The following is a 56,149-nucleotide window of genomic DNA, read 5'->3' as shown; positions in this document are numbered from 1 at the left end:
GGATCCTGCGCGATCTCGGCAAATGGGGCTGGATCGCCGCGTTCGTCTACTGCACCTGCGCAGCGCTGCGCCTGGCGCGCTTCAACGCCAATATCGGCGTGGTGGACAAGCGCTTCTTCCAGGGGCTGCCCAGCCCGGCCGCGGCGGCGCTGGTGGCCGGCTTCGTCTGGCTGGTCATCGACAACAAGCTGCCGGTCAGGGAGCTGTGGATGCCGTGGGTCGCCTTTGCGATCACGCTCTATGCGGGCCTGTCGATGGTCTCCAACGCGCCGTTCTACAGCGGCAAGGCGCTGGACGTGCGCTACCGCGTGCCCTTCGGCATGATGGTGCTCGTACTGGTGCTGTTCGTGGTGGTTTCCACCGATCCGCCGGTGGCGCTGTTCGGGCTGTTCGTGGCCTACGCGGTGTCGGGCTACCTGCTGTGGGCCTGGCGCGCGCTGCATGGCGAGCCGGGCGGGGTACGCAAGGCACGCGCCGGCGGACCCGACGGGCTCGGCGGCGGTAACTAGCAAGCATGGCAGCAGGGCGTCTTCGGGCGCCCTGTGTCGTTTCAGCGGTATCCCAATCCGCATCACGCGGGTCGCGTTACGTTCCACTCACCGTCAGGAGAATGTCATGGGCATGTTTGACTTCATCAAGGAAGCGGGCGAAAAGCTGTTCGGCAAGGGCGAGGCCAAGGCTGCGCAGGAAGCGGCCAAGGCGGACGCCTCGGCAGAGAAGGTGGAGGCCGCCAACCGCGCCGCCGGCGACGCCATCGAGGCCTACATCAAGCAAATGGGGCTCGACGCCACCGGGCTGATGGTCCAGGTGGACGGCTCGCAGGGCAAGGCGACGGTGTTCGGCGTGGCGCCGGACCAGGCCACCCGGGAGAAGATCATCCTCTGTGCCGGCAATGTGGAAGGCGTGGAGTCGGTGGAGGACAAGATGTCCGTCAACGTGGAGTCCACCGAATCGCAATGGCATACCGTGGTCAAGGGCGACACGCTCTGGGCCATCGCCCAGGCGGCCTACGGCAACGGCGCCGAGTACAACAAGATCTTCGAAGCGAACAAGCCGATGCTTTCGCACCCGGACAAGATCTATCCGGGTCAGAAGCTGCGGATTCCGCCGAAGGGCTGAAACCGGCCCGGGTCAGCCCGCCTTGCACGCGCGCGCCAAACCGGATATAGTCCCCGACATGATTTCGCGCCAGTCCCTACTCGCCCGCACCACCCTAGGTGGCCTACTAGGCCATCGGGTCGGGACGCGCGCGCGCTGAGGGACGCTATCGCCCTAGCGCGGAATCACCAGGAATTTTCCTAGTTTTCAAACGCCCCGGCCTGCAACCATGCACGCCGGGGCGTTTTGCATTCGATGTTCGAGACTGCGGCGCCCGGCAGCACGAAGGACGGGACGGCACGGCACACAACAAGGTACAGCCCAGGAGCTCCACAAAATGTCTGACAAACTCATCATTTTCGATACCACCTTGCGTGATGGCGAGCAGTCGCCCGGCGCCTCGATGACCCGCGAAGAGAAGATTCGCATCGCGCGCCAGCTGGAACGCCTGAGGGTCGATGTGATCGAGGCCGGCTTTGCGGCCAGCTCCAATGGTGACTTCGAAGCCATCCGCTCGATCGCCCAGGTGGTCAAGGATTCGACGATCTGCTCGCTGGCCCGCGCCAACGACAAGGACATCGCCCGCGCGGCGGAAGCGCTCAAGCCCGCCAACTCGTTCCGGATCCACACGTTCATCGCCACCTCGGTGCTGCACATGGAGAAGAAGCTGCGCATGACGCCGGACCAGGTGTACGAACAGGCGCGCCTGGCCGTGCGCTTCGCGCGCCAGTTCACCGACGACATCGAATTTTCGCCCGAAGACGGCAGCCGTTCGGACATGGACTTCCTCTGCCGCGTGCTCGAGGGCGTGATTGCCGAAGGCGCGACCACGATCAACCTGCCCGATACGGTTGGCTACGCGGTGCCGGAAGGCTACGCGGACCTGATTCGCTCGGTGCGCGAGCGCATCCCCAACTCGGACAAGGCGGTGTGGTCCGTGCACTGCCATAACGACCTGGGCATGGCCGTGGCCAACTCGCTGGCCGCCGTGAAGCTGGGCGGCGCGCGGCAGATCGAGTGCACGATCAACGGCCTCGGCGAGCGGGCCGGCAACACGAGCCTGGAAGAGGTGGTGATGGCCGTGAAGACGCGCCGCGACTACTTCAACATGGACGTGAACATCGACACCACGCAGATCGTGCCGGCCTCCAAGCTGGTCTCGCAGATCACCGGTTTCGTGGTGCAGCCGAACAAGGCCGTGGTGGGCGCCAACGCCTTCGCGCACGCCTCCGGCATCCATCAGGACGGCGTGCTCAAGGCACGTGACACCTACGAGATCATGCGCGCGGAGGATGTGGGCTGGACCGCCAACAAGATCGTGCTCGGCAAGCTCTCGGGCCGCAATGCGTTCAAGCAGCGCCTGCAGGAGCTGGGCATCGAACTGGAGAGCGAGAGCGAGGTCAACGCCGCCTTCGGCCGCTTCAAGGAACTGGCCGACCAGAAGGCCGAGATCTTCGACGAAGACATCATGGCCATCGTTTCGGATGAGGCGCACGACGTGAACGAGCACTACCGCTTCGTGTCGCTGTCGCAGCGCTCCGAGACCGGAGAGCGCCCGCATGCGCGCGTGGTATTCAATATGGATGGCAGCGAGCAGACCGGCGAAGCCGAGGGCAATGGCCCCGTCGACGCCACCATGCATGCCATCGAAGGCAAGGTCAACAGCGGCGCGGAACTGGTGCTGTACTCGGTGAACGCCATCACCACCGGCACGCAGGCGCAGGGCGAAGTGACCGTGCGGCTGTCGAAGGCCGGCCGCATCGTCAACGGCGTGGGCACCGATCCGGACATCGTCGCGGCGTCGGCCAAGGCCTACCTGGCCGCGCTGAACAAGCTGCACGACAAGGCCGTACAGAAGATCAACCCGCAGATCTGATCCCCGATCCGCGTGCCGGCGCCCGGGGGCCCACAAGGCCCCCGCGACCATCAGCCGCCCGTCAGTCGCCTATCCCGCGACGACGGGCGGTTTTTCGTTGGATGACGATGTCTCGCAATCGATACGGGCTACTGGCGATCGGAGCGGTCGTACAGTGGATCGGGCGTGATCTGGGTCTGGCGCAGCACGCCGGCGTCATCGAAGTAGAAATTGAACAGCGAGTACCACTGGTCTTCGTGACGGAAGCGGTAGCTCCACACCTCGCGTTTCATCAACGGAAAGTACTGGTTTGGCTCACGCGGGGCACCGAAGTGCTCCAGCACGTCTTTCTTGGTCCAGACATTGACCTGCGCCTTGTACAGTTCCGGCGTCCGGAGCATCTGGCGGAAATTCGTCAGATTGCCATTCTTGTCGAAGTCGGCGGCGTACGATTCCTGGCCTAGCGGCTGTTTGGAATAGAACCAGCGCACGGTGCCGTCGTCGAGCTTATAGATGTCGGTGGGCTTGCCGAAGGTGGCCATCACGGCGCTCTCGGGCTGGCCGACAAGTTTCAGGCCGGTATCCACCGGGGCCAGGGCGGTACAAGCGCTGAGCAGGGCCGCGCCCAGGCCCAGGACCACGGTCTGGGCCAGCCGGCGGCCAGCGTATCGGAGGGGGGAGATCATGGGAATTTCTCGCCTGGCAATCGTACGAATGCTGGAAGTGTAGTCCGCTCAGGCGCTGGTGTGCATCGAACGCTGCTTTTTTGGTGGGATTGCGGCCACCGGCCCCCCTGCCGTACCATCCACGCCTTCGTTGTGCGATGTAGAAGAGGAGTGAGGATGTCCGGTGCGGAAAAGGGGTGGCGGCGCGGCCCGTGGCGTGCATGGCTGGCGGCGACGCTGCTGTGTCTGGCGGGGAGCGGCCATGCCCAGGGCGAGGCTGGCGCGCCGATCCGGCTGGGCATGATCGAAGGGCTCTCCGGCCCGTTCGCCAACGCCGGGGACGCCGTGGTGCGCAACCTGCGCATCGCCATCGACCGCGTCAACGCGCGCGGCGGCGTGAAGACCGCCGAGGGCGCCCGTCCGCTGGAACTGGTCACGTTCGACAGCAAAGGCAATGTCGATGAAAGCCTGATCCAGTTCCGCGCGCTGGTGGACAAGCGCATCCCCTTCGTTTTGCAGGGCAACAGTTCGGCCGTGGCCGGGGCGCTGGTGGCGGCGATCAATCGCCACAATATGCGCCAGCCGGAGGCGCGCGTGCTGTTCCTCAACTACTCGGCCGTCGATCCGGCGCTGACCAACGAGAATTGCAGTTTCTGGCATTTCCGCTTCGACGCGAGTTCGGACATGCGCATGCAGGCGCTGACGGAGGCGATTCGCGGCGAACACACCGTCCGCAAGGTCTACCTGATCGACCAGGACTACAGCTTCGGGCACCAGGTGGCGAAGTCGGCACGTGAGATGCTGGCGGCAAAGCGGCCGGACATCCAGATTGTGGGCGACGAATTCCACCCGATCGGCAAGATCAAGGACTTCGCGCCGTACATCGCCAAGATCAAGGCCAGTGGGGCTGACGCGGTGATCACCGGCAACTGGGGCAACGACCTGACGCTGATGGTCAAGGCCGCGCGCGAGGGCGGGCTGGGCGCCCGCTTCTATACGTTCTACGGCAACGGACTTGGCGCGCCGGCGGCGATGGGCGATGCCGGCGTGGGCCGCGTGCTGGCGGTGGCCGAATGGCACCCGAACGTGGGCGGCGCGGCGTCCGACGCCTTCTACCAGGCATTCCGCACCCGCTACCCCGAGCCGCGCGACGACTACGTGCACCTGCGCATGCAGATGATGGTGGAAATGCTGGCGCGGGCCATCACCCAGGCCGGCTCCACGGATGCCGTCAAGGTGGCGCTGGCGCTCGAGAACATGCGCTTCACCAACGATTTCCACGACGCCACCGTGCGCGCGGACGACCACCAGGTGCTGCAGCCGCTCTATGTCTCGGTCATGGCGAAGCGGGGCGGGGATGTGCGCTTCGACAACGAAGGGTCCGGCTACGGCTTCCGTACGGTGAAGAAGCTCAAGACCGCCCAGACAACCCTGCCCACCACGTGCCGCATGGAGCGCCCGGCGAGCTGATCGGGCAGGCCGCGCGGACGGATTTCGCCCCGCCGGCAAATTCGGCTATAATCCGCGGCTGTCGTGCAAGGACCCCTGCGCACGGCGCATGCCTCAGTCCATACCAGGCTTCAAGGCACGACGCAGGTGGCGCATCCCGCGCTGCAGCGTTCGCAAGTGAAAGGAAATCATCATGGCAATCGCCAACAAGTCCGAAGTTATCAAGCAGTTCGCGCGCGGCACCAACGACACGGGTAGCCCCGAAGTTCAGGTCGCCCTGCTGACCACCCGCATCAACGAACTGACCCCCCACTTCAAGGCCAACATGAAGGATCACCACAGCCGCCGCGGTCTGCTGCGCATGGTGAGCCGTCGTCGCCGCCTGCTGGACTACCTCAAGGCCAGCGACGCTGACCGTTACCGCGCCCTGATCGAAAAGCTGGGCCTGCGTAAGTAAGGTCTGTGGATGGCAGCACGAATCCTGCACAAGTTGTTCCTGCACGATTTCACGTGAGGCCGCGATGCCTGCGTCAGCTCTGCTGAGGCAGGCATTTTGCTTTTCTGGTCCGGCGGCCTCCCCGCCGGGCTGGCATTGATTGTGATGTTTGCTTCACTAAGTCGTCCTGGCCAAGCAGCCCGGGCGCCCGTTGCGCCAAGACGTGTAACGGAGTAAGTTACCTCGCTCTTTATATTGCTCTGTGACCGGAGCCGGCCAAGGAACCGGGGTTTTGTGTCATTCCATCGCCGCATCGCCAGCCTGGTGGTGTTGCAATGGAATGGCATAGCACTTCCCTGAGACTGCGACCGGCATGAATCCGGCAGTTCGCCTGCCGCTGTGAGCGCAGGCGTCGCGGGACGCGCGTGTGTGCGCCCCGCATGCATGTATCAAGGAACTGCTCATGACCATGTTCAACAAGATCGTCAAGGAATTCCAATGGGGCCAGCACACGGTCCGCATGGAAACCGGCGAAGTCGCCCGCCAGGCTGGCGGTGCCGTAATCGTCGACGTGGAAGACACCGTGGTGCTGGCTACCGTGGTGGCCGCCAAGAGCCCGAAGGCGGGCCAGGACTTCTTCCCGCTGACCGTCGACTACATCGAAAAGACCTACGCTGCCGGCAAGATCCCCGGTGGCTTCTTCAAGCGTGAAGGCCGTCCGTCGGAAAACGAGACGCTGACCTCGCGCCTGATCGACCGTCCGCTGCGCCCGCTGTTCCCGGAAGGCTTCTACAACGACGTGCAGGTGGTGATCCACGTGCTGTCGATCAACCCGGAAGTGCCGGCCGACATCCCTGCGCTGATCGGCGCGTCCGCCGCGCTGGCCGTGTCGGGCATTCCGTTCAACGGCCCGGTGGGCGCCGCCCGCGTGGGTTACAAGGATGGCCAGTACCTGCTGAACCCGACCCGCTCGCAGATCGCCACGTCCGACCTGGACCTGGTGGTGGCCGGTACCGAGCGCGCCGTGCTGATGGTGGAATCGGAAGCCCAACAGCTGTCTGAAGAGGTGATGCTGGGCGCCGTGGTGTACGGCCATGAGCAGATGCAGATCGCCATCAACGCGATCCACGACCTGGTGCGCGACGGCGGCAAGCCCGAGTGGGACTGGGCCCCGGCAGCCAAGAACGAGCCGCTGATCGCCAAGGTTAGCGAGATCGGCCTGCCGCTGCTGCAGGAAGCCTACCAGCTGCGCCAGAAGTCGGCCCGCAGCCAGAAGCTGAAGGAAGTCTACGCCGCGGTGACCGCTGGTCTGGCCGAAGCCGGCGTGGAAGCCGAGAAGGTGGAAGTGGGCAACATCCTGTTCGACCTCGAAGCGAAGATCGTCCGTGGCCAGATCCTGGCCGGCGAGCCGCGCATCGACGGCCGCGACACGCGCACCGTGCGCCCGATCGAGATCCGCTCGTCGGTGCTGCCGCGCGCGCACGGCTCGGCCCTGTTCACGCGTGGGGAAACCCAGGCGCTGGTGGTGGCCACGCTGGGTACCAAGAGCGACGAGCAGATCATCGACGCGCTGGCCGGCGAATACCGCGACCGCTTCATGCTCCACTACAACATGCCCCCGTTCGCCACCGGCGAGACGGGCCGCGTGGGCAGCCCGAAGCGTCGTGAAATCGGTCACGGCCGCCTGGCCAAGCGCGCGCTGATCCCGGTGCTGCCGAAGGACGACGAGTTCGCGTACACGATCCGCCTGGTGTCGGAAATCACCGAATCGAATGGTTCGTCGTCGATGGCTTCGGTCTGCGGCGGCTGCCTGGCACTGATGGACGCCGGCGTTCCGGTCAAGGCGCACGTGGCCGGCGTGGCCATGGGCCTGATCCTGGAAGGCAACAAGTTCGCCGTGCTGACCGACATCCTGGGCGATGAAGATCACCTGGGCGACATGGACTTCAAGGTGGCCGGCACCGACGCGGGCATCACCGCGCTGCAGATGGACATCAAGGTCCAGGGCATCACGAAGGAAATCATGCAGGTGGCGCTGGCTCAGGCCCGCGAAGGCCGCATCCACATCCTGCAGAACATGCAGGGCGCGATGGGCCATGCGCGTACCGAGCTGTCGGCACACGCACCGCGCATGATCACGATGAAGATCCATCCGGACAAGATCCGCGAAGTCATCGGCAAGGGCGGCTCGACCATCCAGGCCCTGACCAAGGAAACCGGCACGACCATCGACATCGGCGAAGACGGCACGATCACGATCGCGTCGACCTCGACGGAAGGCATGGCGGAAGCCAAGCGCCGCATCGAGGGCATCACCGCCGAAGCCGAAGTGGGCAAGATCTACGCCGGTACCGTGCTGAAGCTGCTGGACTTCGGTGCCATCGTGAACATCCTGCCGGGCAAGGACGGCCTGCTGCACATCAGTGAGATCGTCAACGAGCGCGTGAAGGACATCAAGGACTGGCTGAAGGAAGGCCAGCAGGTGCGCGTGAAGCTGATCCAGGCCGACGAGAAGGGTCGTCTGCGCCTGTCGCTGAAGGCAGCGCTGGCGGAAGAGGGCGGCAGCATCAGCCCGATCGTCCAGAGCGACGCCCCGGCGGCTCCGGCCTCGCCCGACCAGCAGTAAGCCGGTCCGGCAGTACCCGTAGTCCTCGTAGTACCAAAAAAGCGGCTGGCGATGTCCAGCCGCTTTTTTGTTTACACTGCCGGTCATTCCATGCGGATGGGGTTTGCCCAGCCTGCATGCCACGCACGACACACTGATGAGGAACGATCATGAAAGCCATCGAGATCCGTGAATACGGCGCGCCCGAAGTCCTGCAACTGGCCGAGCGCCCCGATCCGGAGCCGAAGGCGGGCGAGATCCTGATCCGCGTGGCGGCGGCCGGCATCAATCGTCCCGATGTGTTCCAGCGCACCGGCAACTATCCGGTGCCGCCGGGTGCCTCGGACCTGCCCGGCCTTGAAGTGGCGGGGGTGGTGGTGGGCGGCGACCTGTCGCACGCCGACAACCGCTTCGGCCTGAAGGTGGGCGACCGCGTCTGTGCGCTGGTGCAGGGCGGCGGCTACGCCGAGCTGTGCACGGCCCCGGTGGCGCAATGCCTGCCGGTGCCGGCGGGTTTGTCCGATATCGAGGCCGCTGCGCTGCCCGAGACCTTCTTCACGGTCTGGAGCAATGTGTTCGACCGTGGCCTGCTGGGCAAAGGCCCGCGCGGCAAGGATGAGACGCTGCTGATCCAGGGCGGCTCGAGCGGCATCGGCACGACCGCCATCCAGATCGCCAAGGCGCTTGGCTTCAAGGTCTTCGTGACGGCCGGCAGCGACGAGAAGTGCAAGGCCTGCGAGCAGTTGGGCGCCGATCGCGCGATCAACTACAAGACCCAGGACTTCGTGGCCGAGGTCAAGGCGCTGACCGAGGGCAAGGGTGTGGACGTGATCCTCGACATGGTGGCCGGCTCGTACCTGGCGCGCGAGCTGTCTTGCATCGCCGATGACGGCCGCATCGTCATCATCGCCCTGCTGGGCGGCGGCAAGGCCGAGATTCCGCTGGGCGACATCCTGCGTCGCCGGATCACCGTGACGGGCTCGACGCTGCGGCCCCGCCCGGCGTCATTCAAGGGCAAGATCGCCGAGGCGCTGCACCAGCAGGTGTGGCCGCTGCTGGCGGCCGGCAAGATCAAGCCGGTGATCCACCAGGTCTTCCCGGCCGCACAGGCTGCCGACGCCCATCGGCTGATGGAGTCGAGCGAGCACATCGGCAAGATCGTGCTGACCTGGTAATAACGGACGGCTGAGGGCGCCCGCTGGGCGTCCTGTTGCGCCGGATCGGCTCGGTGTATGCAATTGTCCGCCCGTGGTGGCGGACCCCTTCCGGCCACGCTACAATAGCGGGTTTATTTCAGAGGGGGCGCTTGTGAGACAAAAGCTGGTCATCGGCAACTGGAAGATGCACGGCAGCCTGGCCGCCAATGCGGCGCTGCTCGACGGTATCAAGGCGGCTTCGGCCCGCGCGACGCTGGCTGTTTGCGCACCGTTCCCCTATCTTGCCCAGTGCCAGACGCTGTTGTCGGGCTCGCAAGTGGCCTGGGGTGCCCAGGATGTGTCGGCAGAGGCGCGTGGCGCCTTCACGGGCGAGGTGGCTGCCTCGATGCTGGCCGAGTTTGGCGTGAGTTATGCGCTGGTCGGTCATTCCGAGCGCCGCACCTATCACGGCGAAACCGACGCCACCGTGGCGGCCAAGGCGCTGCGGGCGCTGGAATTTGGCATCGTGCCCGTGGTCTGCGTTGGCGAGACGCTCGCCGAGCGCGAAGCCGGGCAGACTGAAGCCGTTGTGGGCCGTCAGTTGCAAGCGGTGCTGGATGCGTTGTCTATCGAGCAGCTGGGTCGGATTGTCCTGGCCTATGAGCCTGTCTGGGCGATCGGCACCGGCAAGACCGCCTCCAGTGCCCAGGCGCAGGCCGTGCATGCCGTCCTGCGTGCGCAGGTGGCCGGCAAGGACGCTGGCGTGGCATCGCGCATGGCCATCCTGTACGGCGGCAGCGTGAAGCCGGACAATGCGGCCGAACTGTTTTCCATGTCCGACATCGACGGGGGCCTGATTGGTGGCGCCTCGCTGAAGGCGGATGATTTCCTCGCGATCGGCAACGCCTGATGCCGGTTCCGATCGTCTGATCAGGCAAGTTCGAAACGAATTCAACCAAATGGCAATCTTCAAGACTTTGTTGGTAATCGTGCAGGTCCTGTCCGCGCTGGGCGTGATCGCACTGGTCCTGCTGCAGCACGGCAAGGGCGCCGATGTGGGCGCGGCGTTCGGCTCCGGTGCATCGGGCAGCCTGTTCGGCGCCTCGGGCTCCGCGAACTTCCTGTCGCGTACCACGGCCGTGCTCGCATCGTTGTTCTTTGTCTGCACGCTGGGCCTGACGCTGCTGGGCAACTACAAGCCCGCCGCTTCGCTGGGCGTGATGGGTGCCGCGCAGCAGCCCACGCCGGCCTCCGCGCCGGCTGGTGCATCGGCGCCCGCGGCCGCTGCGGCCTCGGCCCCGGCAGGTCCTGCTGTACCGAAATAATCCGCCTGCGTTCTGGCTGATTCCTGAGTTTTTTTAAAGTTGTGCATTGAACAAATCAGGGATCTTGGGTTAGAATGCAAGGCTTGAAACGATTCCCCAGCGACGGGGCTCAGAGCGGAAGACAGGCTCTTCCACACGGGCTTCGGAGGGTGTAAAAACCCGGCGCAAGGCAATATTGTTTCTCCCCCAGCCGACGTGGTGAAATTGGTAGACACGCTATCTTGAGGGGGTAGTGGCGAAAGCTGTGCGAGTTCGAGTCTCGCCGTCGGCACCAAACAACTTGATCGGCGTCCGTCCGGAGCCGGCCCTCGGGCCATGCTTTGGATCGCGGCGCCGGCAGTCCGCAAGGCGGCGCCGTAGCTAAGACGGGATGGCGCTTGGGGTGGGCAACAGGACGCCGCTTCAGCTGGTGCTGTTGACAACATTCCAGATAAGGCTGGCCGTATCTTGACTCTCGAAGCCTACTTCCCCGTCCTCATCTTCATCCTCTTTGGCGTCGTGCTGGGTGTGGCACTGATGTCCATTGGTCGGATACTCGGTCCCAACAATCCTGATACCGCGAAGCTGTCGCCCTACGAGTGCGGCTTCGAAGCGTTCGAGGACGCGCGCATGAAGTTCGACGTGCGCTACTACCTCATCGCCATCCTCTTTATCCTGTTCGATCTCGAAACTGCCTTCCTGTTTCCGTGGGGTGTCGCCCTCAAGGATATCGGCTGGCCGGGATTCATCGCCATGGGCGTGTTTCTGCTGGAATTCATCGTGGGCTTCGTCTACATCTGGAAAAAGGGCGCGCTCGATTGGGAGTGATGTGAAATGGCAATCGAAGGCGTTCTCAATGAAGGCTTCGTCACGACTACCGCTGACAAGCTGATCAACTGGACCCGCACGGGCTCGCTCTGGCCGATGACGTTCGGCCTGGCCTGCTGTGCCGTGGAAATGATGCATGCTGGCGCCGCGCGCTACGACATGGACCGCTTCGGCGTGATTTTCCGCCCGTCGCCGCGTCAGTCGGACGTGATGATCGTGGCCGGCACGCTGTGCAACAAGATGGCCCCCGCGCTCCGCAAGGTCTATGACCAGATGGCCGAGCCGCGCTGGGTGATCTCGATGGGCTCGTGCGCCAATGGCGGCGGCTACTACCACTACTCGTACTCGGTAGTGCGTGGCTGCGACCGCATCGTGCCGGTCGACATCTATGTTCCGGGCTGCCCGCCGACGGCGGAAGCGCTGATCTACGGCGTGATCCAGCTGCAGAACAAGATCAAGCGTACCAACACCATCGCGCGCAAGGGCTGACATGGCGAATAACCTGGACACCCTCAAGGCTGCGCTCGAAAAGGTTCTCGGCAAGCGCGTGCAGAGCCTGGTCGAAGCGGTTGGCGAGCTGACGCTGATCGTCAAGGCCGACGACTACCTCGAAGTGGCCCGCCTGCTGCGCGACGAGCCGTCGCTGCGCTTCGAGCAACTGCTGGACCTCTGCGGCGTCGACTACTCCGACTACGCGGATGGCGCGTGGGACGGCCTGCGCTTTGCGGCCGTATCGCACCTGATCTCGATCACCCACAACTGGCGCCTGCGCCTGCGCGTGTTCGCGCCGGATGACGACCTGCCCGTGGTGCCGTCGCTGATCGACGTGTGGAACTCGGCCAACTGGTTCGAGCGCGAAGCCTTCGATTTCTACGGCATCGTGTTCGAAGGCCATCCGGACCTGCGCCGCATCCTGACCGACTATGGTTTCGTCGGCCACCCGTTCCGCAAGGATTTCCCGGTTTCCGGCTTCGTGGAGATGCGCTACGACCCGGAACAGAAACGGGTGATCTACCAGCCGGTGACGATCGAGCCGCGCGAAGTCACGCCTCGCGTGATTCGCGAGGAAAACTACGGCGGCGTGCAGCACTGAGATCGACGTCATGGCAGATATCAAGAATTACACCCTGAACTTCGGCCCGCAACACCCGGCGGCGCACGGCGTGCTGCGCCTGGTGCTCGAGTTGGACGGCGAAGTCATCCAGCGTGCCGACCCCCACATCGGCCTGCTGCACCGTGCCACCGAGAAGCTGGCCGAACAAAAGACCTGGATCCAGAGTGTGCCGTACATGGACCGTCTCGACTACGTGTCGATGATGGTCAACGAGCACGCCTACGTGATGGCCATCGAGCGCCTGCTGGGCCTCGAGGTGCCGGTGCGTGCGCAGTACATCCGCGTGATGTTCGACGAAATCACCCGCCTGCTGAACCACCTGATGTGGATCGGCTCGCACGCGCTCGACGTGGGTGCGATGGCGGTGTTCCTCTACGCTTTCCGCGAGCGCGAGGACATGTTCGACATGTACGAGGCGGTGTCGGGCGCGCGCATGCACGCGGCCTACTACCGTCCGGGCGGCGTCTACCGCGACCTGCCTGACACGATGCCGCAATACCGGGCGTCGAAGATCCACAACGAGCGCGCCATCAAGGCGATGAACGAAGCCCGTTCGGGCTCGCTGCTGGACTTCATCGAGGACTTCACGAACCGTTTTCCGACGTACGTGGATGAATATGAGACGCTGCTGACCGATAACCGTATCTGGAAGCAACGTCTGGTGGATATCGGTGTGGTCAGCCCGGAGCGTGCGCTGCAGATGGGCTTTACCGGCCCGATGCTGCGCGGCTCGGGCATCGAGTGGGACCTGCGCAAGAAGCAGCCCTACGAGGTGTACGACCAGCTCGACTTCGACATCCCCGTCGGCAACGGCGGCGACTGCTACGCACGCTACCTGGTGCGCGTGGAAGAGATGCGCCAGTCGAACCGGATCATCAAGCAGTGCGTGGACTGGCTGCGCCGCAACCCGGGCCCGGTGATCACCGAGAACCACAAGGTGGCGCCGCCCTCGCGCGTGGACATGAAGTCCAACATGGAAGAGCTGATCCACCACTTCAAGCTGTTCACCGAAGGCATTCACGTGCCGGCTGGCGAGGCTTACGCGGCGGTGGAGCACCCGAAGGGCGAGTTCGGTATCTACGCGATTTCGGACGGCGCGAACAAGCCGTACCGCCTGAAGATCCGTGCACCTGGCTTTGCCCACCTGGCCGCGCTGGACGAAATGGCCAAGGGACACATGATCGCCGATGCCGTGACGATCATCGGGACGCAAGACATCGTGTTCGGCGAGATCGACCGCTAAGTCGATCGAGAATCCGGAGACGGGGAGTCTCCACCCAGGCGTATAGGCCGTCACCCGGACGACGATTCGGGTTCATGCGGCCGGCCCCGCGAGTGTCGGGGGCGGCAGGCGATGCCTGCGACGGACCGGCGGGGCGCAGAGCGACCCGGCCGGCGGAACATGGCAGCGACGGCTGCAAACCAGCGGAGGCCGCGAGCCGGCTTTCGCCGTATTACTGCAATGACCATGCTATCAGCAGAAGCTCTCAAGGAAATCGATCGCGCGATCGCGAAGTATCCGGCCGACCAGAAACAGTCGGCCGTGATGGCGGCACTCGCCGTGGCACAGGGCGAGGTGGGCTGGGTTTCCCCCGAAGTCATGCAGTTCGTCGCCAGCTACCTCGACATGCCGCCCGTGTGGGTGGAAGAGGTGGCCACGTTCTACAACATGTATGACACCAAGCCGGTGGGCAAGTACAAGCTCACCGTCTGCACCAACCTGCCGTGCGCACTGTCCGGCGGCGACCGCGCGGGCGACTACCTAAAGCGCAAGCTCGGCATCGACTACAACGAGACCACCGCCGACGGCTGCTTCACCCTGAAAGAAGGTGAGTGCATGGGTGCCTGCGGCGATGCACCGGTGATGATCGTGAACAACACCCGTATGTGCAGCTTCATGAGCAACGACAAGCTCGACGCGCTGGTCGACGAGTTGAAGACCGAAGCCGCCAAGGGAGCCAAGTAACATGACCTCTCTGCACGACCGTCACATCAAGCCGCTGATCCTGGCCGGCCTGGACGGCAAGAACTGGCACCTCGAAGACTACGTCAAGCGTGGCGGCTACAAGCAGCTGCGCCGGATCCTGACCGAGAAGATTCCGCCCGAGCAGGTGATTGCCGACGTCAAGGCGTCCGGCCTGCGCGGCCGTGGCGGCGCTGGCTTCCCCACGGGCCTGAAGTGGAGCTTCATGCCGCGTACGTTCCCGGGCCAGAAGTACCTGGTCTGCAATACGGACGAGGGCGAGCCGGGCACGTTCAAGGACCGCGACATCATCCGCTACAACCCGCATTCGCTGATCGAAGGCATGGCCATCGGCGCGTATGCGATGGGCATCACCGTGGGTTACAACTACATCCACGGCGAGATCTGGAACGAGTACAAGATCTTCGAGGAAGCCCTCGAGGAAGCGCGTGCGGCCGGGTTCCTCGGCGACAAGATCATGGGCTCGGACTTCAACTTCCAACTCCATGCGCACCATGGCTACGGCGCGTACATCTGCGGCGAGGAAACGGCGCTGCTGGAGTCGCTCGAAGGCAAGAAGGGCCAGCCGCGCTTCAAGCCGCCTTTCCCGGCGAGCTTCGGCCTGTACGGCAAGCCGACCACGATCAACAACACCGAGACGTTTGCCGCGGTGCCCTTCCTGCTGGAAGTGGGCCCGGAAAATTATCTCAAGCTGGGCAAGCCGAACAACGGCGGCACCAAGATCTTCTCGATCTCGGGCGACATCGAGCGTCCGGGCAACTACGAGATCCCGCTGGGCACGCCGTTCTCGACGCTGCTCGAGCTGGCCGGCGGCATGCGCGGTGGCAAGCGCATCAAGGCGGTGATTCCGGGTGGCTCGTCTGCCCCGGTGGTGCCGGGCGACCTGATGATGGCGTCGGACATGGACTACGACTCGATCGCCAAGGCCGGCTCGATGCTGGGCTCGGGCGCCGTGATCGTCATGGACGAGACCCGCTGCATGGTGCGCTCGCTGCTGCGTCTGTCGTATTTCTATTTTGAAGAATCGTGCGGCCAGTGCACGCCGTGCCGCGAAGGCACCGGCTGGCTCTATCGCATGGTCAATCGCATTGAACACGGAGAAGGGCGCCAGGAAGACCTGGACCTGCTCAACAACGTCGCGGAAAACATCATGGGGCGCACGATCTGCGCGCTCGGCGATGCTGCGGCGATGCCGGTACGCGGCATGCTCAAGCACTACTGGAAAGAGTTCGAGTATCACGTCGAACACAAGCAGTGCATGGTCCCGGCCCATTCTTAAGCGTGGCAGAACATGGTTGAACTCGAGATCGACGGCAAGAAGGTAGAGGTTGCGGAAGGCAGCCTCGTGATGGAAGCCGCCCGCAAGCTGGGCACCTACATCCCGCATTTCTGCTACCACCGCAAACTCTCCATCGCGGCGAACTGCCGCATGTGCCTGGTGGAGGTGGAGAAGGCGCCCAAGGCGCTGCCCGCCTGCGCCACGCCGGTGACGCCTGGCATGAAGGTCTTCACGAACTCGGAAAAGGCCGTCAAGGCCCAGAAGTCCGTGATGGAATTCCTGCTGATCAACCACCCGCTCGACTGCCCGATCTGCGATCAGGGCGGCGAATGCCAGCTCCAGGATCTGGCGGTGGGCTACGGTGCGTCGGAGTCGCGCTACAAGGAAGAGAAGCGCGTGGTGTTCCACAAGAACGTGGGCCCGCTGATCTCCATGGAGGAGATGACCCGCTGCATCCACTGCACCCGTTGCGTGCGCTTCGGCCAGGAAGTGGCCGGCGTGATGGAACTGGGCATGCTGAACCGTGGCGAGCACTCGGAAATCACCACCTTCGTCGGCCAGACCGTGGATTCGGAACTGTCCGGCAACATGATCGACCTGTGCCCGGTTGGCGCGCTGACGAGCAAGCCGTTCCGCTACTCGGCCCGTACGTGGGAACTGGCGCGCCGCAAGTCGGTGTCGCCGCACGACGGCCTGGGCGCGAACCTGGTTATCCAGACCAAGAACCAGCGCGTCATGCGCGTGCTGCCGCTGGAAAACGAAGAGATCAACGAGTGCTGGCTGTCGGACAAGGACCGCTTCGCCTATGAAGGCCTGAACAGCCCGGACCGCCTGGTGCGTCCGCTGCTGAAGCAGGGCGGCGAATGGATGGAAACCGACTGGCAGACCGCGCTGGAATACGTCGCCAACGGCCTCGCCAGTATCAAGCGCGACCATGGCGCCGACCAGATCGCCGCGCTGGCCAGCCCGCACAGCACGCTTGAAGAGCTGTACCTGCTCGGCAAGCTGGTGCGTGGCCTCGGCAGCGACAACATCGACTTCCGCCTGCGCCAGACCGATTTCTCGGCAGCTCTGAAGGGCGCGCCGTGGCTCGGCATGCCGGTGGCCGATGTGACCACGCTGCAACGCGTGCTCGTGATTGGTTCGTCGCTGCGCAAGGATCACCCGCTGCTGGCTTCGCGTCTGCGTCAGGCCGGCAAGAAGGGCGCCCGCGTGACGGTGCTGGGTGCTGGCGGTGAAGACCTGCTGATGCCGGCGACGCGCATCGACGTGGCCCCGTCCGCCTGGACCGCCGCGCTGGCCGGTGTGGCCCGCGCCGTGGCGTCTGCCAAGGGTGTGGCGGCTCCCGCCGGTACCGAGGGTTTCGATGGCGGCGACGCCGCGGCCAAGGTGGCCGAAGCGCTGCTGTCCGGCGAACGCCGTGCGGTGTTCCTCGGCAACGAGGCTGTGCGCCATCCGCAATTCTCGGCGCTGCACGCGCTGGCACAGTGGATCGCCACGGAAACGGGCGCGACGCTGGGCTTCCTGACCGAAGCGGCCAATACGGTCGGCGGCTACATCGCCGGCGCGCTGCCGCAACAAGGCGGCGCCAATGCGCAGGCGATGCTCGACGCGCCGCGCAAGGCCTACATCGTGCTGAACGCCGAACCCGAGTTCGATACCGCCGACGCCCGCAAGGCGCTGGCCGCGCTGAACCAGGCCGGTACGGTCGTGGTGCTGTCGCCGTTCCGCTCGGAAGCGGCCATGCAGTACGCCGACGTGATCCTGCCGGTGACGCCGTTCACGGAAACCGCCGGTACCTTCGTCAATGCAGAAGGCGTGCCGCAGAGCTTTAACGGCGTGGTGCGCGCGCTGGGCGAATCGCGTCCCGCCTGGAAGGTGCTGCGCGTGCTGGGCAACCTGCTGGATGTGCCGGGCTTCGACTTCGACACGGCCGAAGCCGTACGCGAGGAAGTGCTGGCCAAGCCGGTGGCACCGCAACTGAACAACACCACCGATGCCCCGATCCGCGTGACGGCTGCTGCCGCCAACGGTATCGAGCGCATTGCCGATGTGCCGATCTACCACGCCGACCCGATCGTGCGCCGTGCCGACTCGCTGCAGCTGACCGCGGCCGCGCGCCGTGCGATGCAGGTGGCGCTGTCGTCCGACCTGTTCGACAAGCTGGGCGTGCAGGTGGGCGACCCGGTGCGCGTGACGCAGGGCGAGGGTAGCGTGGTGCTGCCGGCCGCGCTGGAAATCACGCTGCCGGCCAACACCGTGCGCGTGCCGGCCGCTACCGTGGCCGCCGCGACGCTGGGTGCGCTGTACGGCAACGTCACCGTCGAGAAAGCCATCGAGCTGCCGGGCCAGCAGGCCAAGGCAACGCCGGCGGCCACCGCATAAGAAGAGCGAGAACGCAACATGATCGATTGGATTACCTCGCAAGGCCAGGCCGTATTCGGTGGCGCGTGGACGCCGCTGTGGATTCTCATCCGCGCGGTGGTCATTGTGGTGCCGCTGCTGCTGTGCGTGGCCTACCTGATTCTCTGGGAGCGCAAGCTGATTGGCTGGATGCACGTGCGGATCGGCCCGAACCGCGTGGGCCCGCTCGGCCTGCTGCAGCCGATTGCCGATGTGCTGAAGCTGCTGCTCAAGGAAGTCATGATGCCGTCGCAGGTCAGCCGGGGCATGTACCTGGTGGCCCCGCTGATGGTGCTGATGCCGGCCGTGGCAATCTGGGCGGTGATCCCGTTCCAGGCCGAGGTGGTGATGGCCGACGTGAACGCCGGCCTGCTCTATGTGATGGCGATCAGCTCGGTGGGCGTCTATGGCGTGATCCTGGCCGGCTGGGCCTCGAACTCGAAGTATGCGTTCATCGGCGGGATGCGCGCCGCTGCGCAGATGGTGTCGTATGAAATCGCCATGGGCTTCGCGCTCGTGACGGTGCTGATGGTGTCGGGCAGCCTGAACCTGTCGGCCATTGTGAACGGCCAGAACACCGGCTACTTCGCCAACATGGGCATCAACGTGCTCTCGTGGAACTGGCTGCCGCTGCTGCCGATGTTCGGCGTCTACTTCATCTCGGGCGTGGCGGAAACGAACCGTCACCCGTTCGACGTGGTGGAAGGCGAGTCGGAAATCGTGGCGGGTCACATGATCGAATACTCGGGCATGGGCTTCGCGCTGTTCTTCCTGGCCGAATACATCAACATGATCGTCATCTCGACGATGACCGCGCTGATGTTCCTCGGTGGCTGGGCGCCCCCGTTCTCGAGCGCGCTGACCAACATGATCCCGGGCTTCTTCTGGCTGCTGATCAAGGTTTTCCTGCTGCTGTCGGTATTTATCTGGATCCGTGCATCGTTCCCGCGCTACCGCTATGACCAGATCATGCGCCTGGGTTGGAAGATCTTCATTCCGCTGACCGTGGGCTGGCTGATCATCGTGGCGATCTGGATCAAGTCGCCGTGGAACATCTGGCACTGATGTGCCCGGCGACGGCGCGCCGCTGCAAGTGGCAGGGCGCGCCGCGCGGAAATAATTAGGAAGCAATCGTCATGCTGCTCGCCATCAAGGACTTCTTCAACAGCCTGCTCCTGAAGGAACTCTTCAAGGGCATGGCGCTGACCGGCCGCTATCTCTTCGCGCGCAAGATCACCGTCCAGTTCCCGGAAGAGAAAACGCCGATGTCGCCGCGTTTCCGCGGCCTGCACGCGCTGCGCCGCTACCCGAACGGGGAAGAGCGCTGCATCGCCTGCAAGCTGTGCGAAGCCGTGTGCCCGGCCGTGGCCATCTCGATCGAGTCGGACCAGCGTACGGACGGCACGCGCCGCACCACGCGCTACGACATCGACCTGACCAAGTGCATTTTCTGCGGTTTCTGCGAGGAAGCCTGCCCGGTCGACGCGATCGTCGAGACGCACATTCTCGAGTATCACGGCGAGAAGCGCGGCGACCTGTACTTCACCAAGGACATGCTGCTGGCCGTGGGCGACCGCTACGAACCGCAGATCGCGGCGAACAAGGCTGCGGACGCCAAGTACCGCTAAGCAGGCCAGCATCGCTGAACAGGGCGGGTGCCGGAAGCGGCGCCTGGACCTGAAGTGAATTTGAATTTGAATCGGCCCTGAACAGGGGCCACCAGAAGGATGCCGCGCATGGCGCGGACCACCCAGGGGGTGGTTCGTGCCGCGCGGCCCAAAGAGGATCCGATAGGGACCATGGAACTCACGACCGCCATCTTCTACGTCTTTGCGCTGGTGCTGGTGCTCTCCGCACTGAAAGTCATCACGGCAAAGAACCCGGTGCATTCCGCACTGTTCCTCGTCCTGGCGTTCTTCACCGCCGCGGCGATCTGGATGATCCTGAAGGCGGAGTTCCTCGCCATCCTGCTCGTGCTCGTCTACGTGGGCGCCGTGATGGTGCTGTTCCTGTTCGTGGTGATGATGATCGATATCGATATCGAGCACCTGCGCCGCGACTTCTGGACCTACGTGCCGCTGGCTTCGGTGGTGGGCGCGCTGATCATCGCCGAAATGGCGATCGTGCTGGTGCGCAACTTCATCGGCACCACGGCCGCTGTGCTGCCGCCCGGCTCGCAGGACCCCAACTACTCGAACACCGGCGCGCTCGGCAAGCTGATCTACACGGACTACATCTTCGCGTTCGAAGTGGCCGGCATCATCCTGCTCGTGGCCATCGTCGCCGCCGTGGCACTGACGCTGCGCCGCCGCAAGGACGTCAAGGCACAGGATGTGTCGAACCAGCTGCGTACCCGCCGCGATGACCGCGTGCGCCTGGTGAACATGCCGGCCGAGGGCCGGGCCGGAGCGGATGCGAACGCAGCCGCCAATAAGAACTAAGCCCGGAGAATAACGCTGTGCTCTCTCTCGCCCACTTCCTCGTGCTCGGTGCGATCCTGTTCGCAATCAGCATCGTTGGCATTTTCCTGAACCGCAAGAACGTGATCGTGCTGCTGATGGCGCTCGAGCTGATGCTGCTTGCGGTCAATATGAACTTCGTCGCCTTCTCGCACTATATGGGCGACCTGGCCGGACAGGTTTTCGTTTTCTTCATCCTCACGGTGGCCGCTGCCGAGTCGGCAATCGGTCTGGCAATCCTGGTCGTGCTGTTCCGTAACCTGGACACGATCAACGTGGATGACATGGATACGCTCAAGGGCTGATCCATGACCTCCATGACCCAAGACTGCTCTCCGACCGCACACCAATAAGCGTCCTATGGCAACCACGCTCAACCCCAACCTGCTGCTGGCGATTCCGCTGGCGCCGCTCGCCGGCGCCGCGATAGCCGGCCTGTTCGGCACCAAGTTCTTCGGCACGTTCTCCTCGGACACGCGCGGCGGCCGCATCGTGGCCCACACCGCCACGATCCTCGGTGTCGCCATCGCCTTCGTCCTCTCGCTGCTGGTGCTGCGTGACGTGATGGACGGCGCCGGCTACAACGGCACCGTGTACGAATGGATGGCCATCGGCAGCCTGAAGATGGAAGTCGGCTTCCTGGTGGATTCGCTGACCGCGATGATGATGGTGGTCGTGACCTTCGTGTCGCTGATGGTGCACATCTACACCGTCGGCTACATGCAGGGCGACGCCGGCTACAACCGCTTCTTCGCCTACATCTCGCTGTTCACCTTCTCGATGCTGATGCTGGTGATGAGCAACAACTTCCTGCAGCTGTTCTTCGGCTGGGAAGCGGTGGGCCTCGTCTCGTACCTGCTGATCGGCTTCTGGTACACGCGTCCGACGGCGATCTTCGCCAACATGAAGGCGTTCCTGGTCAACCGCGTGGGCGACTTCGGCTTCATCCTCGGCATCGGCCTGCTGCTGGCCTACAGCGGCAGCATGGACTACAGCGCCGTGTTCGCCAAGCGCGAGGCACTGGCCGCCGTGACCTTCCCGGGCACCGACTGGATGATGCTGACCGTGGCCTGCATCTGCCTGTTCATCGGCGCGATGGGCAAGTCGGCACAGTTCCCGCTGCACGTGTGGCTGCCTGACTCGATGGAAGGCCCGACCCCGATCTCGGCACTGATTCACGCGGCAACCATGGTGACCGCCGGCATCTTCATGGTGGCGCGCATGTCGCCGCTGTTCGAACTGTCGGACACCGCGCTGTCCTTCGTGCTGGTGATCGGCGCGATCACCGCGCTGTTCATGGGCTTCCTGGGCATCATCCAGAACGACATCAAGCGTGTGGTGGCGTACTCCACGCTGTCGCAGCTGGGCTACATGACCGTGGCGCTGGGTGCTTCGGCCTACTCGGTGGCGGTGTTCCACCTGATGACGCACGCGTTCTTCAAGGCACTGCTGTTCCTTGGCGCCGGTTCGGTCATCATCGGCATGCACCATGACCAGGACATCCGCAACATGGGCGGCCTGCGCAAGTACATGCCGATCACCTGGATCACGTCGCTGGTGGGCTCGCTGGCCCTGATCGGCACGCCGTTCTTCGCGGGCTTCTATTCCAAGGACTCGATCATCGAGGCCGTGGCCGAGTCGCATATCGCCGGTTCGGGCTTTGCGTACTTCGCCGTGCTGGCCGGTGTGTTCGTGACCGCGTTCTACTCGTTCCGCATGTACTTCCTGGTGTTCCACGGGGAAGAGCGTTTCGGCAAGCCGCACGCCCACCATGACCACCACGAGGAAGACGAGGAGTCGCACGGCGACGACCATCATCATGGTCTGGCCCCGGGCGAGAAGCCGCACGAGTCGCCGTGGGTGGTGACGCTGCCGCTGGTGCTGCTGGCCATTCCGTCGGTCATCATCGGCGCCATCGCCATCGAGCCGATGCTGTTCGGCGAGTTTTTCAAGCACGGCGTTGCGTTCAAGGACGTGATCTTCGTGGGCGAGAACCACCATGCGATGGAAGAGTTGCGTGAAGCGTTCCACGGCTGGGTGCCGATGGCGATTCATTCGCTGACGACCCCGGTGCTGTGGCTGGCCATTGCCGGTGTGGTGCTGTCGTGGTTCTTCTACATGAAGCGCCCGGACATCCCGGCCGCGATCCAGCAACGCTTCTCGGGCCTCTACAAGCTGCTCGACAACAAGTACTACATGGACGCGTTCAACCAGGCAGTGTTCGCACGCGGTGCGCGCCTGCTGGGCACCGGCCTGTGGAAGGGCGGCGACCAGGGCCTGATCGATGGCCTGTTCGTCAACGGTTCGGCCCGCGTGGTGGCATCGTTTGCCGCTGCCAGCCGCTACCTGCAGTCCGGCTACATCTACCATTACGCGTTCGCGATGATCCTCGGCATGCTGGTGCTCCTGACGCTGACGATCACTGGCGTGATAGGCACCAAGTGATAGGCACCAAGTAAGGAAAACAAAGAAATGGTTCTGTCTTTCGCAATCTGGCTGCCTATCTTCTTCGGCTTGCTGGTCCTCGCCTCGGGCTCTGATCGCAGCAAGTGCTACGTGCGCTGGATGTCGCTGTTCGGCGCGCTGGCCAGCTTCGTCGTCACGCTGCCGCTCGTATTCCACTTCGATACCGCCTCGGCGGCCATGCAGTTCGTCGAGAATGCGAGCTGGATCGAGCGCTTCAAGATCAACTACCACCTCGGCGTGGACGGGATCTCGATGTGGTTCGTGGTGCTGACCTCGTTCATCACCGTGATCGTCGTGATCTCGGCCTGGGAAGTGATCACCGAGCGCGTGGCCGAGTACATGGCCGCGTTCCTGATCCTGTCCGGCCTGATGGTTGGCGTGTTCTGTGCGCTCGACGGCATGCTGTTCTACGTGTTCTTCGAGGCCACGCTGATCCCGATGTACATCATCATCGGCGTCTGGGGCGGCCCGAACCGCGTCTACGCGGCCTTCAAGTTCTTCCTCTACACGCTGCTCGGCTCGCTGCTGACGCTGGTTGCACTGCTGTACCTCTACAGCAAGACCGGTACCTTCGACATCCTGTCGTGGCACCAGGCCAAGCTGTCGATGAACGAGCAGATCGCGCTGTTCCTGGCGTTCTTCATGGCCTTCGCGGTCAAGGTGCCGATGTGGCCGGTCCACACCTGGCTGCCGGACGCCCACGTGGAAGCGCCGACCGGCGGTTCCGTGGTGCTGGCCGCGATCATGCTGAAGCTCGGTGCCTACGGCTTCCTGCGGTTCTCGCTGCCGATCGCCCCGGACGCCAGCCACACGCTCGCCCCGTTCATCATCACGATCTCGCTGATCGCGGTGATCTACATTGGCCTCGTGGCGCTGGTGCAGGCTGACATGAAGAAGCTGGTGGCGTACTCGTCGATTGCCCACATGGGTTTCGTGACGCTGGGCTTCTTCATCTTCAACGACATCGGCGTGGAAGGCGGCATCATCCAGATGATCTCGCACGGCTTCATCTCGGGCGCGATGTTCCTGTGCATCGGCGTGCTCTACGACCGCGTGCACTCGCGCCAGATCGCCGACTACGGCGGCGTGGTAAATACCATGCCGAAGTTCGCGGCGCTGTCGGTGTTCTTCGCGATGGCCAACTGCGGCCTGCCGGCCACCTCGGGCTTCGTGGGCGAGTTCATGGTCATCCTGGGTGCCGTGAAGTACAACTTCTGGATCGGCCTGCTGGCCGCCACGGCCCTGATCCTTGGGGCGGCATACTCGCTGTGGATGGTCAAGCGCGTGATCTTTGGCGACATCGTGCACCAGCACGTGCGCGAACTGATCGACCTGAATAAGCGCGAGTTCTTCATGCTGGGCCTGCTGGCCATCATGACGCTGTACATGGGCCTGTACCCGAAACCCTTTACCGATGTGATGCACGCGTCGGTCGCGAACCTGCTGTCCCACGTGGCGCAGTCCAAGCTGTAACAGCGGGGGAGAGAAATCAACATGCAACCGTCTTCTAGCCTGGCTCCGGTGGCGCCAATCATCTTCCTGGCGATTGCCGTCGCGGCAATCAACTGGATCGACCTTGCCCGCGGCAAGGGCAGCAAGAGCGTGGCGTACCCGCTGTCGCTGCTGACCACGCTGGTCCTCACCGTCTGGTTCGGCATGAACGCCGCCGCCGGCGAAACGCACTACGCGTTTGCCAACCTGGTCGTGATCGACCCGATGGCCAACGTGCTGTCGGCGTTCTGCGCGGCCGGCATGTTCCTGACGCTGGTCTATACGCGCAGCTACCTCGGCGAGCGCGACATGTTCGCGGGCGAGTTCTACATGCTCGCGCTGTTCACGCTGGGCGGCCAGATCGTCATGATCACCGGCAACAACTTCCTGACCCTGTACCTGGGCCTGGAACTGCTGTCGCTGTCGTCCTATGCGCTGGTGGCCCTGCGCCGCGAGTCGCGCGTGACGTCGGAATCGGCGATGAAGTACTTCGTGCTGGGCGCGCTGGCTTCGGGCTTCCTGCTCTACGGCGTGTCGATGATGTACGGTGCCACCGGTTCGCTGAACCTGGGCGAAGTGTTCCGTGCCGTGGAATCGGGTCGCATCAATACGACGATGCTGGCCTTCGGCGTGGTGTTCATTGTTGCCGGCCTGTCGTTCAAGCTCGGCGCCGCCCCGTTCCACATGTGGATTCCGGACATCTATCAGGGTTCGCCGACTGCCGTGACGCTGCTGATCGCGGCCGGCCCGAAGGTCGCGGCCTTCGCGCTGTTCATGCGCGTGCTGGTGGAAGGCCTGCTGCCGCTGGCCAACGACTGGCAGATGATGCTGGTCGTGCTGTCGGTGCTGTCGCTGGCGATCGGTAACCTGACCGCCATCGTGCAGACCAACCTGAAGCGGATGCTGGCGTACTCGACCATCTCGCACATGGGTTTCGTCCTGCTGGGCCTGCTGTCCGGCGTGGTGGCGAACAAGACGGATGGCGCCGCCGATGCGTACAGCGCGTCGATGTTCTACTCGGTGACGTACATGCTGACCACGCTCGGCACGTTCGGCCTGATCCTGGTCCGCACCCGCAAGGGCTTCGAAGCCGAGACGCTCGATGACCTGAAGGGCATGTCGCGCCGTCATCCGTGGTTTGCGCTGCTGATGCTGGTGATGATGTTCTCGATGAGCGGCATTCCGCCGACCGTGGGCTTCTACGCCAAGCTGGCCGTGCTGGAGGCGGTGGTCTCGGCAGGCATGAGCTGGCTGGCGATCGTCGCGGTGCTGTTCTCGCTGATCGGCGCGTTCTACTACCTGCGCGTGATCAAGCTGATGTACTTCGATGCGCCGGTGGGTGAAGAACCGCTGGAAGCGTCGGTTGGCCTGCGCTCGGTGCTGAGCCTGAATGGCCTGGCCATCATCCTGCTGGGTCTCTTCCCGGCGGCGCTGATGAACCTGTGCTACCAGGCGATCCGCGCCACGCTGGCGTCCTGATTGTCGGACGATAGAAAAGGCACCGGATCATGAGTTCCTCGGCGGGCGGTTGGTTTGTCATCTTGCTGGCACTGGTGTGTGCCAACCTGCCGTTCGTCAACCAGCGCCTGTTCGCGGCGGTGGGCCTCCGCTGGAAGGATGCCCGCAAGCCGCTGTGGGTGCGGGTGGCGGAACTGATCGTGTGGTACGCGGTGGCCGGTGCCGCCGGTTTCGCGGTGGAGGCCGGCCTCGGCAACACCTTCCCGCAGGGCTGGCAGTTCTACGCCATCACGGCTTGCATGATGCTGGTGTTTGCCTTCCCCGGCTTCACCTGGCAATACCTGGTCAAACATCGCACGGCCTGACGGCTTGCCTGCGCCCCGGCCGTGCTTTCCTCACCGGAGCGTTCATGACGGACAAGACCCACATGGCCCCCCCGGCGCCCGCAAGCGGTGCCGACGAGCATCTCAGCGAAACCTGCGTGGCGTCCGCCACCCTCCATCGCGGTAAATTTCTCACGCTCAAGCAAGACATCGTCAGGCTGCCGGACGGCAAGCAGGCCGGGCGGGAGTACGTGCTGCATCCGGGTGCGGTCATGATGATCCCACTGTTCGACGATGGCACCGTGCTGATGGAACGCCAGTTCCGCTATCCGGTGGGCGAGGTCATGCTGGAGTTTCCGGCTGGCAAGCTCGATCCGGAGGAGGGCGCGCTGCGTTGCGGCCAGCGCGAACTGCGCGAGGAGACCGGCTATACGGCCCAGCGCTGGGACTATCTGACCCGGATCCACCCGGTCATCTCCTACTCCACCGAATTCATCGACCTGTTCCTGGCACGCGACCTGACGGCAGGCGAATCGCAGCTCGATGACGGCGAATTCCTCGAGACGTTCATTACGCCGGCGGGGCAGGTCATCGACTGGGTCCGGCAGGGCCGGATCACCGACGTGAAGACCATCATCGGTGCGTTCTGGGTCGAAAAAATCCTCTCGGGGACGTGGCAGCCGGGCGAGCAAGCCGAGCCGCCGTTCCCGCTCAGCCGCGTCGGCTGAATTCGCACATTACTGTTAAGCTTGCGACGGCCGCGAGCCGGGTATCCCGGGGTTTTCCCTTGGTTTTCCTGGTCCTGCGGGCCCGCCTTGGTTGTTTGTGTTTCCAACGCATCCCGCTAGGCGAAACGGTCACAGAAAAAATTAGCACGACCGTTCACAAAATTTCGATTCACGGCTAATATTTGCCCGACGGGCTGGAAAGATCATGAAGGTGCTCGACCTGCGCTGTGCGCAAGACCATCGTTTCGAGGGCTGGTTCGCCTCGGAGGAAGATGCGCAATCGCAGTTCTCGCGCGACCTCGTCCAATGCCCGGTCTGTGGCGACCACGCGATCAGTCGTCTGCCGAGCGCGCCGCGCCTGAATCTATCGGGCGCTACCGCCAGGCAGGAGACCCCCCAGCCGGCCAATGCGCCGGGCGCGGTGAACGCCGAAGTCCAGCAAGCGTTGCAGGCGCTGCAGGCGCGCTACCTGTCGGCAGTACGGCAGGTGCTGGCACAGACCGAGGACGTGGGCGACCGCTTTGCCGAGGAGGCGCGGCGCATGCACTACGAAGAGGCACCGGAACGCGGTATTCGCGGTTCGGCCTCGGCGGAGGACGTGCAGGCGCTGGCCGAGGAGGGCATCGAGACCTTTCCGCTCATCGTGCCGGACGCACTGAAGCAGACGGCCCACTGAACAAGCATCCTGTGCCCGGTTTTCCCGCGCAGCGATGCGCAGGTAAAACAACTCGCCGCGCGCTCAACTAGGGAGCCGGCACCACTGGAGACGGGCATGGATCTCAACTACTCGGCGGCCGACAACGCCTTCCGGCAGGAAGTGCGTAGCTGGCTCGAAGCCAACCTGCCGGCGCAAATCCGCGAAAAGGTTCTCAATCATCGCCGCCCCAACCGCGATGACTTCAAGACGTGGCACAAGCTGCTGGCCGGCAAGGGCTGGTCGGCCCCGCACTGGCCGGTGGAGTTCGGCGGCACGGGCTGGAACGCCACGCAGCGCCATATCTGGGACGAGGAAAATGCCCGTGTCGGCGCACCTGGCGTGCTGCCGTTCGGTGTGGCGATGGTCGCGCCCGTGATCATGAAGTACGGCAATGCCGAGCAGAAGTCCTACTACCTGCCGCGTATCCTCGATTGCACCGACTGGTGGTGCCAGGGCTACTCCGAGCCGGGTTCGGGTTCGGACCTCGCCTCGCTGAAGACGCGCGCCGAACTGACGTCGGACGGCAAGCACTACATCGTCAACGGCCAGAAGACCTGGACCACGCTCGGCCAGCACGCCGACATGATCTTCTGCCTGGTCCGCACGGATCCCGAAGCCAAGAAACAGGAAGGCATTTCGTTCCTGCTGATCGACATGAAGACGCCCGGTATCACCGTGTGCCCGATCATCATGCTCGACGAAGAGCACGAGGTGAACGAGGTCTTCTTCGACAACGTGAAGGTGCCCGTCGAGAACCGCGTGGGCGAGGAAAACCGTGGCTGGACCTACGCCAAGTACCTGCTCGGCCATGAGCGCACCGGCATTGCCCGCGTGGGCAACTCCAAGCGCGAGCTGGGCTTCCTGAAGCGCGTGGCGCGCCAGCAGCAGAAGAACGGCAAGCCGCTGCTGGAAGATCCGGTGTTTGGCGCCAAGGTGGCCGCGCTCGAGATCGAACTGATGGCGCTGGAGCTGACCGTGCTGCGCGTGGTGTCCAGCGAGGCCGCCGGCAAGGGTCCCGGCCCGGAGGCATCGATGCTCAAGATCAAGGGCACCGAGATTCAGCAGATGTTGACCGAACTGATGGTGGAAGCCGTCGGTCCGTACGCGCAACCGTTCGACCCGGCCTACCTCGAGTGCGAGCACGCGCATGCGGTGACCGGCTTCGACGACGCCGCGCCGCTGGCCGCGTACTACTTCAACTATCGCAAGACCTCCATCTACGGCGGGTCCAACGAAATTCAGAAGAACATCATCAGCCAGATGATTCTGGGGCTGTGAGGAGACACGCAACATGAACTTCAATCTCAGCGACGAACAGAAGCAACTGGCCGACGCCGTCCGCCGCTTCATCGACAAGAGCTACGACTTCGAGTCGCGCAAGAAGAACATCAAGGCCGAGGCCGGCTACGGCGAGGGCGCCTGGGGCGCACTGGTCGAACTGGGCCTGACCGCGCTGCCGGTACCGGAAGCGCAGGGCGGCTTCTCGGGCACGGCCGTCGACATGATGGTGGTGCAGCAGGAGCTGGGCCGTGGCCTGGTGGTGGAGCCGTACTTCGCCACGGTGGTCGCCGCGCATGCGCTGAAGCTGGCCGGCGGCCAGGACGCCCTGCTCGAGCAGGTGGCCGGTGGCGAGGTCAAGCTGGCCACGGCGTTCAACGAGCCGCAGTCGCGCTACGCGCTGAATGATGTGCGCGTGACGGCCAAGGGTGGCAAGCTCAACGGCCGCAAGGTGGTGGTGATTCACGGTGCACAGGCCGACAAGCTCGTGGTGTCCGCCCGCACCAGCGGCGCCGATGCCGACACGAACGGCATCTCGCTGTTCCTGGTCGATACGAACGGCGCCGGCGTGAGCGTGACCGACTACCGCACCATCGACAATCTGCGCGCTGCTGACGTGACCCTCCAGGACGCCCCGGCCACGCTGCTGGGCGCCGAGGGGCAGGGCTGGGACGTGCTCGAGGCCACGGCCGACTACGGCGCGGTGCTGCTGTGCGCCGAAGCCGTGGGCGTGATCGACACGCTGAACGCCGCCACGCTCGAGTACGCCAAGACGCGCCAGCAGTTTGGCATGCCCATCGCCCGCTTCCAGGCGCTCCAGCACCGCATGGTCGAGATGTTCATCCATGCCGAGCAGGCCCGCTCGATCACGCTGCTGGCTGCGGCCCGCTTCGAGGAGTCGAACCCCGAGGAGCGCCGCCGCTACGTGTCCGCCGCCAAGGCGCGCGTGGGGCAGGCCGCCCGCACAGTTGGCCAGGAGGCGGTGCAGATCCACGGCGGCATGGGCGTGACGGACGAACTGCCGGCCGCGCACATGTTCAAGCGCCTGACGCTGATCAACACCACGTTTGGCGATGTGGACCACCACCTGGGCCGCTTCGCCAGCCAGCCGGGCTTCCAGGCAGCCGCCTGAGCCCTACGTTGTACAGAAACCGCGCCTGTTGTCCCCTGCGCGGTTTTTTGCTTCTGGTTACGCCATCTACGGAGCGAACATGTCAAAGATGTATTTCGAGGATTACCAGGTCGGCAGCGAGCACCCGCTGGGCAGCTACACGGTCACCGAGGCGGAGATCGTGGCGTTTGCGAGCCAGTACGACCCGCAGCCGTTCCATATCGACAAGGACGCCGCCGCCAAGAGCATCTACGGCGGGCTGATCTCGAGTGGGTGGATGACCTGCGCGATCATGATGAAGCTGCTGGTGAAGTCCATGGGCGACCGGAGCAGCAGCATGGGCTCGCCGGGCGTGGACGAGATCCGCTGGATCAAGCCGGTCTATGCGGGCGACACGCTGACGGCCGTGCTGAAGGTGCTGGAGACGCGCCCGTCCTCGTCCAAGCCGGATCGCGGCGTGGTGCTGACCCAGTGGCAAGCCACCAACCAGCACGGCGAGCTGGTCTGCACGGTCAAGGGCATGGGCATGTACGGCCGGCGGCCGGCATAATACGAACCCCGAATCGAGACGACGCAAAAGAGGAGACACCATGCGCACCATCGCATCGCTGGAAGAGCTGGAAAGCCTGCAAGGCCAGGAAGTTGCCGTCAGTGACTGGACCGAGATCACGCAGCAGCAGGTCAACCTGTTTGCCGAGGCCACGGGCGACCACCAGTGGATCCACATCGACGTGGAGCGCGCCAAGCGCGAGTCCCCGTTCGGCGCCCCGGTGGCCCATGGCTTCCTGACCCTGTCGCTGCTGCCGCAGTTCATGCAGAACGCCATCCACATGGAAGGCGTCAAGATGGGCGTCAACTATGGCCTGAACCGGGTGCGGTTCACCTCGCCGGTGCCGGTGGGCAGCCGCCTGCGCGCCCGCGTGAAGCTGCTCAAGGTGGAGCGGCTCGACCCGATGCCCAACGGCCTGATCGGGGCCCAGTCCACCTGGGAAGTGACGGTGGAGCGGGAGGGCAGCGACCGCCCGGTCTGCGTGGCAGAATCGATCAGCCGACGCTACTCCTGAACGCCAGCCAGTTCCGATCTGAATCGGAAAAATATGAGGGCCGCTAGAACGCGGCCCTTGTCGTTTGTCCAGCGGAACCGTTGAAAAACGATCCATCACGACATGACTGTTCCCTGCGCGCGACACTTTCGGCCGGCCGATGTCATTGTCCGATTTTCCGAACAGTGTTTCCGCACCCCGTGGGTTTACCCCTAATGTTGCGTTGCGGTACAGTCGCGCCCACGATGCTTTATGTTATGCGGTATCCGCTAGAAGACCGTGCCCGCTGCGCTGGCGGGGTGGTCGAAACCGGTGGAAATCGCGTGGGCATCGTGACACAACGCTCGTCCCGGCGGCAGTCTTGAGCCGGGATCGATCGCAGTTCAGGCAGTCGGTTACCTCAGCGCACGCACCGCCCCCTCCGGCATCCCGCGCACGCAGTCGTCAGTTGCTGTCCAGCCGCGTTCATGGCGTTGCCCGGCCGCATGGTCCGCAGGCGCTTGCATCGCCAGTTCCGCAACGCCAGCTTTGGACACGTCCTCCGGTTTTTCCCAGCCCAGCCAGCCAGTTGCCCCGTGCAGCGGATGGCGGTGCCGCGCCTGCATGTCGGGAGCGGCCCAACCAGACCGTCGTGACATGAAAAAACCCATAATGCCGCGCTGGACGCGGTTCCTGCCTAGCCTTGGCTTGCTGTTGCTGGCCGGCTGCAACATGACGCTGCTCGACCCCAAGGGTCAGGTGGGTGTCGACATCAAGGGCATCATCCTGATCGCCACCTGGCTCATGCTGCTGGTGGTGGTGCCGGTGATCGTCCTGACGCTGGTCTTCGCCTGGAAGTACCGCGCCACCAACAAGGCTGCCCGGTACGAGCCGGACTGGTCGCACTCGACCAAGATCGAAGTGGTGGTCTGGCTGATCCCCTGCATCATCATCGCGGTGCTGGGCTACATCACCTGGAAGTCGTCGCACGACCTGGATCCCTACAAGCCGCTGGAATCGAACGTCAAGCCGATCACCGTGGAAGCGGTCGCGCTGAACTGGAAGTGGCTGTTCATCTATCCGGAACTGAAGATCGCCACGGTCAACCAGCTGGCGCTGCCGGTGGGTACCCCGGTGAACTTCAAGATCACCTCGGATTCGATCATGAATTCGTTCTTCATCCCCCAGCTGGGCAGCCAGGTGTACGCCATGGCCGGGATGGAGACCAAGCTGCACCTCATCGCCAACGAAGCCGGCACGTATGACGGCATGTCCGCCAACTATAGCGGCGGCGGCTTCTCGGGCATGAAGTTCAAGGCCGTTGCGATGTCGAACTTCGATTTCGACGCGTGGGTGGCCAAGGTGCGCGCTTCTGAACGCCAGCTCGCCGCTGCGGACTACAAGGTCCTGGCCAAGCCGAGCGAAGCGGAGCCGGTTGCCCTCTACGGCAAGGTCGAAGACGGCCTGTACACCGGCATCCTGCATCAGTACATGGGCGCCGACGGCCGCGCCATGGCCCGCGAGGGCTTCGATGGCGGCCCGGTCTGCACGTCGCGTAACACGCTCGGCGAAGAGCGGGTGTCCATGACCACGCCGGCCAAGCCGGCGCTGGGCGCGCAATCCTAGGAGCAATGATGTTTGGCAAATTGACTTTGTCGGCGATTCCGTTTCATGAGCCGATCATCATGATCACACTGAGCTGCGTGGCCCTGGGTGGGCTGGCGCTGCTCGGTGGGATTACGTACTTCAAGAAGTGGAACTACCTGTGGAGCGAGTGGATTACGTCCGTCGACCACAAGAAGATTGGCGTGATGTATTCGCTGGTGGCGCTGATCATGCTGCTGCGCGGCTTTGCCGACGCGGTCATGATGCGTACCCAGCTGGCGCTGGCCACCAATGGCAACCCCGGCATCCTGCCCCCTGAGCACTACGACCAGATCTTCACCGCCCACGGCGTGATCATGATCTTCTTCGTGGCCATGCCGCTGATGACGGGCCTGATGAACCTCGTGGTGCCGCTGCAGATCGGCGCGCGCGACGTGGCGTTCCCGTTCCTGAATACGCTGAGCTTCTGGCTGTTCGTGGCCGGCGCGATGCTGGTCAACGTCTCGCTGGGCGTTGGTGAGTTCGCGCGTACCGGCTGGCTGGCCTATCCGCCGCTGTCGGGCATCGACTACAGCCCTGGGGTGGGGGTGGATTACTACCTCTGGTCCTTGCAGATATCAGGGCTGGGCACGCTGCTGACCGGCGTGAACTTCCTCGTGACCATCCTCAAGATGCGCGCCCCGGGCATGACCCTGATGCGCATGCCGGTGTTCACCTGGACCGTCCTGTGCACCAACGTGCTGATCGTGGCCGCCTTCCCGGTGCTGACGGTGTCGCTGGCGCTGCTGGGCCTGGACCGTTACTTCGGCATGCACTTCTTCACGAACGACGGTGGCGGCAACGCCATGATGTACGTGAACCTGATCTGGATCTGGGGCCACCCCGAGGTGTACATCCTGATCCTGCCGGCGTTCGGTATCTTCTCGGAAATCATCTCGACGTTCTCGGGCAAGAAGCTGTTCGGCTACAAGGGCATGGTCTACGCTACGGCCGCGATCATGGTGCTGTCGTTCCTGGTCTGGCTGCACCACTTCTTCACGATGGGCTCCGGCGCCAACGTGAATGCCTTCTTCGGCATCACCACAATGATCATCTCCATCCCCACCGGGGTGAAGATCTTCAACTGGCTGTTCACGATGTACCGTGGCCGCGTGCAGTTCACGTCGCCGGTGCTGTGGACGCTGGGCTTCATGATTACCTTCGTGATCGGCGGCATGACCGGCGTGCTGATGGCCGTGCCGGCAGCCGACTTCGTGCTGCATAACAGCCTGTTCCTGATTGCCCACTTCCACAACGTGATCATCGGTGGCGTGCTGTTCGGCTACCTGGCCGGCGTGACCTACTGGTGGCCGAAGGCGTTCGGCTTCAAGCTGGACGAGCGTCTGGGCAAGTGCGCGTTCTGGTGCTGGCTGGTTGGCTTCTACTTCGCGTTCATGCCGTTGTACGTGCTGGGCCTGATGGGCATGACCCGCCGCCTGAACCATACCGACAACCCGGCCTGGACCCCGTTCCTGTACGCGGCCGTGATCGGCGTGGTGTTCATCGCCATGGGTATTGGCTTCCAGGTGCTGCAGATCGTCGTGTCGATCCGCAACCGCAAGGCACTGGCCGACGTCACGGGCGATCCGTGGGGTGGCCGTACGCTGGAGTGGGCCACGTCGTCGCCGCCCGCGTTCTACAACTTCGCGCACACCCCGGTGGTGCGTGACCTGGACGCGTTTGCCGACATGAAGGCCCGTGGCGAGACCATCCGCACGGACGGCTACGAGCAGATCCACATGCCGAAGAACACTGCTGCGGGCTTCTACATGGGCGCCTTCAGCCTCGCGCTGGGCTTCGCGCTGACCTGGCATATCTGGTGGCTCGCCGCCGTGGGCCTGGTTGGCATGGTGGTGGCGTTTATCCGCCGCGCCAACGACGACCATATCGATTACTACGTGCCGGCCAAGCAGGTCGAGCAGATCGAAACGCTGCACCAGCAGCGCATCGCTACGCAGGGCTGATCATCATGTCGACTGAAGTTCTAGACCGTTTTGGGGCGCAAGCCCCCGCCCACGGCCACGCGCACGATGCCGCGCATGACCACGACCACGCCCATCACGACACCAGCGAGAACACCATCTTCGGTTTCTGGCTGTACCTGATGAGCGACTGCATCTTGTTCGCGTGCCTGTTCGCCGCCTACGCCGTGCTGCGCGGCGAAGTGGCGGGCGGCCCGTCGGGCAAGGAGCTGTTCGAGCTCAACTTCGTGCTGGTCGAGACGTTCATCCTGCTGTTCTCGTCGATCACGTACGGCTTCGCCATGATCTCGCTGCAGAACCGCAGCAAGGGTCGCGTGCTGTTCTGGCTCGGCGTGACGTTCCTGCTGGGTGCCGCGTTCATGTCGATGGAAATCTATGAGTTCCATCACCTGATCCACGAAGGCGCCGGCCCCGGCCGCAGCGCGTTCCTGTCGTCGTTCTTCACGCTCGTGGGTACCCACGGGCTGCACGTGGCCAGCGGCATGGTCTGGATGCTCGTGCTGATGTGGCAGCTGAACAAGAAGGGCATGACCGCGACGATGGAAAAGCGCCTGAACTGCCTGAGCCTGTTCTGGCACTTCTTGGACATCGTCTGGATCGGCGTCTTCACCGTGGTCTACCTGATGGGAGCACTGTAATGGCACAACAACATGCAACGGCTGCCCACGGCGAGTCGCACGGCCACAGCAGCGTCAAGTCGTATGTGATCGGCTTCGTGCTGGCCGTGATCCTGACGGTGATCCCGTTCAAGATCGTGATGGACGGCACCATGGACCGCGGCACGATCCTCTGGATCATCCTCGGCATGGCCGTGGTCCAGATCGTGGTCCACCTGAAGTACTTCCTCCATATGGATGGCTCCAAGGGTCAGCGCTGGAACGTCATGGCGTTCCTGTTCACGCTGCTGATCCTGTTCATCGTGCTGGCCGGTTCGCTCTGGATCATGCACAACATGAATGCCAACATGATGCCGATGATGAAGTAAGCATCGTCAGGCATGCTGCGAAGACGGGGCCCTCGGGCCCCGTTTTTTATTGCCGACGGTGCGCGATGCACTGTCGCCGGCCCGCATCCTGCACTGATTTGCGGCCATGCACGATGCCGGTGCGGCGCCGGGCGCGGCCCCCGCGGCCCGGTTGGCACCGCAATGGTGCGCCGGCATCACCCGCCGTGACGTTTCCTCCCACCTTTGATCGTTCCCGGCCCGGCCGTCCATGGCACGCTAGTTGCAGAAGGATCACCCGGGGTGCGTAGAGTCCCTGACCACATACGACAAACTGGGAGCTGCAATGAAACGACGTGACATGCTGAAGCTGTCGGCGGTAGCCGCCGCGGCGATGATCGGTACCAGCCCGCTGCTGGCGCAGTCGAAGGATCCGATCAAGGTCGGCATCCTGCATTCGCTGTCGGGCACGATGGCCATCTCCGAGACCTCGCTCAAGGACGTGGCGCTGATGACCATCGACGAGATCAACAAGAGCGGCGGCGTGCTGGGCCGCAAGCTCGAGCCGGTGGTGGTGGACCCCGCCTCCAACTGGCCGCTGTTCGCCGAAAAGGCGCGCCAGCTGATCACGCAGGACAAGGTCGCCGTCACGTTTGGCTGCTGGACCTCGGTATCGCGCAAGTCCGTGCTCCCGGTATACGAGGAACTGAACTCGCTGCTGTTCTACCCGGTGCAGTACGAGGGCGAGGAAATGTCGAAGAACGTGTTCTACACCGGCGCCGCGCCTAACCAGCAGGCCATCCCGGCTGTGGAATACCTGATGAGCAAGGAAGGCGGCGGCGCCAAGCGCTTCTTCCTGCTCGGCACCGACTACGTGTACCCGCGCACGACCAACAAGATCCTGCGCGCGTTCCTGAAGAGCAAGGGCGTGGCCGACAAGGACATCGAGGAGGTCTACACCCCGTTCGGCCACAGCGACTACCAGACCATCGTCGCCAACATCAAGAAGTTCTCGCAAGGCGGCAAGACGGCTGTGATCTCGACGATCAACGGCGATTCCAACGTGCCGTTCTACAAGGAACTGGGCAACGCCGGCCTGAAGGCCAAGGACGTGCCGGTGGTGGCATTCTCCGTGGGCGAGGAAGAGCTGCGCGGCATCGACACCAAGCCGCTGGTTGGTCACCTGGCCGCCTGGAACTACTTCATGTCGGTGAAGAACCCGGAGAACGACGCGTTCAAGAAGCAATGGGCGGCATGGGTCAAGGCCAACAATCTGCCCGGCGGCGACAAGCGTGTGACCAACGACCCGATGGAAGCCACCTACGTTGGCATCCACATGTGGGCGCAGGCGGTCAAGAAGGCCGGCACCACCGATGCGGACAAGGTGCGCCAGGCCATGTACGGCCAGACCTTCAAGTCGCCGGATGGCTTCACGCTGACCATGGGCGAGAACCATCACCTGTACAAGCCGGTGATGATCGGCGAAGTGAAGGGCGACGGCCAGTTCACGGTGGTGTGGAAGACGCCGAAGCCGGTGCGCGCACAGCCGTGGAGCCCGTTTATCGCGGGTAACGAAGGCAAGCCGGACAAGGTTATCGCCGGCCGCTGATGCCGTAGACATCGCCGGAAGGGGGCTTCGGCGCCCTTCCGGCTCGGCTCCCTTTTCCCGCTTGCGGGGGGAGGGGAGCCCTCCCTCGGTCGTTCCACGCATAAAAGACGCGAACCATCGCGCAATATCAGACGCCAGCCAGCCCTATGCACCGATCTCCATTCCCGTCCGCCTTGCCGTGGCTGCGCGCCATGCTGGCTGCGCTGCTGCTGGCCGCCGCGCCGCTGTGGGCGGCACCGCTCACCCAGGCGGACCTCAAGCCGTTGGTTGAAGACGACTTCGACGCCAAGACGGCTGCGCTCGCCGCGCTGACCCAGGCGCCGCCCGAACAGGCTGGCCCGATCCTGCGTGCACTCCAGGACGACACGCTGCAATATGCGCCATCAGTGGGCATGGTGCGCCAGGACGACGGCAAGACCGTCGATGCCATCACCGGCAAGCCGGTGACCGTGAAGGCCGATGAACTCGAGTCGCTCACGCTGAACAACAGCCTGCGGGCCATCGTCGATAGCGCCGCGAGCAGCCTGCTGCTGCAATCGCCGGACATCGCGGTGCGCACGCAGGCCATCAACACCTTGTCCGATCAACCCGAGAATGCCTCGCGTGAAGCCGTTGAAGCGGCCCGCAAGGCCGAGGCCGACGCCGGCCTGCGCGCCCGGCTCGACGTGATCTGGGCCAGCACCGTGCTGGCGCAAGGCACCGACGCCACGCGCGACGCGCGACTGGAAGCCATCCGTATCCTCGGCCAGGACAGCAACCCGCAGATCCGCCAGAAGCTGATGCCGCTGGTCGAGCGCGACGAAGCCGGCAAATTCAAGGAGCCCGATGCCGATGTGCGCGCCGCCGCCCAGCAGGCCATCGACAAGATGCGCGGCGAGCAGGGCCGCGCCGAGCTGCTCGGCAACCTGTTTGCCGGCCTGAGCCTTGGCAGCGTGCTGCTGCTGGCCGCGCTGGGCCTGGCCATCACCTATGGGTTGATCGGCGTTATCAACATGGCGCACGGGGAGTTCCTGATGATCGGCGCCTACGCCACCTATGTGGTGCAGACGCTGTTCCGCGCCTATGCCCCCAACGCGTTCGACTGGTACCTGCTGGCGGCGCTGCCGGCGTCGTTCCTGGCGGCGGGCGTCGTCGGCTTCGCCATCGAGCGGATCGTGCTGCGCCACCTGTACGGCCGCCCGCTCGAGACGCTGCTGGCCACCTTCGGTATCAGCCTGCTGCTGATGCAGGCCGTGCGCACCATCTTCGGCGCCCAGAACGTGGAAGTGGCCAATCCCAACTGGATGAGCGGCGGCGTGACGGCGATGGCCGGCCTCGTGATTCCGTACAACCGCATCGTCATCATCGCCTTCGCGCTGGCCGTGGTGGCCGTGGCGTGGGCCGTGCTGAACCGCACCCGGCTCGGGCTGTTCGTGCGTGCCACCACGCAGAACCGCACCATGGCGGCCTGCGTGGGCGTGCGTACGTGGAAGGTGGACAGCTACGCCTTCGCCTTCGGTGCCGGCATCGCCGGGCTGGGCGGCTGCGCGCTGTCCCAGATCGGCAACGTGGGCCCGGACCTCGGGCAGGCGTACATCATCGATTCGTTCATGGTGGTGGTGCTCGGCGGCGTGGGCCAGCTGGCCGGCACCATCGTCGGCGCCTTCGGGCTCGGCATCATCAACAAGTTCATCGAGCCGTTCTACGGCGCGGTGCTGGCCAAGATCTTCGTCCTGGTGCTGATCGTGCTGTTCATCCAGAAACGCCCGCAGGGCCTGTTCGCGCTCAAAGGGCGCAGCGCGGAGGCATGAGATGCGTAGCTTTCAATCGAAATCCTCGAACGGGGCGCCGTTCCGCCTCTCGGTTCCGGAGCGCCAGCCGCTCTTCTCGCGCAAGGTGTGGCTGGCGTTGGTCATCCTCACGCTGGTGGTCGCCGTCGGCGTGCCGATCTGCGCGCTGGTGATTCCCGAGGGCCACCCGCTGCACCTGTCGGCCTACGCGCTGACGCTGATCGGCAAGATCATGTGCTTCGCGTTGGCGGCCATCGCGCTGGACCTGGTGTGGGGCTACTGCGGGATCCTGAGCCTCGGCCACGGGCTGTTCTTCGCGCTGGGCGGCTATGCGATGGGCATGTACCTGATGCGCGCGATCGGCCGTGAAGGCGTGTACAAGAGCGACCTGCCCGACTTCATGGTGTTCCTCGACTGGAAGGAACTGCCCTGGTTCTGGCACGGCACCGAACACCTGCCGTACGCGCTGCTGCTGGTGGTGCTGGTGCCGGGCGTGCTGGCGTGGCTGTTCGGCTTTTTCGCGTTCCGCTCGCGCATCAAGGGCGTGTACCTGTCGATCATCACGCAGGCCATGACTTACGCGGCGATGCTGCTGTTCTTCCGCAACGAGACCGGCTTCGGCGGCAACAACGGCTTCACGGACTTCAAGCGCATCGCCGGCTACGCGGTGGCCGCGCCGGAAACCCGGGCCGCGCTGTTCGTGCTGACCTTCCTGGCGCTGCTGGGCGGCTTCGTGGCGTGCCGCTACATCGTCACCTCGAAGCTGGGCCGGGTGGTCACCGCCGTGCGGGATGCCGAGATGCGCGTGATGTTCTCCGGCTACAACCCCCTCGGCTACAAGCTGTTCGTCTGGACCTTCTCGGCCGTGCTGTGCGGGATTGCCGGCGCGCTCTACGTGCCGCAGGTGGGCATCATCAACCCGGGCGAGATGTCGCCGGCCAACTCCATCGAGATGGCGGTCTGGGTGGCCGTGGGCGGCCGCGGCACGCTGATCGGGCCGATCGTCGGCGCCTTCCTGGTCAACGGTGCCAAGACCATGTTCACGGCCTACTTCGCCGAGTACTGGCTGTTCCTGCTTGGCGCGATGTTCGTGCTCGTGACGCTGTACCTGCCCGATGGCGTGGTGGGCCTGTGGCGCCGCCTGCGCGGCAAGCGCACGGCCGCCCAGAAGATCCAGGCGGCCACGGGCGAGGCGGTGAACCCGGCCGCCGTGACCCCGCAACAAGGGAGCGAGGCATGAACGCGGCCACCTCACAACCTGGCGCACAACACAGTGCACAGCGCGGCGCGGATCAGGCGGAGAGCGGCGACGCCACCGGCCTGGGCCGCGTGCTGGAGCCCGGCGTCATCGACACCTCGCACGGTCCCATCCTCTACCTGGAGGACCTGACCGTGCAGTTCGACGGCTTCCGCGCGCTCAACAAGCTGTCGCTGTCGATCGATCACGGCGAGCTGCGCTGCGTGATCGGCCCGAACGGCGCCGGCAAGACCACGATGATGGACGTCATCACCGGCAAGACCGGCCCGCGCAACGCCAACGTCAGCGGACGCGTCTTCCTCGGGCAGTCCATCGACCTGATGCGGATGACGGAGCCGCGCATCGCGCAGGTCGGCATCGGCCGCAAGTTCCAGAAGCCCACGGTGTTCGAGCAGCACGAGGTCTGGGAGAACCTGGAACTGGCGATGAAGGCGGACAAGCGCTGGTGGTCGTCGCTGCGCGCGCGGCTGACCGGCGAGGGCCATCGCCGCATCGAGGAAACGCTGGCGCTGACCGGGCTCGAGGACGAGGCGTATCGCCCGGCCGGCCTGCTGTCCCACGGCCAGAAGCAGCGGCTGGAGATCGGCATGTTGCTGATGCAGCAGCCGCAACTGCTGCTGCTCGATGAACCCGTGGCCGGCATGACCGACGAAGAGACGATGCAACTGGCCGGCCTGCTGAACAGCCTGCGCGGCAGTTGCTCGATGATGGTGGTGGAGCACGACATGGAATTCGTGGCGGCGCTGGCCGGCGAGTCTGGCAAGGTCTCGGTGCTGGCCGAAGGCAGCCTGCTCGCCGAAGGCACGCTAGACGCCGTGAAGCGCGACGAGCGCGTGATCGAATCCTATCTGGGAAGGTAACCATGCTGCAGGTCAATGCACTGAACCAGTTCTACGGCGGCAGCCACATCCTGCGCGACATCTCGTTCGAGGTGCCCCAGGGCAAGCTGACCACGCTGCTCGGCCGCAACGGCGTGGGCAAGAGCACGCTGCTCAGATGCCTGATGGGCGTGGTGCCCACCCGCAGCGGGCAGATCAGCTGGGAGGGCCGCGCCCTTGAAAAGAAGGCCCCGTACGAGCGCGTCTCGGCGGGGCTGGCCTACGTGCCGCAGGGCCGCGAGATCTTCCCGCGCCTGACCGTCGAGGAAAACTTGCTGATCGGCGCCGCCAGCCGCGCGCGCCCAAACGGCGTGCCGGACCGCATCTACCAGCTGTTCCCGGTGCTGCGCACGATGCGCTCGCGCCGCGGCGGCGACCTCTCCGGCGGCCAGCAGCAGCAACTGGCCATCGGCCGGGCGCTGATGAGCGAGCCGCAACTGCTGATCCTCGATGAGCCCACCGAAGGCATCCAGCCGTCCATCATTCAGGACATCGGCCGCGCGCTGCGCCTGCTGGTGGACGAGTTCGGCATGACGGTGCTGCTGGTGGAGCAGTACTACGAGTTCGCCCGTCATCTGGCCGATCACTACGTCGTCATGAGCCGGGGCGAAGTGGTGGCCCGGGGCGAGGGCGCCACGATGGAACAGGATGGTGTGCGGGAGCTGATCGCGGTGTAATCTTCGCCCATGCGTCACCCCGATTTCCCCTCCCAACTCGCCATGCCCGCCGCCTGGCACGCCAGCCTGCGCCTGCGCTTTGCCGCGCGCGCGGGCCGCACCGCCTTGGTCGAGCGCCGCCATCAGGGGCCGCTGCTGGTGCAGAAGCCTTTGTATCCTGAAGGCGGCATCTGCCATGTAGTAGTGCTGCATCCGCCCGCCGGCGTGGCCGGCGGTGACAGGCTCGACATCGACATCGCCGTGGAAGCCGGCGCCCATGCCGTGCTGGCCACGCCGGGCGCCACCAAATGGTACAAGTCGCTCGGCCGCGAGGCCGCCCAGCAGGTGCGCATCGATGTGGCCGATGGCGCCCGGCTGGACTGGCTGCCGCAGGAAAACATCGTGTTCGACGATGCGCGCGCCCGCATTGCCACGGACGTCGTCGTGGCGCCCACCGGCAGCGCCATCGGCTGGGATGCCGTGGTGCTGGGCCGGCAGGCCTCGGGCGAGCGCTGGTCGAGCGGCGCGCTCTGGCTGGATACCCGCGTGGCCGGCACGGACCGCGCGCTGTGGATCGAGCAATCGCAGGTCGATGCCACCTCGCCGCTGCGCCCCGCCGAGGCGGGCATGGACGGCCTGCACATTCTCGGCACGCTTTGGGCCGTGGGGCAGGGCGCCACGCCGGCGCTGGCCGAAACCCTGGCCGAACAATTACCCTACGCGCCGGACCTGCGCGCCGGCGTGACCTGCCTCGCCGGGTCTGCAGGGCAGTCCATGCTGCTCCTGCGCGTGCTGGGGCGTGACATGGAAGCCGTGCGGCGCGTGATGACCGGCGCCTGGTCCATGCTGCGCGCGCCGATCCATGGCGTGGCGGCGCGACCGCTGCGCCTCTGGGCCACCTGACAACAAGACAAGCAAAGAACGAGGAACAGAACGATGGAACTGACGCCGCGCGAGAAGGACAAGCTGCTGATCTTCACCGCCGCCCTGCTGGCCGAGCGCCGCCGCGCACGCGGGCTCAAGCTCAACTACCCCGAGGCCGTGGCCTTGATCACCGCCGCGATCATGGAAGGCGCGCGCGACGGCCGCACCGTGGCCGACCTGATGCACGAGGGCACCACCGTGCTCAGCCGCGAAGACGTCATGGATGGCGTGGCCGAGCTGATCCCCGAGATCCAGGTGGAAGCCACCTTCCCGGACGGCACCAAGCTTGTCACCGTGCACCATCCCATCGTCTGACATCCGATTCCACAACAAGAGAGCAACCATGCACCGATTCCTCCATCGCGCCGCCACGGGCACCGTGCTGACCCTGGCCACCGCGTCCGCCTTCGCCCATCCCGGCCATGACGCCGCCACCGTGGGCGCCAGCCTCTGGGCCGGCGTGCTGCACCCGTTCACCGGCGCGGACCACCTGCTGGCGATGGCCGCCGTGGGCGTGTGGAGCGCGCTCGCCACCAGTTCGCGCGGCGCCTTCGGGCAAGGCGCGCCGGCCAAGGCCGACCTGCTGCGCCTGCCGCTGGCCTTCGTCGCCATGATGCTGGTGGGCGCGGCGCTGGGTCTTGCCGGCGTGACGCTGCCGGCCGTGGAGCCGATGATCGCGGTGTCGCTGCTGGTGATTGGCCTGCTGGTGGCCGTGCGGGCACGCCTGTCGGCCATGGCCGGCATGGCCATCGTCGGCGGCTTCGCGCTGTTCCACGGCTACGCGCACGGCGCCGAGCTGCCGGCCACGGCCGGGGCCATGCCGGCAGTGCTGGCCTACGTGTGCGGCTTCGCGGTGGCGACGATGGTGCTGCACGGCCTGGGCATCGGCGCGGGCCTGTTCCTGCGTCGCCATGCGGGCTGGATCGCCCGCGTGGCCGGGGCTGGCGTGGCGCTGTACGGCGCCGGCCTGCTGGTCGCCTGAGCGGCGGACGTGACCCTCAAGGAGCCTTGCGATGATTCCCGGTGAACTGATGCCGCTCGACGGCGAAATCGAACTGAACGCGGGCCGCGCCACGGTGAACGTCACGGTGGCCAACACCGGCGACCGCCCCGTGCAGGTGGGTTCGCACTTCCACTTCTACGAAACCAATGCCGCGCTCGACTTCGACCGCGAGGCCGCGCGCGGCTTCCGGCTGGATATCGCCGCCGGCACGGCGGTGCGCTTCGAGCCCGGCCAGTCGCGCACGGTGCAACTGGTGGCGCTGGACGGCGACCGCATCGTCTACGGCTTCAACGGCAAGATCATGGGAGCGCTGTGATGAGCGTGAAAATCTCCAGGCAGGCCTATGCCGAGATGTTCGGCCCCACCACCGGCGACCGCCTGCGGCTGGCCGACACCGGGCTGGTGATCGAGGTCGAACGTGACTATACGATCTACGGCGAGGAAGTGAAGTTCGGCGGCGGCAAGGTGATCCGTGACGGCATGGGCCAGAGCCAGCGCATGGCCAAGGACTGCGTCGACACCGTCATCACCAACGCGCTGATCGTGGACCACTGGGGCATCGTCAAGGCCGACATCGGCCTCAAACACGGCCGCATCGCGTCGATCGGCAAGGCCGGCAATCCGGACATCCAGCCCGGCGTGACCATCGTCGTGGGGCCCGGCACAGAGGTCATCGCGGGCGAGGGCATGATCGTCACCGCCGGCGGTATCGACAGCCACATCCACTTCATCTGCCCGCAGCAGATCGAGGAAGCGCTGATGAGCGGCGTGACGACGATGATCGGCGGCGGCACCGGCCCGGCCACGGGCACTTTCGCCACGACGGTCACCCCGGGGCCGTGGTACATGGAGCGCATGCTGCAGGCGGCCGATGCCTACCCGATGAACATCGGCTTCCTGGGCAAGGGCAACGCCAGCCAGACCGGCCCGCTGACCGAGCAGGTCGAGGCGGGCGCGATCGGCCTGAAGCTGCACGAAGACTGGGGCACCACGCCGCAGGCCATCGACACCTGCCTCACTGTGGCGGATGCCACCGACACCCAGGTGGCCATCCACACGGACACGCTCAACGAGGGCGGTTTCGTGGAGGCCACCATCGCCGCCTTCAAGGGCCGCACGATCCACACTTATCACACCGAGGGCGCCGGCGGCGGCCACGCGCCGGACATCATCAAGGTCTGCGGCGAGGCCAACGTGCTGCCGTCGTCGACCAATCCCACGCGCCCGTACACCGTGAACACGCTGGACGAGCACCTGGACATGCTGATGGTGTGCCATCACCTGGACCCGGCGATTGCCGAGGACATCGCCTTCGCGGAGTCGCGCATCCGCCGCGAGACCATCGCGGCCGAGGACATCCTCCACGACCTGGGCGCCTTCTCGATGATCTCGAGCGATTCGCAGGCCATGGGCCGCGTGGGCGAGGTCATCATCCGCACCTGGCAGACCGCGCACAAGATGGCGGCGCAGCGCGGCAAGCTGCCGGGTGACCCGCACGACGCGCGCGGCGGCCACGACAACTTCCGCGTGAAGCGCTACATCGCCAAGTACACGATCAACCCGGCGCTGACGCATGGCATCGCGCACGAGGTGGGCTCGATCGAGGTGGGCAAATGGGCCGACCTGGTGCTGTGGAAGCCGGCCTTCTTCGGCGTGAAGCCGAGCCTGATCCTGAAGGGCGGGATGATCGCGGCAGCGGCGATGGGCGACCCCAACGCGTCCATCCCCACGCCGCAGCCGGTGCACTACCGGCCGATGTTCGCCTCGGCGGGCGGGGCGCTGCCGCGCTCGTCGCTGACCTTCGTGTCGCAGGCGGCGCTGGCGGCGGACGTGGGCGGGCGCTACGGGCTGGCCAAGACGCTGGCGGCGGTGCGCGGCACGCGTACGGTGAGCAAGCGCGATATGGTCCACAATGACTGGCAGCCGCACGTCACCGTGGACCCGGAGACCTATCAGGTAGTCGCCGATGGCCAACTGCTGATGTGCGAACCCGCCACCGTGCTGCCAATGGCGCAGCGCTATTTCCTGTTCTGACGGCCCCTGATTGTGATCAAGATCGACAAACTCCTCCCCGCCCCGCACGGCATTGCGCCGGTGCTGGTGCGGCGCGCCCCCAAGCTCGTGCTGCCGTTCGGCGAGCGCAGCAAGAGCCGCCTGCGCGCCGTGCTCGACAACGGGGCGGAAGCCGCGCTGTTCCTGCCGCGCGGCACCGTGCTGCGTGGCGGCGACCTGCTGGTGGCCGAGGACGGCACCTTCGTCGAGGTGCAGGCGGCCCCCGAGTCCGTGCTGCAAGTGACGGCAACCGATCCGCTGGCCCTGATGCGCGCCGCCTACCACCTGGGCAACCGGCACACCCCGGTGGAAGTCGGCCGCGATTACCTGCGGCTGGAATTCGACGCCGTGCTGGCGGACATGCTGGCCCGCCTCGGCGTGCAGGCCACCCGCGCCGAACTACCCTTCGAGCCGGAGGCCGGCGCCTACGGCGGCGGCCACAAACACGGCCACGACGCCACCTTCGCTGAGGATTACGCGGCGGCGCAGGCGGTGTTCCATGACCATCATGGGCATTCGCACGAGCATGACCACGGTCACAGCCATGACCACGGTCACGACCATGACCACGTTCATGATGAGCACTGCGGCCACAAGCACTGAATCCGCACCAACCGCCCCATGACCGCGCTTCCCCAACTGATCTCGCTGCTGCATCTGGCGTCGCCGGCGTTGCCGATTGGCGGCTTCAGCTATTCGCAGGGGCTCGAGGCAGCCATCGACTGCGGGCTGGTCACCGATGCGGCCAGCGCCGAGCGGTGGATCCGGGACAACCTCACGCATGTGCAGGCGCACTGCGAGGCACCGGTCTGGCTGCTGCTCCATCGCGCCTGGCAGGCGCGCGACCTGGCCGCCGTGCGGCGCTGGAACGACTGGTTCCACGCCACGCGCGAGACAGCCGAGCTTCGGCTCGAAACCGAGCAGATGGGCTGGTCGCTGTCGAAGCTGATCGGCCAGATGGGGTGGGGCGGTGCCGCCATGGCATCTGACTTGTCCGAATTGGCGCCAATCTGCCTGCCCACCGCGTTCACGGCCGCCTGCGTGGCGCTGGGCGTGGACGCGCGTGACGGCCTGGCGGCCTATGCCTTCAACTGGACCGAAAACCAGGTCGCCGCCGCGATCAAGGCGGTGCCGCTCGGCCAGGTGGCCGGCCAGCACATCCTGCGCGGGCTGCACCCGGCCGTGCTGGCCGTGGTCGATGAGGCCGTCCAACGCGCCGACGCCGATCCGCCCCGCCTGTCCACGTTTTCCCCGATGCTGGGGCTGCTCTCCGCACGCCACGAGACGCAGTACTCCCGGCTGTTCCGTTCCTGACCCAGCCACAAACATGACCCGAACCAAGAAAAATCCGCCCCTGCGCGTTGGCGTGGGCGGCCCCGTGGGCTCCGGCAAGACCACGCTGCTGGAAATGCTCTGCAAGGCCATGCGCGACCGTTACGACCTGGTCGCCATTACCAATGACATCTATACGAAGGAAGACCAGCGCCTGCTGACGATCTCCGGCGCGCTGCCGGCGGAGCGGATCATGGGGGTGGAGACGGGCGGCTGCCCGCATACGGCGATCCGCGAGGATGCCTCGATCAACCTCGAGGCCGTGGACCGCATGCTGGCGAAGTTCCCCGATGCCGACATCGTCTTCATCGAGTCTGGCGGCGACAATCTGGCCGCCACCTTCAGCCCGGAATTGTCCGACCTGACGATCTACGTGATCGACGTGGCCGGCGGGGAGAAGATCCCGCGCAAGGGCGGGCCGGGAATCACGAAGTCTGACCTGCTGGTCATCAACAAGACCGATCTCGCGCCGTACGTGGGCGCTTCACTCGAGATCATGGAAGCCGACGCCCGCAAGATGCGCGGGGAGCGGCCATTCGTGATGGGGAGCGTCAAGGCCGGGCAGGGGCTCGATCAGGTCATCGCCTTTATCGAACGCCAGGGCTTGCTGACTGTATAAGGTGCGGCGGGTGGGGGCAGGCTCAACGCGGCTGCTTGCGGGCCAGCGCGCGGGCTACGCCGGCCACCACGTCGCGCTCGAAATCGCTCAGTTCGGCCATGTAGCGCATCGTCGCCTGCACGGCCGGCGAGGTGTCGGCCTGATACGGCGAACGCGGCGCCTCCACGGGCGCGGCGGCGGTTTCGTGGCGCGAAAAGTCCAGCATCTCGGGCGGTGCCACGCCGAGTGTGTCAGCTAGAGTACATATGTTATAAAGAGCCACATTACGTGTGCCGCGTTCGATGCCGCTGAGGTACGATCTTGCCAGACCGCTTTCCAGCGACAGGGCTTCCTGAGACCAGCCGCGCTGCTTGCGCAACCAGGTCAGATGTCGCCCGAACAGCTTGAGAGGGTCGCCTGTCATATGCTGCTTTGTGGATTTTAAGTCGCTCAGAGCCTAAGGGTTTGACCCAAGCGTCACGACAACCTATAGTTCGTCGTTCTATCGGTGCCAGATCCGCATCATAAGGGATGTACCCAAAACGGGTACGGAAGCGATGGTATTACCGGACGGCACTTAAGCCGTACCGAAACGGGGCAGTCGCGCAGTGTGGGGGGAGGTCGGCGGGCGGAAATCCGCGCCGCATCGTGGCCTGCCGCCATTGCGCATTCCGTGGGACCCATGCGTCCCAGGCTCCGTTTTGGGGAATGCCATGCAGATTTTTTCGTTTTTCGACGCCGGGTTGTGCGGTGCAACGCCGCCCCTGCCGGACTCTCCGGACCTGAGCGTCGGTTTACAGTTATGTGTCATTCCGGCAACGGCCGGGCTCGGTCATGCCTGCCACCATGTGTTCCTGCGTGCCGGCGACATGCAATCCGGCATCGTTTCCGCCCCGGGCGAGTGGTGGGCCTGCCTGCGCGGCGGCCTGCGCGTGCTGTCCGCCGGCCAGGAACTGGCCGCGCTGGCCGGGGGCGATGTCTTCACGCCCCAGCCGGGGCAGCCGGTCATGCTCCAGGCCGTGCTGGACAGCGTGCTGGTACGCACCGCGCCGCAGGCCGGCAGCCGGCCCGGCACCCCGAGTTTCGTCGTGATCGAGCCCGGCGAGCCCGACTGGGCCCAGCGGCTGCACGCGCATGACACGATTTGGGCCACCTGCTTCCGCGGCACGCTGTGCCTGCAATGGCGTGCCACACGCGGTACGGCTGGCGTGCGCACCGTCTACCTGCAACCGGGCATGGCCTTCGCGCCGGAGCGTTACGACGACTACTGCATCGACGCCATGGTGCCCGGCGCGGGCCTGCTGTGCTGCGCACGCTCGCCGGTCGGCGAGGCCGAACCGGCGCTCGCGCTGCCCCGGGCGGCTTGACGGCTGACCGGGATGCCGGCGATCAGCGGCGCTGGTACTGCGTGGCGCCGAACAGGATCTCGCGCTCCGCGTCGGTCCGCATCGGCTTGCGCTCCTTGGCGAGCACTTCCACGCCGCGCTTCACGGCGGGGCGCTCGGCAATCTCGTTGAACCAGCGCTTCAGGTGCGGATAGTCGTCCAGTTCCACGCCCTGGTTCTGCCAGCTGCGCAGCCACGGGAAGGTGGCGATGTCCGCCACGCTGTAGCTGTCGCCGGCCAGCCAGGGGTGCTGCGAAAACTGCTTGTCGATCACGCCATAGAGCCGCTTGGCCTCGTTGGTGTAGCGGTTCACCGCGTACTCGATCTTCTCCGGCGCATAGATGCGGAAGTGGTGCGCCTGGCCCAGCATTGGCCCCACGCCGCCCATCTGGAACATCAGCCACTGCAGGGCTTCGTACTTGCCGCGCACGTCCTCGGGCAGGAACTTGCCGGTCTTGCCGGCCAGGTACAGCAGGATGGCGCCCGACTCGAACAGCGAAATGGGCTTGCCGTCCGGCCCGTCGGGATCGACGATGGCCGGGATCTTGTTGTTCGGGCTGATCTTGAGGAAGTCCTCGCCGAACTGGTCGCCGGCGCCGATGTTGATCGGATGGACCTTGTACTCGAGGCCGCATTCCTCGAGCATGATGTGAACCTTGTGACCGTTGGGCGTGGCCCAGGTGTAGACGTCGATCATGAGAGAGCGCTCTCCTGGCTGCTTCGGAAATGTTCGGATAATTCCGATGGGGAAGGGGCCCGGCGACCAGCGTCGCCAGGGTCCGAGCGATTAGAGCACAGAAGAAATAAGCCTGCTGGCGGTGCGGGCATCGCGCCGCGCCAATGAAAAAACGCGCGACCCACGGGTCGCGCGCTTCGGGGAATTGCTATGTCCAGCAGGTGCCGTGGCTCAGGAGCCGCGCGTCACCGGCATCTGGATGCTGTCCGGGTTCAGGCTCATGTGCTTGGCCAGTTCCAGCTTGGCGATGGCGTTGCGGTGCACCTCGTCCGGACCATCGGCCAGGCGCAGCGTACGCTGGTGCGCCCACCAGTTGGCCAGCGGGAAGTCACCCGAGACACCCGCGGCGCCGTGCACCTGGATCGCCCAGTCGATCACGCGCAGCGCCACGTTCGGCGCCACCACCTTGATCATGGCGATCTCGGCCTTGGCCACCTTGTTGCCCACGGTGTCCATCATGTAGGCGGCCTTCAGCGTCAGCAGACGCGCCATCTCGATGTCGCAACGGGCTTCGGCGATGCGCTCCTGCGTCACGCCCTGGCGGGCGATCTGCTTGCCGAATGCCACGCGGTCCAGGCTGCGCTTGCACATCAGTTCCAGCGCGCGCTCGGCCACGCCGATGCTGCGCATGCAGTGGTGGATCCGGCCCGGGCCGAGGCGGCCCTGGGCGATCTCGAAGCCGCGCCCTTCGCCCAGCAGGATGTTGGCAGCCGGCACGCGCACGTTCTTGAGTTCGATCTCCATATGGCCGTGCGGCGCATCGTCATAGCCGAACACGGGCAGGAAGCGCTTGATCGTGATGCCCGGGGTGTCCGCCGGCACGACGATCATCGACTGCTGCTCGTGGCGGCCAGCATCGGGATTGGTCTTGCCCATCACGATGTAGACCTTGCAGCGGGGGTCGCCGGCGCCCGACGACCACCACTTGGTGCCGTTGATCACGTAATGGTCGCCGTCGCGCTCGATGCGGCAGCTGATATTGGTGGCGTCCGACGAGGCGACGTCCGGCTCCGTCATCAGGAAGGCCGAGCGGATCTCGCCGCGCAGCAGCGGTTCCAGCCACTGGTCCTTGAGTTCTTCGGAGGCGTAGCGCTCCAGCGTTTCCATGTTGCCGGTGTCCGGCGCGGCGCAGTTGAACACCTCGGGCGACCAGGGCGCGCGGCCCATGATCTCGCACATCGGCGCGTATTCGAGGTTCGAGAGCCCCTCCGGTGCCCGCTTGGAGCGCGGCAGGAACAGGTTCCACAGCCCGGCCTCGCGTGCCAGCGGCTTCAGTTCCTCGACCACCTTGGTGGGAATCCAGGCGTTGCCGGCTTCGCGGTTGGCCTGGATCTCGGCGTAGAAGCGCTTTTCGTTCGGATAGATATGCTTGTCGAAAAAGGCCAGCAGCCGGGCCTGCATGTCCTTGACCTTGGGCGTGTACTCGAATTGCATGGGGTCTCCTCGCTACATTCGGGGGTGTGACGGCAGGCATCGCTTGGAACGGATGCCGACTGGGGCCTACTCTAGCGGACTGCGTGTAATAAGAAAAATGAATTTTCTGGATTGGACAGTATCAATATCCTGCATTTCCATGCCAGAATGCCTGCCATGCAGCTATCCCGGATCGACCTGAACCTCTTCGTGGTGTTCGATGCCATCTACAGCGAAGGCAGCATCACCGCGGCCGCGCGTCAGCTCAACCTGACGCAGCCCGCCGTCAGCCATGCGCTGGGGCGGCTTCGCACGCTGTTCGACGATCCGCTGTTCGAGCGGCGCGGGCAGGGCATGGCGCCCACGCCGCTGGCGCGCTCGCTGGCGGGCGAGGTGCGCGGCGCGCTGCAGTCGTTCGCGCGCACGCTGCAGGATACGCCGCACTTCGACCCCACCGCCACCACGCGCCGCTTCACCATCGGCATGCGTGACGCGCTGGAATCCACGCTGCTGCCGCCGCTGATGGCGCGCGTGACGGCGATGGCGCCGCATGTGGAGATCGCGGCGATCCGTTTCGACCGCCGCGAGATGGAGTCCGAACTGCTCGCCGGCACGCTGGACGCGGCCATCGACATCCTGCTGCCGGTTTCCCCGGCGATTCACCATGCCGCGTTCATGTCCGATCCGATGGTGGTGCTGGCCCGGCGCGACCATCCGCTGGTGAAGAAGGAGCTGACGCTGGAGCGCTATCTGGCGGCCGAACATGTGCACGTGTCGTCACGTCGGCGCGGGGCGGGGCTGGAGGATCAGGCGCTGCACCGGATGGGCCTGACGCGCCGCGTGCGGCTGCGTTGCCAGCACTATGCGGCGGCCTGCCGCGTGGTCAGCTGCACGGACCTGCTCGCCACCTTGCCGATGCGCTACGCGCGCATCGCCAATGAGCCCTACGCCAACCGGCTGCTGGCGCTGCCGTTCAAGGTGCCGGCGCTCGAACTGCATCTCTATTGGCATGCCGGCGGCGAGAACGACGGCGCCAACCGCTGGCTGCGCGAGCAGCTGATGGCGGTGATGACGTCGCTCGGGAACGGCATGGGCGGCATGGGCGACACGCCTCCGGCCGACGCGTAACGCACATTTCTCCCCCGTGCCGCGCGCGCGGGTCACAACGTAAGCCATTGTTAGCAGGCTGGACGATGCGGGAGGCGCTCCCTAACATCGTCCCGTTCCACCTGCCCCGGACGCCTCATGCCCGCCTGACACCGCGCATGCGCGCGCGTCCACACCCGGCAGTCCCCTCCATCCACGATTACAGAGCCGCATTCCGATGCCAGGGAAACACTTGCGTAACGATTCCATGCCCTCCCGCGCGAACGCCTTCGCGCGACCCATGCCGATGACGATCCTGGCGGCCTGCGCCGCCCTCGCGCTCACCGCCTGTGGCGGTGGCGGCGATAGCGCGCCCAGCGCCGGTACCAGTGCCGCCCCGGCAGCCGGTGGCGCCAATGCGAGCCAGGCGGCGTCCGGGCAAGCCCCCGGCAGCGGCCAGACGGCGACGCTCCCGGCTGGCGCCGATCGCGCCTGCTACACGGTGAGCGGCAGCGCGCCGGCGCCGGTTACGGGCAGCGTGAGCCTGCTGCCGGCGCGTGGCACCGGCGTCTCGGGCTATCGCGTGCTGGACGAGGCGCGCAGCGCTGGCCTCTGCTACGCCAACTACCGGCGCGAGCAGGTGGGCCTGCCGCCGCTGACCGCGCGCGACGCGCTTAATGCCGTCGCCCAGAACCACACCGCCTACATGCTGGCCAACAACCTGCTCACGCACGACGAGCAGTCGGGCAAGCCCGGCTACACCGGCGCGGCGCCGAACGACCGCATCCAGGCCGCCTATCCGACCAATGCCACGGCCGAAGTCGTGGCGGCCGGCAACAAGTGGACCAGCGCGACGGGCGTCAACCTGTCGATGACGCCGAAAGACGCGCTCGTGGCGGACCTCGTCAACGCGCCGTTCCACCGCGCCGCGCTGCTGGGCAGCTACGGCTCGGCCGGCAGCGGGTTTGCCGAAAGCGTGGGCGCCGGCAGCAGCGGCGGCACCACGGCCAGCTACTACCAGACCATCGACCTCGCCGATGCCAGCAAGGGCGGCGCGGACAACCAGATGGTGGCGTACCCGTACAGCGGCCAGGCCGATGTGCCGGCGAGCTGGGTCAACAACGAGAGCCCCAACCCGGCGCCGGCGTACGCAGGCCAGACCATGGGCTACCCGGTGTCGGTGCAGGCCATCAACACGTCGCTGACGTTCAATGCCGATACGTTCACCATCACCGACGCCGCCGGCACCAACGTGCCCTGCGAGAAGGTGGATGCGCGCACCTCGGGCATGTCAAGCTACGCGCGCGGGCTGGCCATCTGCACGCCGCGCGCCCCGCTGGCGGCCAAGACCCGCTACAACGTCACCGTCGGCGGCACGCTGAACGGGCAGGGCGTGAACCTGAACTGGTCGTTCACCACGCTGTGATGGCGGACTGACTATATGTATACGGGGTGGCGTCCGCCGCCCCGTCTCCGCGCCGGTCACCCCCGATCGGCCAATCGGCCAGTCGGCCAATCAGCCGTTTACAAGCGCATTACCGGTCATCTGCGTCTACAATCGCCACAGCTTCCCCCCAGGAGAGATGGCATGGCTCGCGCAGTGACGAAGACACCGGCAGTTCCCCCGTCAACCCCCTCCTTGCTGTGGCGCGGCACGCTGGCCGTGGCGCTCGCCGCCGTGCTGGCGGGCTGCGGCACCGCCGCCAAGGACGCCGGCACGCCATCGGCATCGAGCGCGGCCACGGCTGCGCCGGCCCAGGCGCCTGCGGCCATGCCGCCTGCGCCGGAGGTCTCGTCGGGCTATCGGCCGGGCATGACCACCAGCTACGGGCAGAAGCACATGGCCGCCGCGGCCAATCCGCTGGCCACCGAGGCCGGGCGCGAGATCCTGCGCGCGGGCGGCTCGGCCATCGACGCCGCCGTCGCCATGCAGGCCGTGCTGACGCTGGTGGAGCCGCAGGCCACCGGCATCGGTGGCGGCGCCTTCATCATGTACTGGGACGGCAAGCGCGTGCAGGCCTACGATGGCCGCGAGACGGCCCCGGCTGGCGCCACCGAGAATCTGTTCATGCGCGCGGACGGCAAGCCGATGGAGTTCTCCGAAGGCCAGATCGGCGGCCGCTCGGTGGGCGTGCCCGGCGTGCTGCGCGCGCTGGAGATGGCGCACCGCCAGCATGGCCGGCTGCCCTGGGCGCGGTTGTTCCAGCGGGCCATCACGCTGGCCGAGAATGGCTTCCCGATGTCGCAGCGGCTCTACACGCAAGTGGCGGCGGACAAGTTCATGATCGGCTCGTCAGAGATGGCCGGCTACTTCCTCGATACGCAGGGCAAGGCCAAGCCGGTCGGCACCCTCGTCAAGAATCCGCAACTGGCCAAGACCCTGCGCGAGATCGCCAAGGGTGGTCCGAACGTGTTCTATAACGGGCCGATCGCGCAGGACATCGCCGCCAAGGTCAACGGCCATGCCAATCCGGGCAGCCTGAGCACGGCCGACCTGAAGGGTTATCGCGCCAAGGAGCGCGTGCCGGTCTGCACGGACTACAAGCGCTGGAAGGTGTGCGGCATGCCGCCGCCGTCGTCGGGCGGTATCGCCATCGCCCAGATCCTCGGCACGCTGGAGGCCCTTGAGAAACGCGACCCGCGCTACGCGCTGGCCAGCCTGAAGCCCCAGCCGGTGAACACCCCGGCCCGCGTGGAAGCCGCGCCGCTGGCCGTGCACGCGATCTCCGAGGCCGACCGCCTGGCCTACGCCGACCGTGGTCTCTACGTGGCCGATGCCGACTTCGTGCCGGTGGACGTGGCCGCGATGGTCAGCCCGGCCTACCTGGCCGAGCGCGCCGCGCTGATCGGCGACAAGAGCATGGGCAAGGCCCAGCCGGGCACGCCGCCCGGTATGCGTGTGGCGTTCGCGCCGGACCGCTCGCCGCCGCGTATCTCCACCTCGCAGATCGTGGCCGTGGACAACCGGGGCGGGGCGTTGTCGATGACCACCACCATCGAGTCGTACTTCGGATCGCACATCATGGTGCGCGGCTTCATGCTGAACAACCAGCTGACCGATTTCTCGTTTACGCCGACCGAGAACGGCAAGCCGGTGGCCAACCGCGTGCAGCCGGGCAAGCGCCCGCGCTCGTCGATGGCGCCGACACTGGTGTTCGACCGCCAGAGCGGCAAGCTGGTGGCGGCGCTGGGCTCGCCGGGTGGCTCGCAGATCATCGAGTACGTGTCGAAGACGCTGGTCGGCCTGCTGGACTGGGACATGGACGTGCAGACCGCCGTGGGCATGGGCAACTTCGGCAGCCGTAATGGCCCGACCGAGGTGGAAAAGGGTCTGGTGACGCCGCAGTTGGTGGAATCGCTGCGTGGCATGGGCCACCAGGTGGCCGAGATCGAGATGACGAGCGGCACGCAGGCCATCGTGCGCAAGACGCTGCCGAACGGCAAGCCGGGCTGGGCCGGCGGCGCGGACCCGCGGCGCGAAGGGGTGGCGCTGGGGGAGTGAACCAGCCGGATTGATGGCGTAGGAAAGCAAAAGGGCGCGAAGTGAACTGACCCCCTAAAGTTGGACGGGTAAGTTAGGCCGCGGCCAAGGGCTGGGTCCTGTATTGCACAGGACTCAGCCCTTTTAGCTTGAGCTTGATGCGGTCGTGATTGTAGTACCGGATGTATTCGGCTATGCCACGACGCAACTG

General features: G+C 65.3%; 56 protein-coding genes and 1 tRNA gene (1 of these 57 cut by a window edge). 52 read left to right on the top strand and 5 right to left on the bottom strand.

The window, feature by feature from the left end:
* From pssA to AB4120_RS21475, 3 genes are all read left to right on the top strand, one after another.
* Positions 1-509: the 3' portion of a CDP-diacylglycerol--serine O-phosphatidyltransferase gene (gene pssA / locus AB4120_RS21485; protein WP_144201580.1), read on the top strand. It extends 397 nt beyond the left edge of the window; the window shows 509 of its 906 coding nt (coding positions 398-906); its start codon lies beyond the left edge, outside the window; its stop codon occupies positions 507-509.
* Between the two features lie 106 nt (positions 510-615).
* Positions 616-1,119, top strand: a complete 504-nt coding sequence (gene lysM, locus AB4120_RS21480) for a peptidoglycan-binding protein LysM (protein ID WP_149136421.1) — start codon at positions 616-618, stop codon at positions 1,117-1,119.
* 316 nt (positions 1,120-1,435) lie between these two features.
* A complete protein-coding gene (locus AB4120_RS21475; RefSeq protein WP_149136420.1) occupies positions 1,436-2,974 on the top strand; it encodes a 2-isopropylmalate synthase in 1,539 nt (512 codons plus the stop codon).
* 128 nt (positions 2,975-3,102) lie between these two features.
* On the opposite strand, the gene AB4120_RS21470 is transcribed toward AB4120_RS21475, so the two are convergent.
* Positions 3,103-3,639 carry a hypothetical protein gene (locus AB4120_RS21470; RefSeq protein WP_149136419.1) on the bottom strand — a complete coding sequence of 179 codons (537 nt, stop codon included), beginning with the start codon at positions 3,637-3,639 and terminating at the stop codon, positions 3,103-3,105.
* A 156-nt stretch (positions 3,640-3,795) separates the two neighbouring features.
* On the opposite strand from AB4120_RS21470, the gene AB4120_RS21465 reads away from it, so the two are divergent.
* The 45 genes from AB4120_RS21465 (at position 3,796) to ureG (ending at position 47,858) form a co-directional block, all read left to right on the top strand.
* The gene (locus tag AB4120_RS21465; protein ID WP_149136418.1) at positions 3,796-5,088 is read left to right on the top strand and encodes a branched-chain amino acid ABC transporter substrate-binding protein; all 1,293 of its coding nucleotides are present in this window, start codon (positions 3,796-3,798) and stop codon (positions 5,086-5,088) included.
* Between the two features lie 172 nt (positions 5,089-5,260).
* Complete coding sequence (gene rpsO, locus AB4120_RS21460) at positions 5,261-5,524, top strand: 30S ribosomal protein S15 (protein ID WP_144201571.1); 264 nt, start codon at positions 5,261-5,263, stop codon at positions 5,522-5,524.
* A 442-nt stretch (positions 5,525-5,966) separates the two neighbouring features.
* On the top strand, positions 5,967-8,129 hold the full coding sequence (gene pnp, locus AB4120_RS21455; RefSeq protein WP_149136417.1) for a polyribonucleotide nucleotidyltransferase: 2,163 nt from the start codon (positions 5,967-5,969) through the stop codon (positions 8,127-8,129).
* A gap of 149 nt (positions 8,130-8,278) precedes the next feature.
* Positions 8,279-9,283 (top strand): NAD(P)H-quinone oxidoreductase, encoded by a 1,005-nt coding sequence (locus tag AB4120_RS21450; protein ID WP_149136416.1) that lies wholly within the window; start codon positions 8,279-8,281, stop codon positions 9,281-9,283.
* A 133-nt stretch (positions 9,284-9,416) separates the two neighbouring features.
* On the top strand, positions 9,417-10,154 hold the full coding sequence (gene tpiA, locus AB4120_RS21445; protein ID WP_149137566.1) for a triose-phosphate isomerase: 738 nt from the start codon (positions 9,417-9,419) through the stop codon (positions 10,152-10,154).
* Between the two features lie 49 nt (positions 10,155-10,203).
* Positions 10,204-10,569: a preprotein translocase subunit SecG gene (gene secG, locus AB4120_RS21440; protein WP_149136415.1), complete on the top strand. Its 366-nt coding sequence runs from the start codon at positions 10,204-10,206 to the stop codon at positions 10,567-10,569.
* Between the two features lie 189 nt (positions 10,570-10,758).
* Positions 10,759-10,843: transfer RNA gene (locus AB4120_RS21435), tRNA-Leu, on the top strand.
* 173 nt (positions 10,844-11,016) lie between these two features.
* The gene (locus AB4120_RS21430; RefSeq protein WP_144201561.1) at positions 11,017-11,376 is read left to right on the top strand and encodes an NADH-quinone oxidoreductase subunit A; all 360 of its coding nucleotides are present in this window, start codon (positions 11,017-11,019) and stop codon (positions 11,374-11,376) included.
* A gap of 6 nt (positions 11,377-11,382) precedes the next feature.
* Positions 11,383-11,865, top strand: coding sequence for a NuoB/complex I 20 kDa subunit family protein (locus AB4120_RS21425; protein WP_008643342.1), 483 nt, complete (start codon positions 11,383-11,385; stop codon positions 11,863-11,865).
* 1 nt (position 11,866) lies between these two features.
* Complete coding sequence (locus tag AB4120_RS21420) at positions 11,867-12,469, top strand: NADH-quinone oxidoreductase subunit C (RefSeq protein ID WP_149136414.1); 603 nt, start codon at positions 11,867-11,869, stop codon at positions 12,467-12,469.
* 10 nt (positions 12,470-12,479) lie between these two features.
* Positions 12,480-13,733 carry an NADH-quinone oxidoreductase subunit D gene (locus tag AB4120_RS21415; protein WP_149136413.1) on the top strand — a complete coding sequence of 418 codons (1,254 nt, stop codon included), beginning with the start codon at positions 12,480-12,482 and terminating at the stop codon, positions 13,731-13,733.
* Between the two features lie 225 nt (positions 13,734-13,958).
* A complete protein-coding gene (gene nuoE, locus AB4120_RS21410) occupies positions 13,959-14,456 on the top strand; it encodes an NADH-quinone oxidoreductase subunit NuoE (protein ID WP_144201713.1) in 498 nt (165 codons plus the stop codon).
* Between the two features lies 1 nt (position 14,457).
* A complete protein-coding gene (gene nuoF / locus AB4120_RS21405; protein ID WP_144201555.1) occupies positions 14,458-15,753 on the top strand; it encodes an NADH-quinone oxidoreductase subunit NuoF in 1,296 nt (431 codons plus the stop codon).
* Between the two features lie 12 nt (positions 15,754-15,765).
* Positions 15,766-18,138: an NADH-quinone oxidoreductase subunit NuoG gene (gene nuoG / locus AB4120_RS21400; RefSeq protein ID WP_149136412.1), complete on the top strand. Its 2,373-nt coding sequence runs from the start codon at positions 15,766-15,768 to the stop codon at positions 18,136-18,138.
* Positions 18,139-18,156: 18 nt separating this feature from the next.
* Positions 18,157-19,221, top strand: coding sequence for an NADH-quinone oxidoreductase subunit NuoH (gene nuoH / locus AB4120_RS21395; protein WP_144201551.1), 1,065 nt, complete (start codon positions 18,157-18,159; stop codon positions 19,219-19,221).
* 74 nt (positions 19,222-19,295) lie between these two features.
* Positions 19,296-19,784 carry an NADH-quinone oxidoreductase subunit NuoI gene (nuoI, locus tag AB4120_RS21390; RefSeq protein WP_186296954.1) on the top strand — a complete coding sequence of 163 codons (489 nt, stop codon included), beginning with the start codon at positions 19,296-19,298 and terminating at the stop codon, positions 19,782-19,784.
* A gap of 171 nt (positions 19,785-19,955) precedes the next feature.
* Positions 19,956-20,597, top strand: coding sequence for an NADH-quinone oxidoreductase subunit J (locus AB4120_RS21385; RefSeq protein ID WP_144201547.1), 642 nt, complete (start codon positions 19,956-19,958; stop codon positions 20,595-20,597).
* Between the two features lie 17 nt (positions 20,598-20,614).
* Entirely contained in the window at positions 20,615-20,920 is a 306-nt protein-coding gene (gene nuoK / locus AB4120_RS21380; protein WP_029050842.1) for an NADH-quinone oxidoreductase subunit NuoK, read from the top strand.
* Positions 20,921-20,975: 55 nt separating this feature from the next.
* Positions 20,976-23,060, top strand: coding sequence for an NADH-quinone oxidoreductase subunit L (gene nuoL / locus AB4120_RS21375; RefSeq protein ID WP_149136411.1), 2,085 nt, complete (start codon positions 20,976-20,978; stop codon positions 23,058-23,060).
* Between the two features lie 27 nt (positions 23,061-23,087).
* Positions 23,088-24,554 (top strand): NADH-quinone oxidoreductase subunit M, encoded by a 1,467-nt coding sequence (locus tag AB4120_RS21370; protein ID WP_149136410.1) that lies wholly within the window; start codon positions 23,088-23,090, stop codon positions 24,552-24,554.
* Between the two features lie 21 nt (positions 24,555-24,575).
* On the top strand, positions 24,576-26,051 hold the full coding sequence (gene nuoN / locus AB4120_RS21365; protein ID WP_149136409.1) for an NADH-quinone oxidoreductase subunit NuoN: 1,476 nt from the start codon (positions 24,576-24,578) through the stop codon (positions 26,049-26,051).
* A 29-nt stretch (positions 26,052-26,080) separates the two neighbouring features.
* Positions 26,081-26,395 carry a DUF2818 family protein gene (locus AB4120_RS21360; protein ID WP_144201539.1) on the top strand — a complete coding sequence of 105 codons (315 nt, stop codon included), beginning with the start codon at positions 26,081-26,083 and terminating at the stop codon, positions 26,393-26,395.
* A gap of 44 nt (positions 26,396-26,439) precedes the next feature.
* Positions 26,440-27,081, top strand: a complete 642-nt coding sequence (locus tag AB4120_RS21355) for an NUDIX domain-containing protein (protein WP_441642816.1) — start codon at positions 26,440-26,442, stop codon at positions 27,079-27,081.
* 205 nt (positions 27,082-27,286) lie between these two features.
* Positions 27,287-27,757 carry a DUF1178 family protein gene (locus AB4120_RS21350; RefSeq protein WP_149136407.1) on the top strand — a complete coding sequence of 157 codons (471 nt, stop codon included), beginning with the start codon at positions 27,287-27,289 and terminating at the stop codon, positions 27,755-27,757.
* 96 nt (positions 27,758-27,853) lie between these two features.
* Complete coding sequence (locus tag AB4120_RS21345; RefSeq protein WP_441642815.1) at positions 27,854-29,056, top strand: acyl-CoA dehydrogenase family protein; 1,203 nt, start codon at positions 27,854-27,856, stop codon at positions 29,054-29,056.
* A gap of 13 nt (positions 29,057-29,069) precedes the next feature.
* On the top strand, positions 29,070-30,188 hold the full coding sequence (locus AB4120_RS21340; protein WP_149136405.1) for an acyl-CoA dehydrogenase family protein: 1,119 nt from the start codon (positions 29,070-29,072) through the stop codon (positions 30,186-30,188).
* Positions 30,189-30,267: 79 nt separating this feature from the next.
* Positions 30,268-30,717, top strand: a complete 450-nt coding sequence (locus AB4120_RS21335; RefSeq protein ID WP_149136404.1) for a MaoC family dehydratase — start codon at positions 30,268-30,270, stop codon at positions 30,715-30,717.
* Between the two features lie 40 nt (positions 30,718-30,757).
* Positions 30,758-31,231 carry a MaoC family dehydratase gene (locus tag AB4120_RS21330; protein WP_144201527.1) on the top strand — a complete coding sequence of 158 codons (474 nt, stop codon included), beginning with the start codon at positions 30,758-30,760 and terminating at the stop codon, positions 31,229-31,231.
* Positions 31,232-31,846: 615 nt separating this feature from the next.
* On the top strand, positions 31,847-32,815 hold the full coding sequence (gene cyoA, locus AB4120_RS21325) for a ubiquinol oxidase subunit II (protein WP_149136403.1): 969 nt from the start codon (positions 31,847-31,849) through the stop codon (positions 32,813-32,815).
* Positions 32,816-32,823: 8 nt separating this feature from the next.
* Positions 32,824-34,797 carry a cytochrome o ubiquinol oxidase subunit I gene (cyoB, locus tag AB4120_RS21320; protein WP_441642822.1) on the top strand — a complete coding sequence of 658 codons (1,974 nt, stop codon included), beginning with the start codon at positions 32,824-32,826 and terminating at the stop codon, positions 34,795-34,797.
* Positions 34,798-34,802: 5 nt separating this feature from the next.
* A complete protein-coding gene (cyoC, locus tag AB4120_RS21315; protein ID WP_149136402.1) occupies positions 34,803-35,453 on the top strand; it encodes a cytochrome o ubiquinol oxidase subunit III in 651 nt (216 codons plus the stop codon).
* Positions 35,453-35,800 (top strand): cytochrome o ubiquinol oxidase subunit IV, encoded by a 348-nt coding sequence (gene cyoD, locus AB4120_RS21310; RefSeq protein WP_092292429.1) that lies wholly within the window; start codon positions 35,453-35,455, stop codon positions 35,798-35,800. The genes cyoC and cyoD overlap by 1 nt, the downstream gene beginning before the upstream one ends.
* A 304-nt stretch (positions 35,801-36,104) precedes the next feature.
* Positions 36,105-37,367, top strand: coding sequence for an urea ABC transporter substrate-binding protein (gene urtA, locus AB4120_RS21305; protein ID WP_149136401.1), 1,263 nt, complete (start codon positions 36,105-36,107; stop codon positions 37,365-37,367).
* 146 nt (positions 37,368-37,513) lie between these two features.
* Positions 37,514-39,157 (top strand): urea ABC transporter permease subunit UrtB, encoded by a 1,644-nt coding sequence (urtB, locus tag AB4120_RS21300; protein WP_149136400.1) that lies wholly within the window; start codon positions 37,514-37,516, stop codon positions 39,155-39,157.
* A gap of 1 nt (position 39,158) precedes the next feature.
* Positions 39,159-40,376 carry an urea ABC transporter permease subunit UrtC gene (urtC, locus tag AB4120_RS21295; RefSeq protein ID WP_149136399.1) on the top strand — a complete coding sequence of 406 codons (1,218 nt, stop codon included), beginning with the start codon at positions 39,159-39,161 and terminating at the stop codon, positions 40,374-40,376.
* Entirely contained in the window at positions 40,373-41,254 is an 882-nt protein-coding gene (gene urtD / locus AB4120_RS21290) for an urea ABC transporter ATP-binding protein UrtD (protein WP_149136398.1), read from the top strand. The genes urtC and urtD overlap by 4 nt, the downstream gene beginning before the upstream one ends.
* A 2-nt stretch (positions 41,255-41,256) precedes the next feature.
* The gene (gene urtE / locus AB4120_RS21285) at positions 41,257-41,949 is read left to right on the top strand and encodes an urea ABC transporter ATP-binding subunit UrtE (protein ID WP_149136397.1); all 693 of its coding nucleotides are present in this window, start codon (positions 41,257-41,259) and stop codon (positions 41,947-41,949) included.
* 9 nt (positions 41,950-41,958) lie between these two features.
* Positions 41,959-42,831 (top strand): urease accessory protein UreD, encoded by an 873-nt coding sequence (locus AB4120_RS21280; protein ID WP_187645081.1) that lies wholly within the window; start codon positions 41,959-41,961, stop codon positions 42,829-42,831.
* Between the two features lie 33 nt (positions 42,832-42,864).
* On the top strand, positions 42,865-43,167 hold the full coding sequence (locus AB4120_RS21275) for an urease subunit gamma (protein ID WP_144201510.1): 303 nt from the start codon (positions 42,865-42,867) through the stop codon (positions 43,165-43,167).
* A gap of 28 nt (positions 43,168-43,195) precedes the next feature.
* Positions 43,196-43,834 (top strand): HupE/UreJ family protein, encoded by a 639-nt coding sequence (locus AB4120_RS21270; RefSeq protein WP_149136396.1) that lies wholly within the window; start codon positions 43,196-43,198, stop codon positions 43,832-43,834.
* 31 nt (positions 43,835-43,865) lie between these two features.
* Positions 43,866-44,171 carry an urease subunit beta gene (locus AB4120_RS21265; RefSeq protein WP_149136395.1) on the top strand — a complete coding sequence of 102 codons (306 nt, stop codon included), beginning with the start codon at positions 43,866-43,868 and terminating at the stop codon, positions 44,169-44,171.
* Complete coding sequence (gene ureC / locus AB4120_RS21260) at positions 44,171-45,889, top strand: urease subunit alpha (RefSeq protein WP_149136394.1); 1,719 nt, start codon at positions 44,171-44,173, stop codon at positions 45,887-45,889. Before AB4120_RS21265 ends, ureC begins: the two co-directional genes overlap by 1 nt.
* A 12-nt stretch (positions 45,890-45,901) precedes the next feature.
* Positions 45,902-46,510 carry an urease accessory protein UreE gene (gene ureE, locus AB4120_RS21255; RefSeq protein WP_149136393.1) on the top strand — a complete coding sequence of 203 codons (609 nt, stop codon included), beginning with the start codon at positions 45,902-45,904 and terminating at the stop codon, positions 46,508-46,510.
* Between the two features lie 18 nt (positions 46,511-46,528).
* Positions 46,529-47,221 (top strand): urease accessory protein UreF, encoded by a 693-nt coding sequence (locus AB4120_RS21250; RefSeq protein ID WP_149136392.1) that lies wholly within the window; start codon positions 46,529-46,531, stop codon positions 47,219-47,221.
* Between the two features lie 13 nt (positions 47,222-47,234).
* A complete protein-coding gene (ureG, locus tag AB4120_RS21245) occupies positions 47,235-47,858 on the top strand; it encodes an urease accessory protein UreG (protein ID WP_144201497.1) in 624 nt (207 codons plus the stop codon).
* 22 nt (positions 47,859-47,880) lie between these two features.
* Here the strand turns inward: ureG and AB4120_RS21240 are convergent, their stop codons facing one another.
* Positions 47,881-48,261 (bottom strand): helix-turn-helix domain-containing protein, encoded by a 381-nt coding sequence (locus tag AB4120_RS21240; RefSeq protein WP_092292459.1) that lies wholly within the window; start codon positions 48,259-48,261, stop codon positions 47,881-47,883.
* A gap of 289 nt (positions 48,262-48,550) precedes the next feature.
* On the opposite strand from AB4120_RS21240, the gene AB4120_RS21235 reads away from it, so the two are divergent.
* The gene (locus tag AB4120_RS21235; RefSeq protein ID WP_149136391.1) at positions 48,551-49,204 is read left to right on the top strand and encodes a hypothetical protein; all 654 of its coding nucleotides are present in this window, start codon (positions 48,551-48,553) and stop codon (positions 49,202-49,204) included.
* 22 nt (positions 49,205-49,226) lie between these two features.
* Here the strand turns inward: AB4120_RS21235 and AB4120_RS21230 are convergent, their stop codons facing one another.
* Complete coding sequence (locus AB4120_RS21230) at positions 49,227-49,919, bottom strand: glutathione binding-like protein (protein WP_149136390.1); 693 nt, start codon at positions 49,917-49,919, stop codon at positions 49,227-49,229.
* 210 nt (positions 49,920-50,129) lie between these two features.
* Positions 50,130-51,392: an acyl-CoA dehydrogenase family protein gene (locus AB4120_RS21225; RefSeq protein WP_144201491.1), complete on the bottom strand. Its 1,263-nt coding sequence runs from the start codon at positions 51,390-51,392 to the stop codon at positions 50,130-50,132.
* Positions 51,393-51,548: 156 nt separating this feature from the next.
* On the opposite strand from AB4120_RS21225, the gene AB4120_RS21220 reads away from it, so the two are divergent.
* The 3 genes from AB4120_RS21220 to AB4120_RS21210 all read left to right on the top strand — a co-directional run bounded on the left by AB4120_RS21220 (position 51,549) and on the right by AB4120_RS21210 (position 55,959).
* Positions 51,549-52,499 (top strand): LysR family transcriptional regulator, encoded by a 951-nt coding sequence (locus AB4120_RS21220; protein ID WP_441642814.1) that lies wholly within the window; start codon positions 51,549-51,551, stop codon positions 52,497-52,499.
* 259 nt (positions 52,500-52,758) lie between these two features.
* Positions 52,759-53,883 (top strand): CAP domain-containing protein, encoded by a 1,125-nt coding sequence (locus AB4120_RS21215; RefSeq protein WP_262389466.1) that lies wholly within the window; start codon positions 52,759-52,761, stop codon positions 53,881-53,883.
* 162 nt (positions 53,884-54,045) lie between these two features.
* Positions 54,046-55,959: a gamma-glutamyltransferase family protein gene (locus AB4120_RS21210; protein WP_149136388.1), complete on the top strand. Its 1,914-nt coding sequence runs from the start codon at positions 54,046-54,048 to the stop codon at positions 55,957-55,959.
* A 73-nt stretch (positions 55,960-56,032) separates the two neighbouring features.
* Here the strand turns inward: AB4120_RS21210 and AB4120_RS21205 are convergent.
* Positions 56,033-56,149: IS3 family transposase (locus tag AB4120_RS21205; RefSeq protein WP_441641843.1), on the bottom strand; the 117-nt coding region annotated here is incomplete at its 5' end.

The organism is Cupriavidus sp. 2KB_3 (assembly GCF_052115685.1).
Classification (GTDB): Bacteria; Pseudomonadota; Gammaproteobacteria; order Burkholderiales; family Burkholderiaceae; genus Cupriavidus; species Cupriavidus campinensis.
The sequence above is the reverse complement of the archived record's forward strand: the minus strand, read 5'-3'. Positions and strand labels throughout refer to the sequence as shown.

Excerpts from the sequence above, each read along its gene's own strand:
- AB4120_RS21415 (WP_149136413.1), top strand. The coding sequence starts at position 12,480 with ATGGCAGATATCAAGAATTACACCCTGAACTTCGGCCCGCAACACCCG.
- AB4120_RS21230 (WP_149136390.1), bottom strand. The coding sequence starts at position 49,919 with ATGATCGACGTCTACACCTGGGCCACGCCCAACGGTCACAAGGTTCAC.
- AB4120_RS21370 (WP_149136410.1), top strand. The coding sequence starts at position 23,088 with ATGGTTCTGTCTTTCGCAATCTGGCTGCCTATCTTCTTCGGCTTGCTG.
- cyoA (WP_149136403.1), top strand. The coding sequence starts at position 31,847 with ATGAAAAAACCCATAATGCCGCGCTGGACGCGGTTCCTGCCTAGCCTT.
- lysM (WP_149136421.1), top strand. The coding sequence starts at position 616 with ATGGGCATGTTTGACTTCATCAAGGAAGCGGGCGAAAAGCTGTTCGGC.
- AB4120_RS21210 (WP_149136388.1), top strand. The coding sequence starts at position 54,046 with ATGGCTCGCGCAGTGACGAAGACACCGGCAGTTCCCCCGTCAACCCCC.
- AB4120_RS21355 (WP_441642816.1), top strand. The coding sequence starts at position 26,440 with ATGACGGACAAGACCCACATGGCCCCCCCGGCGCCCGCAAGCGGTGCC.
- AB4120_RS21280 (WP_187645081.1), top strand. The coding sequence starts at position 41,959 with ATGCGTCACCCCGATTTCCCCTCCCAACTCGCCATGCCCGCCGCCTGG.
- AB4120_RS21340 (WP_149136405.1), top strand. The coding sequence starts at position 29,070 with ATGAACTTCAATCTCAGCGACGAACAGAAGCAACTGGCCGACGCCGTC.
- nuoL (WP_149136411.1), top strand. The coding sequence starts at position 20,976 with ATGGCAACCACGCTCAACCCCAACCTGCTGCTGGCGATTCCGCTGGCG.
- AB4120_RS21335 (WP_149136404.1), top strand. The coding sequence starts at position 30,268 with ATGTCAAAGATGTATTTCGAGGATTACCAGGTCGGCAGCGAGCACCCG.
- nuoH (WP_144201551.1), top strand. The coding sequence starts at position 18,157 with ATGATCGATTGGATTACCTCGCAAGGCCAGGCCGTATTCGGTGGCGCG.
- AB4120_RS21470 (WP_149136419.1), bottom strand. The coding sequence starts at position 3,639 with ATGATCTCCCCCCTCCGATACGCTGGCCGCCGGCTGGCCCAGACCGTG.
- AB4120_RS21235 (WP_149136391.1), top strand. The coding sequence starts at position 48,551 with ATGCAGATTTTTTCGTTTTTCGACGCCGGGTTGTGCGGTGCAACGCCG.
- AB4120_RS21450 (WP_149136416.1), top strand. The coding sequence starts at position 8,279 with ATGAAAGCCATCGAGATCCGTGAATACGGCGCGCCCGAAGTCCTGCAA.
- cyoD (WP_092292429.1), top strand. The coding sequence starts at position 35,453 with ATGGCACAACAACATGCAACGGCTGCCCACGGCGAGTCGCACGGCCAC.
- urtB (WP_149136400.1), top strand. The coding sequence starts at position 37,514 with ATGCACCGATCTCCATTCCCGTCCGCCTTGCCGTGGCTGCGCGCCATG.
- AB4120_RS21330 (WP_144201527.1), top strand. The coding sequence starts at position 30,758 with ATGCGCACCATCGCATCGCTGGAAGAGCTGGAAAGCCTGCAAGGCCAG.
- AB4120_RS21270 (WP_149136396.1), top strand. The coding sequence starts at position 43,196 with ATGCACCGATTCCTCCATCGCGCCGCCACGGGCACCGTGCTGACCCTG.
- AB4120_RS21465 (WP_149136418.1), top strand. The coding sequence starts at position 3,796 with ATGTCCGGTGCGGAAAAGGGGTGGCGGCGCGGCCCGTGGCGTGCATGG.
- nuoG (WP_149136412.1), top strand. The coding sequence starts at position 15,766 with ATGGTTGAACTCGAGATCGACGGCAAGAAGGTAGAGGTTGCGGAAGGC.
- AB4120_RS21345 (WP_441642815.1), top strand. The coding sequence starts at position 27,854 with ATGGATCTCAACTACTCGGCGGCCGACAACGCCTTCCGGCAGGAAGTG.
- rpsO (WP_144201571.1), top strand. The coding sequence starts at position 5,261 with ATGGCAATCGCCAACAAGTCCGAAGTTATCAAGCAGTTCGCGCGCGGC.
- AB4120_RS21220 (WP_441642814.1), top strand. The coding sequence starts at position 51,549 with ATGCAGCTATCCCGGATCGACCTGAACCTCTTCGTGGTGTTCGATGCC.
- AB4120_RS21240 (WP_092292459.1), bottom strand. The coding sequence starts at position 48,261 with ATGACAGGCGACCCTCTCAAGCTGTTCGGGCGACATCTGACCTGGTTG.
- urtA (WP_149136401.1), top strand. The coding sequence starts at position 36,105 with ATGAAACGACGTGACATGCTGAAGCTGTCGGCGGTAGCCGCCGCGGCG.
- AB4120_RS21360 (WP_144201539.1), top strand. The coding sequence starts at position 26,081 with ATGAGTTCCTCGGCGGGCGGTTGGTTTGTCATCTTGCTGGCACTGGTG.
- ureC (WP_149136394.1), top strand. The coding sequence starts at position 44,171 with ATGAGCGTGAAAATCTCCAGGCAGGCCTATGCCGAGATGTTCGGCCCC.
- AB4120_RS21275 (WP_144201510.1), top strand. The coding sequence starts at position 42,865 with ATGGAACTGACGCCGCGCGAGAAGGACAAGCTGCTGATCTTCACCGCC.
- AB4120_RS21475 (WP_149136420.1), top strand. The coding sequence starts at position 1,436 with ATGTCTGACAAACTCATCATTTTCGATACCACCTTGCGTGATGGCGAG.
- AB4120_RS21215 (WP_262389466.1), top strand. The coding sequence starts at position 52,759 with ATGCCGATGACGATCCTGGCGGCCTGCGCCGCCCTCGCGCTCACCGCC.
- AB4120_RS21265 (WP_149136395.1), top strand. The coding sequence starts at position 43,866 with ATGATTCCCGGTGAACTGATGCCGCTCGACGGCGAAATCGAACTGAAC.
- AB4120_RS21350 (WP_149136407.1), top strand. The coding sequence starts at position 27,287 with ATGAAGGTGCTCGACCTGCGCTGTGCGCAAGACCATCGTTTCGAGGGC.
- nuoE (WP_144201713.1), top strand. The coding sequence starts at position 13,959 with ATGCTATCAGCAGAAGCTCTCAAGGAAATCGATCGCGCGATCGCGAAG.
- nuoF (WP_144201555.1), top strand. The coding sequence starts at position 14,458 with ATGACCTCTCTGCACGACCGTCACATCAAGCCGCTGATCCTGGCCGGC.
- nuoN (WP_149136409.1), top strand. The coding sequence starts at position 24,576 with ATGCAACCGTCTTCTAGCCTGGCTCCGGTGGCGCCAATCATCTTCCTG.
- AB4120_RS21250 (WP_149136392.1), top strand. The coding sequence starts at position 46,529 with ATGACCGCGCTTCCCCAACTGATCTCGCTGCTGCATCTGGCGTCGCCG.
- urtD (WP_149136398.1), top strand. The coding sequence starts at position 40,373 with ATGAACGCGGCCACCTCACAACCTGGCGCACAACACAGTGCACAGCGC.
- secG (WP_149136415.1), top strand. The coding sequence starts at position 10,204 with ATGGCAATCTTCAAGACTTTGTTGGTAATCGTGCAGGTCCTGTCCGCG.
- AB4120_RS21225 (WP_144201491.1), bottom strand. The coding sequence starts at position 51,392 with ATGCAATTCGAGTACACGCCCAAGGTCAAGGACATGCAGGCCCGGCTG.
- cyoB (WP_441642822.1), top strand. The coding sequence starts at position 32,824 with ATGTTTGGCAAATTGACTTTGTCGGCGATTCCGTTTCATGAGCCGATC.
- ureG (WP_144201497.1), top strand. The coding sequence starts at position 47,235 with ATGACCCGAACCAAGAAAAATCCGCCCCTGCGCGTTGGCGTGGGCGGC.
- urtE (WP_149136397.1), top strand. The coding sequence starts at position 41,257 with ATGCTGCAGGTCAATGCACTGAACCAGTTCTACGGCGGCAGCCACATC.
- urtC (WP_149136399.1), top strand. The coding sequence starts at position 39,159 with ATGCGTAGCTTTCAATCGAAATCCTCGAACGGGGCGCCGTTCCGCCTC.
- cyoC (WP_149136402.1), top strand. The coding sequence starts at position 34,803 with ATGTCGACTGAAGTTCTAGACCGTTTTGGGGCGCAAGCCCCCGCCCAC.
- AB4120_RS21420 (WP_149136414.1), top strand. The coding sequence starts at position 11,867 with ATGGCGAATAACCTGGACACCCTCAAGGCTGCGCTCGAAAAGGTTCTC.
- AB4120_RS21385 (WP_144201547.1), top strand. The coding sequence starts at position 19,956 with ATGGAACTCACGACCGCCATCTTCTACGTCTTTGCGCTGGTGCTGGTG.
- pnp (WP_149136417.1), top strand. The coding sequence starts at position 5,967 with ATGACCATGTTCAACAAGATCGTCAAGGAATTCCAATGGGGCCAGCAC.
- AB4120_RS21425 (WP_008643342.1), top strand. The coding sequence starts at position 11,383 with ATGGCAATCGAAGGCGTTCTCAATGAAGGCTTCGTCACGACTACCGCT.